Annotated in this window: 56 protein-coding genes, 2 pseudogenes and 1 riboswitch (2 of these 59 cut by a window edge); of the genes and pseudogenes, 24 read left to right on the top strand and 34 right to left on the bottom strand. The window is 44.9% G+C overall.

Annotated features, from left to right (window positions below; all coding sequences use genetic code 11):
• Nucleotides 1-1000, bottom strand: partial view of an IgA Peptidase M64 gene (locus BF9343_RS17015; protein ID WP_010993454.1) — the 5' portion only. It extends 281 nt beyond the left edge of the window; only the first 1000 of its 1281 coding nucleotides appear in the window; the start codon lies at nt 998-1000; its stop codon lies beyond the left edge, outside the window.
• Nucleotides 1001-1150: 150 nt separating this feature from the next.
• On the opposite strand from BF9343_RS17015, the gene BF9343_RS17010 reads away from it, so the two are divergent.
• Nucleotides 1151-1627 (top strand): Lrp/AsnC family transcriptional regulator, encoded by a 477-nt coding sequence (locus tag BF9343_RS17010; RefSeq protein WP_005790644.1) that lies wholly within the window; start codon nt 1151-1153, stop codon nt 1625-1627.
• On the opposite strand, the gene BF9343_RS17005 is transcribed toward BF9343_RS17010, so the two are convergent.
• The 6 genes from BF9343_RS17005 to BF9343_RS16980 form a co-directional block, all read right to left on the bottom strand.
• The gene (locus tag BF9343_RS17005) at nt 1624-2124 is read right to left on the bottom strand and encodes a dihydrofolate reductase (RefSeq protein WP_009292628.1); all 501 of its coding nucleotides are present in this window, start codon (nt 2122-2124) and stop codon (nt 1624-1626) included. The two genes, BF9343_RS17010 and BF9343_RS17005, sit on opposite strands and share 4 nt — an antisense overlap.
• 13 nt (nt 2125-2137) lie before the next feature.
• Nucleotides 2138-2932, bottom strand: a complete 795-nt coding sequence (locus BF9343_RS17000) for a thymidylate synthase (RefSeq protein ID WP_005797942.1) — start codon at nt 2930-2932, stop codon at nt 2138-2140.
• 65 nt (nt 2933-2997) lie between these two features.
• Nucleotides 2998-4272 carry a cardiolipin synthase gene (gene cls / locus BF9343_RS16995; protein WP_005790638.1) on the bottom strand — a complete coding sequence of 425 codons (1275 nt, stop codon included), beginning with the start codon at nt 4270-4272 and terminating at the stop codon, nt 2998-3000.
• A gap of 475 nt (nt 4273-4747) precedes the next feature.
• Nucleotides 4748-5077, bottom strand: a complete 330-nt coding sequence (locus BF9343_RS16990) for a DUF5056 domain-containing protein (protein ID WP_005790636.1) — start codon at nt 5075-5077, stop codon at nt 4748-4750.
• Nucleotides 5061-5609, bottom strand: coding sequence for an RNA polymerase sigma factor (locus tag BF9343_RS16985; protein WP_005790634.1), 549 nt, complete (start codon nt 5607-5609; stop codon nt 5061-5063). Before BF9343_RS16985 ends, BF9343_RS16990 begins: the two co-directional genes overlap by 17 nt.
• Nucleotides 5609-6235, bottom strand: a complete 627-nt coding sequence (locus BF9343_RS16980) for a DUF6249 domain-containing protein (protein WP_010993453.1) — start codon at nt 6233-6235, stop codon at nt 5609-5611. Before BF9343_RS16980 ends, BF9343_RS16985 begins: the two co-directional genes overlap by 1 nt.
• Before the next feature lie 118 nt (nt 6236-6353).
• Between BF9343_RS16980 and BF9343_RS23105 the strand changes: the two are divergent.
• The 4 genes and pseudogenes from BF9343_RS23105 to BF9343_RS16955 all read left to right on the top strand — a co-directional run bounded on the left by BF9343_RS23105 (nt 6354) and on the right by BF9343_RS16955 (nt 10229).
• Nucleotides 6354-6924, top strand: a pseudogene (locus BF9343_RS23105) (ORF6N domain-containing protein).
• Complete coding sequence (locus BF9343_RS16965) at nt 6921-8339, top strand: methyltransferase RsmF C-terminal domain-like protein (RefSeq protein WP_010993451.1); 1419 nt, start codon at nt 6921-6923, stop codon at nt 8337-8339. Before BF9343_RS23105 ends, BF9343_RS16965 begins: the two are co-directional and overlap by 4 nt.
• A 35-nt stretch (nt 8340-8374) precedes the next feature.
• Nucleotides 8375-9123: pseudogene (locus tag BF9343_RS16960) on the top strand (hypothetical protein).
• A 65-nt stretch (nt 9124-9188) separates the two neighbouring features.
• Entirely contained in the window at nt 9189-10229 is a 1041-nt protein-coding gene (locus tag BF9343_RS16955; protein ID WP_005797938.1) for a family 43 glycosylhydrolase, read from the top strand.
• Between the two features lie 163 nt (nt 10230-10392).
• Here BF9343_RS16955 and BF9343_RS16950 read toward each other — a convergent pair whose 3' ends face one another.
• From BF9343_RS16950 to BF9343_RS16930, 6 genes are all read right to left on the bottom strand, one after another.
• Nucleotides 10393-11571 carry a TolC family protein gene (locus BF9343_RS16950; RefSeq protein WP_005790620.1) on the bottom strand — a complete coding sequence of 393 codons (1179 nt, stop codon included), beginning with the start codon at nt 11569-11571 and terminating at the stop codon, nt 10393-10395.
• Between the two features lie 19 nt (nt 11572-11590).
• The gene (locus tag BF9343_RS16945; protein ID WP_005790618.1) at nt 11591-14677 is read right to left on the bottom strand and encodes an efflux RND transporter permease subunit; all 3087 of its coding nucleotides are present in this window, start codon (nt 14675-14677) and stop codon (nt 11591-11593) included.
• Nucleotides 14678-14735: 58 nt separating this feature from the next.
• Nucleotides 14736-15995 (bottom strand): efflux RND transporter periplasmic adaptor subunit, encoded by a 1260-nt coding sequence (locus tag BF9343_RS16940; RefSeq protein WP_010993448.1) that lies wholly within the window; start codon nt 15993-15995, stop codon nt 14736-14738.
• Nucleotides 15996-16166: 171 nt separating this feature from the next.
• Nucleotides 16167-16568, bottom strand: coding sequence for a DUF6769 family protein (locus BF9343_RS23100; RefSeq protein ID WP_005790614.1), 402 nt, complete (start codon nt 16566-16568; stop codon nt 16167-16169).
• A gap of 225 nt (nt 16569-16793) precedes the next feature.
• A complete protein-coding gene (locus BF9343_RS16935; RefSeq protein WP_005817374.1) occupies nt 16794-17069 on the bottom strand; it encodes a hypothetical protein in 276 nt (91 codons plus the stop codon).
• Nucleotides 17070-17187: 118 nt separating this feature from the next.
• Complete coding sequence (locus BF9343_RS16930; protein ID WP_005797936.1) at nt 17188-18822, bottom strand: ABC-F family ATP-binding cassette domain-containing protein; 1635 nt, start codon at nt 18820-18822, stop codon at nt 17188-17190.
• A gap of 109 nt (nt 18823-18931) precedes the next feature.
• Between BF9343_RS16930 and BF9343_RS16925 the strand changes: the two genes are divergently transcribed.
• A complete protein-coding gene (locus tag BF9343_RS16925; protein ID WP_005790608.1) occupies nt 18932-19330 on the top strand; it encodes a response regulator in 399 nt (132 codons plus the stop codon).
• Nucleotides 19331-19494: 164 nt separating this feature from the next.
• Here BF9343_RS16925 and BF9343_RS16920 read toward each other — a convergent pair whose 3' ends face one another.
• Together BF9343_RS16920 and BF9343_RS16915 are read right to left on the bottom strand one after the other, a co-directional pair.
• On the bottom strand, nt 19495-21744 hold the full coding sequence (locus BF9343_RS16920) for an inorganic phosphate transporter (protein ID WP_005790607.1): 2250 nt from the start codon (nt 21742-21744) through the stop codon (nt 19495-19497).
• Between the two features lie 65 nt (nt 21745-21809).
• Entirely contained in the window at nt 21810-23885 is a 2076-nt protein-coding gene (locus tag BF9343_RS16915) for an RNA degradosome polyphosphate kinase (protein ID WP_025813982.1), read from the bottom strand.
• Nucleotides 23886-23941: 56 nt separating this feature from the next.
• On the opposite strand from BF9343_RS16915, the gene BF9343_RS16910 reads away from it, so the two are divergent.
• The 3 genes from BF9343_RS16910 (at nt 23942) to rfbB (ending at nt 26632) form a co-directional block, all read left to right on the top strand.
• Nucleotides 23942-24433, top strand: coding sequence for a metallophosphoesterase family protein (locus tag BF9343_RS16910; protein WP_005790604.1), 492 nt, complete (start codon nt 23942-23944; stop codon nt 24431-24433).
• A gap of 176 nt (nt 24434-24609) precedes the next feature.
• The gene (rfbA, locus tag BF9343_RS16905) at nt 24610-25473 is read left to right on the top strand and encodes a glucose-1-phosphate thymidylyltransferase RfbA (protein ID WP_005790602.1); all 864 of its coding nucleotides are present in this window, start codon (nt 24610-24612) and stop codon (nt 25471-25473) included.
• 19 nt (nt 25474-25492) lie between these two features.
• Nucleotides 25493-26632: a dTDP-glucose 4,6-dehydratase gene (gene rfbB / locus BF9343_RS16900; RefSeq protein WP_005790599.1), complete on the top strand. Its 1140-nt coding sequence runs from the start codon at nt 25493-25495 to the stop codon at nt 26630-26632.
• Nucleotides 26633-26636: 4 nt separating this feature from the next.
• Here rfbB and BF9343_RS16895 read toward each other — a convergent pair whose 3' ends face one another.
• Entirely contained in the window at nt 26637-27533 is an 897-nt protein-coding gene (locus BF9343_RS16895; RefSeq protein ID WP_005797932.1) for a 1,4-dihydroxy-2-naphthoate polyprenyltransferase, read from the bottom strand.
• A gap of 99 nt (nt 27534-27632) precedes the next feature.
• Here BF9343_RS16895 and BF9343_RS16890 point away from each other — a divergent pair, with 99 nt between their 5' ends.
• On the top strand, nt 27633-28685 hold the full coding sequence (locus tag BF9343_RS16890; RefSeq protein WP_008769920.1) for a metallophosphoesterase: 1053 nt from the start codon (nt 27633-27635) through the stop codon (nt 28683-28685).
• A gap of 3 nt (nt 28686-28688) precedes the next feature.
• On the opposite strand, the gene nadD is transcribed toward BF9343_RS16890, so the two are convergent.
• The 3 genes from nadD to BF9343_RS16875 are packed head-to-tail and all read right to left on the bottom strand — an operon-like array spanning nt 28689 to nt 30833.
• The gene (gene nadD / locus BF9343_RS16885; protein ID WP_005797930.1) at nt 28689-29294 is read right to left on the bottom strand and encodes a nicotinate (nicotinamide) nucleotide adenylyltransferase; all 606 of its coding nucleotides are present in this window, start codon (nt 29292-29294) and stop codon (nt 28689-28691) included.
• 33 nt (nt 29295-29327) lie between these two features.
• The gene (gene gmk, locus BF9343_RS16880; RefSeq protein ID WP_005790592.1) at nt 29328-29942 is read right to left on the bottom strand and encodes a guanylate kinase; all 615 of its coding nucleotides are present in this window, start codon (nt 29940-29942) and stop codon (nt 29328-29330) included.
• Between the two features lie 12 nt (nt 29943-29954).
• On the bottom strand, nt 29955-30833 hold the full coding sequence (locus BF9343_RS16875) for a YicC/YloC family endoribonuclease (RefSeq protein WP_008769918.1): 879 nt from the start codon (nt 30831-30833) through the stop codon (nt 29955-29957).
• A 1024-nt stretch (nt 30834-31857) separates the two neighbouring features.
• Here BF9343_RS16875 and tsaB point away from each other — a divergent pair.
• The 7 genes from tsaB to rseP all read left to right on the top strand — a co-directional run bounded on the left by tsaB (nt 31858) and on the right by rseP (nt 38577).
• Nucleotides 31858-32547 (top strand): tRNA (adenosine(37)-N6)-threonylcarbamoyltransferase complex dimerization subunit type 1 TsaB, encoded by a 690-nt coding sequence (tsaB, locus tag BF9343_RS16865; protein ID WP_005790587.1) that lies wholly within the window; start codon nt 31858-31860, stop codon nt 32545-32547.
• Between the two features lie 51 nt (nt 32548-32598).
• The gene (locus BF9343_RS16860; RefSeq protein ID WP_005790584.1) at nt 32599-33216 is read left to right on the top strand and encodes a DUF4290 domain-containing protein; all 618 of its coding nucleotides are present in this window, start codon (nt 32599-32601) and stop codon (nt 33214-33216) included.
• 47 nt (nt 33217-33263) lie between these two features.
• Nucleotides 33264-34568: a UDP-N-acetylglucosamine 1-carboxyvinyltransferase gene (gene murA / locus BF9343_RS16855; RefSeq protein ID WP_005790583.1), complete on the top strand. Its 1305-nt coding sequence runs from the start codon at nt 33264-33266 to the stop codon at nt 34566-34568.
• Nucleotides 34565-35107, top strand: a complete 543-nt coding sequence (rimM, locus tag BF9343_RS16850; RefSeq protein WP_008657443.1) for a ribosome maturation factor RimM — start codon at nt 34565-34567, stop codon at nt 35105-35107. The genes murA and rimM overlap by 4 nt, the downstream gene beginning before the upstream one ends.
• A 65-nt stretch (nt 35108-35172) precedes the next feature.
• On the top strand, nt 35173-36033 hold the full coding sequence (locus tag BF9343_RS16845; RefSeq protein WP_010993445.1) for a M23 family metallopeptidase: 861 nt from the start codon (nt 35173-35175) through the stop codon (nt 36031-36033).
• Nucleotides 36034-36035: 2 nt separating this feature from the next.
• On the top strand, nt 36036-37202 hold the full coding sequence (locus BF9343_RS16840; protein WP_010993444.1) for a 1-deoxy-D-xylulose-5-phosphate reductoisomerase: 1167 nt from the start codon (nt 36036-36038) through the stop codon (nt 37200-37202).
• A 19-nt stretch (nt 37203-37221) separates the two neighbouring features.
• A complete protein-coding gene (gene rseP, locus BF9343_RS16835) occupies nt 37222-38577 on the top strand; it encodes an RIP metalloprotease RseP (protein WP_005802381.1) in 1356 nt (451 codons plus the stop codon).
• A 126-nt stretch (nt 38578-38703) separates the two neighbouring features.
• Here rseP and BF9343_RS16830 read toward each other — a convergent pair whose 3' ends face one another.
• A complete protein-coding gene (locus BF9343_RS16830) occupies nt 38704-39582 on the bottom strand; it encodes a hypothetical protein (RefSeq protein ID WP_005790572.1) in 879 nt (292 codons plus the stop codon).
• A 196-nt stretch (nt 39583-39778) separates the two neighbouring features.
• On the opposite strand from BF9343_RS16830, the gene phnX reads away from it, so the two are divergent.
• Complete coding sequence (gene phnX, locus BF9343_RS16825; RefSeq protein WP_005797923.1) at nt 39779-40570, top strand: phosphonoacetaldehyde hydrolase; 792 nt, start codon at nt 39779-39781, stop codon at nt 40568-40570.
• Between the two features lie 5 nt (nt 40571-40575).
• Nucleotides 40576-41664 (top strand): 2-aminoethylphosphonate--pyruvate transaminase, encoded by a 1089-nt coding sequence (locus tag BF9343_RS16820; RefSeq protein ID WP_010993442.1) that lies wholly within the window; start codon nt 40576-40578, stop codon nt 41662-41664.
• A gap of 164 nt (nt 41665-41828) precedes the next feature.
• Here the strand turns inward: BF9343_RS16820 and BF9343_RS16815 are convergent, their stop codons facing one another.
• The 5 genes from BF9343_RS16815 to BF9343_RS16795 form a co-directional block, all read right to left on the bottom strand.
• The gene (locus BF9343_RS16815) at nt 41829-43235 is read right to left on the bottom strand and encodes an MFS transporter (RefSeq protein ID WP_010993441.1); all 1407 of its coding nucleotides are present in this window, start codon (nt 43233-43235) and stop codon (nt 41829-41831) included.
• Nucleotides 43236-43469: 234 nt separating this feature from the next.
• Nucleotides 43470-43928, bottom strand: coding sequence for an anaerobic ribonucleoside-triphosphate reductase activating protein (gene nrdG, locus BF9343_RS16810; RefSeq protein WP_005790564.1), 459 nt, complete (start codon nt 43926-43928; stop codon nt 43470-43472).
• 6 nt (nt 43929-43934) lie between these two features.
• Entirely contained in the window at nt 43935-46328 is a 2394-nt protein-coding gene (locus BF9343_RS16805; protein WP_005790561.1) for an anaerobic ribonucleoside triphosphate reductase, read from the bottom strand.
• 34 nt (nt 46329-46362) lie between these two features.
• Nucleotides 46363-46545: riboswitch (cobalamin riboswitch) on the bottom strand.
• Between the two features lie 123 nt (nt 46546-46668).
• Nucleotides 46669-47319, bottom strand: coding sequence for a PAQR family membrane homeostasis protein TrhA (trhA, locus tag BF9343_RS16800; RefSeq protein ID WP_005817347.1), 651 nt, complete (start codon nt 47317-47319; stop codon nt 46669-46671).
• 141 nt (nt 47320-47460) lie between these two features.
• Nucleotides 47461-48360 (bottom strand): diaminopimelate dehydrogenase, encoded by a 900-nt coding sequence (locus BF9343_RS16795; RefSeq protein ID WP_005790557.1) that lies wholly within the window; start codon nt 48358-48360, stop codon nt 47461-47463.
• Between the two features lie 158 nt (nt 48361-48518).
• On the opposite strand from BF9343_RS16795, the gene ruvA reads away from it, so the two are divergent.
• Nucleotides 48519-49124, top strand: coding sequence for a Holliday junction branch migration protein RuvA (gene ruvA, locus BF9343_RS16790; RefSeq protein ID WP_005790555.1), 606 nt, complete (start codon nt 48519-48521; stop codon nt 49122-49124).
• 136 nt (nt 49125-49260) lie between these two features.
• On the opposite strand, the gene BF9343_RS16785 is transcribed toward ruvA, so the two are convergent.
• The 4 genes from BF9343_RS16785 to BF9343_RS16770 all read right to left on the bottom strand — a co-directional run bounded on the left by BF9343_RS16785 (nt 49261) and on the right by BF9343_RS16770 (nt 51516).
• Entirely contained in the window at nt 49261-49785 is a 525-nt protein-coding gene (locus tag BF9343_RS16785) for a hypothetical protein (protein WP_005790552.1), read from the bottom strand.
• A complete protein-coding gene (locus BF9343_RS16780) occupies nt 49748-50485 on the bottom strand; it encodes an ImmA/IrrE family metallo-endopeptidase (protein WP_005797919.1) in 738 nt (245 codons plus the stop codon). Before BF9343_RS16780 ends, BF9343_RS16785 begins: the two co-directional genes overlap by 38 nt.
• Nucleotides 50472-50825: a helix-turn-helix domain-containing protein gene (locus BF9343_RS16775; RefSeq protein WP_032497322.1), complete on the bottom strand. Its 354-nt coding sequence runs from the start codon at nt 50823-50825 to the stop codon at nt 50472-50474. Before BF9343_RS16775 ends, BF9343_RS16780 begins: the two co-directional genes overlap by 14 nt.
• A gap of 157 nt (nt 50826-50982) precedes the next feature.
• The gene (locus BF9343_RS16770) at nt 50983-51516 is read right to left on the bottom strand and encodes a GNAT family N-acetyltransferase (RefSeq protein ID WP_005802386.1); all 534 of its coding nucleotides are present in this window, start codon (nt 51514-51516) and stop codon (nt 50983-50985) included.
• 72 nt (nt 51517-51588) lie between these two features.
• Between BF9343_RS16770 and BF9343_RS16765 the strand changes: the two genes are divergently transcribed.
• From BF9343_RS16765 to rpiA, 3 genes are read left to right on the top strand one after another with little or no spacing between them, the layout of a single operon-like run.
• Nucleotides 51589-52593 (top strand): DUF3843 family protein, encoded by a 1005-nt coding sequence (locus BF9343_RS16765; RefSeq protein WP_010993438.1) that lies wholly within the window; start codon nt 51589-51591, stop codon nt 52591-52593.
• Entirely contained in the window at nt 52574-52714 is a 141-nt protein-coding gene (locus tag BF9343_RS23095) for a hypothetical protein (RefSeq protein ID WP_005790543.1), read from the top strand. The genes BF9343_RS16765 and BF9343_RS23095 overlap by 20 nt, the downstream gene beginning before the upstream one ends.
• A gap of 29 nt (nt 52715-52743) precedes the next feature.
• Nucleotides 52744-53445, top strand: a complete 702-nt coding sequence (gene rpiA / locus BF9343_RS16760; protein WP_005790542.1) for a ribose 5-phosphate isomerase A — start codon at nt 52744-52746, stop codon at nt 53443-53445.
• 84 nt (nt 53446-53529) lie between these two features.
• Here the strand turns inward: rpiA and BF9343_RS23775 are convergent, their stop codons facing one another.
• Both BF9343_RS23775 and BF9343_RS16755 read right to left on the bottom strand, forming a co-directional pair.
• Nucleotides 53530-53625: a smalltalk protein gene (locus BF9343_RS23775; RefSeq protein ID WP_149245169.1), complete on the bottom strand. Its 96-nt coding sequence runs from the start codon at nt 53623-53625 to the stop codon at nt 53530-53532.
• Between the two features lie 33 nt (nt 53626-53658).
• Nucleotides 53659-54129, bottom strand: coding sequence for an HU family DNA-binding protein (locus BF9343_RS16755; RefSeq protein ID WP_005817337.1), 471 nt, complete (start codon nt 54127-54129; stop codon nt 53659-53661).
• Nucleotides 54130-54396: 267 nt separating this feature from the next.
• Between BF9343_RS16755 and BF9343_RS16750 the strand changes: the two genes are divergently transcribed.
• Nucleotides 54397-54642: a DUF4248 domain-containing protein gene (locus BF9343_RS16750; protein ID WP_005790540.1), complete on the top strand. Its 246-nt coding sequence runs from the start codon at nt 54397-54399 to the stop codon at nt 54640-54642.
• A 200-nt stretch (nt 54643-54842) separates the two neighbouring features.
• On the opposite strand, the gene BF9343_RS16745 is transcribed toward BF9343_RS16750, so the two are convergent.
• From BF9343_RS16745 to BF9343_RS16730, 3 genes are all read right to left on the bottom strand, one after another.
• Nucleotides 54843-55286, bottom strand: coding sequence for a BACON domain-containing protein (locus tag BF9343_RS16745; protein WP_010993437.1), 444 nt, complete (start codon nt 55284-55286; stop codon nt 54843-54845).
• A 4-nt stretch (nt 55287-55290) separates the two neighbouring features.
• Nucleotides 55291-56814 (bottom strand): Spi family protease inhibitor, encoded by a 1524-nt coding sequence (locus BF9343_RS16740; protein WP_010993436.1) that lies wholly within the window; start codon nt 56812-56814, stop codon nt 55291-55293.
• Nucleotides 56815-57319: 505 nt separating this feature from the next.
• Nucleotides 57320-57432 carry the 3' portion of a VapE domain-containing protein gene (locus BF9343_RS16730; protein ID WP_010993435.1) on the bottom strand. 2047 nt of this gene lie beyond the right edge of the window, so the window shows 113 of its 2160 coding nt (coding positions 2048-2160); its start codon lies off the right edge, out of view; the stop codon is at nt 57320-57322.

Raw genomic sequence — 57432 nt, 5'->3', positions numbered from 1 at the left:
GTCCGTTCATGACGTCTTCATCATAAAAATATTCGTCGGCCAAGCCACCAAAACTATGACCGAACTCATGTACCACTACCGGACGGAAATTGGGATGGTGTGCGGTGGTCAGTGTGAAAGCATTGTAGATGCCGCCCCCACCGTATTGTTCCGTATTGGCTAAGATAATGATATGTTCATAAGGGATGCCTGCCAATGCGTCGTTTATTGCTTTTACCCGGCTGGTAGTCAGATAGCGGTCGGAATAGAAAGTATCGAAGTGGGAACCGAAGGCCGTGTGCTTCCATGCTCCCTGTTTGGGAGCGCTGACCCCACTGTCTGCCGAAGGACTGGCCACAGCCACGATGTTGAAGCGATTCTTCATCGACTGAAACGGTTCGTGTGAGAACAGGGCTTCGCATGCGATGGCGGCATCTTTATAGAAAGTTTCCATTTCACTTGTGGTATACCCTTCTGCCAGGATGGCTACATCGATACATTGTTCTTCATTTCCACTTTTCAGCAGATACTTGTGCGGAGTGATGTGTGTGAGCCCTTTTTTGTGTATCAGAATGTCGTCGGGCTTAACGACGTGCTTCAGGTTGGCACTGACTTCGCGTTTGTTATTGCGTAATGTGATTTCTACCTCGGCCGGCTTTATGGGATAGGGGAGGAGATAAGTATTCTCAAATCCTTTAGTGACCTCTTTGGCTTCATCTGTCTCGAGCCATTCCTGGAAGAGCGAAGAAAACGAAGTCGTATAAATTACTTTTCCACTTGCCACATCGCGCATCACAATCTGTCCGTTTCCTTCCAAAGGCAATTCCGACAGATGATGGCGCCTGCCTGCCCATACGGGCAGTTCCGAAAGTTCATCAAGACAGATCGACTGCTTGTCCGCATTCCCCGTAAATAGATAATCGATGCGTAGGGTTTTGTTCGTGAAGTAGTCCGAGAAATTTTGTGCGTATGCACATCCTGTCACGAAAAGACAGGTGAATAGGGTTAATATCAGCTTCATATCGTGTGAATTTATTGTTTTTACAAAGGTACTAACTATTGCCGATTTATTCTATTTTTACAAATAAAAGTAATAAACTATAGTATTTATTGCCGGGGAAATAGCTAACTTTGCATAAGACATTGATATATTAAAACAAATTGATTTAAAATGGGACATCATCAATTAGATACTTTAGACGAGCAGATTCTGAAGTTGATTGCCGACAACGCCCGCATTCCGTTCCTGGAAGTGGCAAGAGCGTGCAATGTTTCGGGTGCGGCTATTCATCAACGCATACAGAAGTTGACTAATCTGGGTATATTGAAAGGTTCGGAGTATGTCATCGACCCGGAGAAGATCGGGTACGAGACATGTGCTTATATTGGGATTTATCTGAAAGATCCTGAGTCGTTCGATTCTGTAACCAAGGCTTTGGAAGCAATACCGGAAGTGGTGGAATGTCATTTCACTACCGGGAAATATGATATGTTTATCAAGATATACGCAAGGAACAATCACCATCTTTTGAGTGTGATTCATGATAAACTCCAGCCGTTGGGATTGGCTCGCACCGAGACGCTGATTTCATTCCATGAAGCCATCAAGCGGCAGATGCCGATTATGGTAGATACGGACGAGGATTAATCGATCTCCCGTACGTAATCTACAAAAGCATACGAGCAGAGATGTTTTTCATCGGCAGGATGAACTTCTCTGCTTTTTTCGTGCCATATAGTTGTGTCTACAGCCGGGAAGAAGGCATCGGCTTCCGGCGCTGTATCATTTACTTCGGTCAGGCACAGCTCGTCGGCCAGGGATATGGCCTGGCGATAGACGCTTGCCCCTCCGATGATGTATACTTTTTCTTCGGCTTGGCAGCTTTCCAAAGCGGCTTCCAGCGAAGTGAATACTTCTGCTCCCGGACATTCGGCTGCCGGATTGGAAGAAAGGACTACATTCCGGCGATTGGGTAATGCCCCTTTCGGGAGTGATTCGAACGTTTTGCGTCCCATGATGATTGTGTTTCCTGTGGTCAACGCCTTGAAACGTTTCAGGTCATTGGGCAGCCAGAATAAAAGTTTATTTTGAAAGCCGATAGCCATCCGGCTGTCTACGGCGGCGATAATGCTGATTCTACTCATAGTCCGATGGGGATTATACCGCAACTTTTCCAGCGATGTGCGGGTGCGGATCATAATTTACTAATTCAAAGTCCTCGAATTGGAAGTCGAAGATGTTTTTCACGTCCGGATTGATCTTCATTTGTGGTAGTGGGCGCGGTTCCCGGCTGAGCTGGAGTTTCACCTGTTCCAGGTGGTTCAGGTAGATATGTGCGTCGCCCAGTGTGTGGATAAAGTCTCCTGCCTGCAGACCGGTGACTTGCGCCATCATCTGCAGCAGCAATGCATAAGATGCTATATTGAAAGGTACCCCCAGGAAGATATCGGCGCTGCGTTGATAGAGTTGCAGGCTCAGCCGTCCGTTTGCTACGTAAAACTGGAAGAATGCGTGGCAAGGAGGGAGGTTCATGTGATCCAGGTCTCCTACATTCCATGCACTGACAATGATGCGGCGTGAATCGGGATTGTGCTTGATGGCATCTACAGCTTCGCTGATCTGGTCGATAAATCCTCCGTCGTAGGTTGGCCACGAACGCCACTGGTATCCATATATATGTCCCAGATCGCCTGTTTCGTCCGCCCATTCGTTCCAGATGCGTACGCCGTGGTCCTGCAAATATTTCACATTCGTGTCTCCTTTGAGGAACCACAGTAGTTCGTAAATGATTGATTTCAGATGAAGTTTCTTGGTAGTCAGGCAAGGGAATCCCTCGTCCAGGTTGAAACGCATCTGGTGTCCGAAGACACTGATGGTTCCCGTTCCGGTACGGTCACCTTTTTCTATTCCCTCCGTCAACACTCGGTCGAGCAGGTCTAAATATTGTTTCATGCGAATGGTATACTTCTTGGGTTACTAAAAATTCCTGCCAAAGTTACAAAAACAGCCTGAATAACTTACAGGAATGGTGTGAATAAGTTCGCAAACCAGCACTTAAACTTCTTCCAGGCTGATTTTTGTTTCCACATTTCCGGGGTCAGGCGGGTGCAGTGCAGCATGTCGGCTTCGAAAACGTCATTCAGTTGTTGCGTAATGTCCTTGTCGAAGATGAACGCATTCGTTTCGTAATCATATCGCAGGCTGCGGCTGTTCAGGTTGGCTGTACCCACGGTACAGAACAGGTCGTCCACCATCATGATTTTCGAGTGATGAAATCCGCCGTTGTACAAATAGATCATTGCCCCTTTTTTCATCAGTTTCTGTACGGCATAGAGCGAAGCATCCGGTGTGAAAGGGATGTCGGATTTGGAAGAAATCATAATTTCCACTTTCGTCCCCCGGTTCAAAGCCCTTTTGAGTGCCTTGCGGATGGATGAAGTCGGTACGAAATACGGGTTCACGATGCGTACATCATGTTGCGCTGCATAGATGGACATGGCATACGTATGGCTCAACATGCGGGAATTCCGTTTCGGAGTGCGGTCTACAATCGAAATGACCGTATTGCAGCTGTCGGCCCGCTCCGGGTGGTTCGGAAAATATTCTTCGCCCACGATGTTTTGCTTGGTGGTTTTATTCCAGATGTCGAGGAAGATTTCTTGAAGGATGTTTACCGCATCGCCTTCAATGCGGATATGCATATCGCGCCAGGTGCCTATCTTGGGGAGTCCGTTGATATAATAGTCGGCAATATTCATTCCGCCGGTATATCCTATTTTGCCGTCGATGACTGCAATCTTCCGATGGTCGCGGTGAGCCGCATGATTGATATACGGGAACTTGAACGGATCGAATTTTACGATTTCGATTCCTTTCTCCCGGATTGCTTTCAGATGCCTTTTCTTGAGTGGTTTGTTGTTCGACCAGTTACCGAATGCATCGAACATCGCCCTTACTTTGACACCTTCCTTCACTTTTTCGCCTAGCAGGTCGAACAGTGCATTGGCTATGGAGTCATTGCGAAAATTAAAATATTCCAGATGAATGTGGTGTTTTGCCCCACGGATGGCTTCGAACAAGTCCTCAAATTTTTCCCGTCCGCTTTTGATAAGTTTCACCTTATTATTATCGGTTATGGGGATATTCGAGTATTCCAGAAATTGTAACACGAGGGAGTCGCTTCGGATGAATTGTGTGGTGTCCTCCCGCTGCATCAACAGGCTGTCAATATTCTGTGTTCGGGCAGTGCCTATAGAGAGAATGATCGCTATTATTAAAACGTATAATTTCAAAACCTCAGTCTTTATTTAGTTTACAAGAAAACAAAGATACAACATCTCTGTTCTTGCCTTCTTTTTGTCAAGAGCAGATTTAGTATAGATTAACAATTTGGCACTTCTTTGGAAAAGAATAGGAGTAACTTCCGATATCATCAGGAGATAATCATTTATCTCCTGATGATATCGGGTCGAAGAACCGGGCTTCGGAGGTGAATGATTACTGCTTTTAACGAAAACTCACCGTCTTCCGCCCCCCAAGATACCGTCTATTCTCTCCGGACACACCGTCTGCCGGAAGACTTGCCGATGATACCATAAAAAAAGGGAGAAGCTGAAACTTCTCCCTTTTACCTCATATTAAATTGAATATATTGTATGTATCTTGTTTACAAAGATAGTACATCCCGAGTCCGAAAGCAAGTTTTTCGTCTGTTTTTCGGGCAGTTATATTGAATATCCTGCATTGCTTTCGTATGATCTCTGCGTGTTATGCCATCGACCATGCCTTGCGCGCCCCGAAGAAGGCAAGTACCAGGGCGGCGATATACAGGGACTTCGGGTCGAATCCTGTTGTGGCACTTTGCTGGACCATCGAGACAAATACTTCGCGCAGTGTACTGATGGTGGCTTGCAGACCTCCCAAAGTGAAGAACAAAATGACGCATACTACTGCGCAGGCTGCTCCCCATGCCTGAACCAGCCGGTGGTTCCGTCCCGGGAGGTTACGCATGACGCGGCGGCTGAATCCGTTGTCTTCTATTTCCTGTTTTTGCTCGCCGAAGAATTGCTTCAGGAGTTTATCATCTGTTTCCGTCATAACCGTTTTGTTTTAAGTAAATAGCTAATTTATCTTTAGCCCTTGAAAGGTGCGATTTGACCGTTCCTACCGGGCACCCCGTTATTCCCGCAATCTTGTCTATACTTACGTCTTCCATATAGAACAGAGTGATGCAGGTGCGTTCTATTTCTTTCAGCGTTCTGAGTGATTGGTAAACATCCATCTGTTCACCCACGTTTACTTGTTCGGTACTATTGGCAGCGTCTACCTCGCGGGCATCCAGGTCTGTTGTTTCCTTTCGGCTGCGAATATAATCATAAAATACGTTATAAGCAATTCTGTAAAGCCATGTTGAGAAACTTGAGAGATTTTTAAAGTTTGCAATGTTTGTGTAGGCTTTTATAAACGTATCTTGTGCCAAGTCGTCGCTCAGTTCGCTGTCGCCGCAGGTCAGGTTCAGAAAGAAGCGCCGTACAGGCGACTGATATTTCTGTACCAATTGGTCGAAGGCCCTGGTGTTTCTGAACACCACGACCTGTGCGACTAACGATATATCATTGAGCTGGCTCATTATTTTTGTTCATTCAAAGTTTCGTCTTTGTGTGTAGGGCGTGTGAAAGGGTCTTCCGGCCGTTCATGCTGTTGATTGCGTGAGATGATCCACTGTCCGATTCCGGTGAACATCACCAGCAATCCGATGCATCCTATGCTGAATTCGTCTGTGATGGCCCAGAGGAAGATGAACAGTCCGATTCCGGTACAGATGTTCTTGATGCCTTTCGTCCGGTAGTCCTGCGGCAGAGTATCTTTGAAGATACCTTCCGGCAGAGGCTGTCCGGTTGCCAGTGCCTGTTCCATCAGTCTGTACTTTGCTTTCCGGTTTTTATACCGGAAGTAGAAGGCGATGAATACGATAAAGAAGGGGAATCCGAATATCAGTATGATAACTACCAATCCTGTCAGTATGCCTCCGTTAATGGCCCCTTTGTCTATGTTGAACGGAAATTCATTGCCGAAGTCGAAACTGCTGCTTTGGTAGTCGGTGTCAACCGTACTGCTGTCCACTATGTCAGTGTATTCGGTCACGATGGTGGAGTCGGAAGAGTTCTTGTTGTCTTGGGTGATGGTTGGGTTCTGTGCCATTGCCAGCGAACAGAAAGTTATGGCTACCATCAAAGCGATAATGATACGTTTCATATTACTGTTGTTTTTTAATTGTTTTTGTTTATTTGTCTGTTAGACGTAGTTCATGCCACAGAAAGTTGCAAAGAGACGAAATATTTTTGATATTTGCAGGTATTAATACACAAAAGTGATGGAACTACAGATCATACAGAGCAAGATTTACGGGATACGGGGACAGAAAGTGATGTTGGACTTTGATTTGGCCGGATTATATCAGGTGGAAACCCGTGTCCTGAATCAGGCTGTAAAGAGGAACAGCAAACAATTTCCTACGGATCTTATGTTCCAGTTGAATACGGAAGAATGGGAAATCTTGAAGTCACAAATTGTGATATCAAGTTGGGGAGGTACCCGTAAACTTCCCTTTGCCTTTACCGAGCAAGGACTGGCCATGCTCTCCGGAGTGTTAAACAGTGATCGCCATCGAAGTGAATATTTCCATTATGCGAGCTTTTGTAGCTGTCCGCCAATTGGTCTCGGCTCTTCCGGTGAATGACATCACCAGGCTGCAAGATGAAATAAAAGAGTTAAAAGAATATGTAGAAGCGGCATTTGCCGATTACAATGATATTAATGAAGATACGAGGATGCAACTTGAATTAATTAATCAGGCAATTGCTGAATTGCAGGCCAAAGACAAACAGGCAGGCGGAAAAACTCGTAATCCGATCGGTTTTATATCTTATAATAAGGAAAAATGAAATTACCTATATCATTTATCGAATCGACCCGTGCGTTGATGGGAGATGAAGAGTATCAAGAATTGTCTGTTGCCTTGGAGCAAGAACCTCCTGCCAGTGTCCGGCTGAATAGTAAGTTTCCCGGTTTAGCTGCCTGTTCATCCATCTCAGGACGTATCCCCTGGGCGGCAGAAGGCTATTATCTGAACCAACGCCTGACGTTTACGTTCGATCCCCTTTTTCATGCCGGATGTTATTACGTGCAGGAAGCCTCGTCGATGTTTGTGGAACAGGTGCTCCGCCGTTACGTTACAACCCCTGTCAAGATGCTCGATCTCTGTGCCGCTCCCGGTGGAAAGTCGACCCATGCCCGCAGTGTATTGCCCGAAGGCAGTCTGCTGGTAGCCAATGAGGTGATTCGCAACCGTTCGCAGATACTGGCGGAAAATCTGACGAAATGGGGATATGCCGATGTTGTGGTTACCAATAACGATCCTTCTGATTTTTCCCGGATCGGTTCTTTTTTCGATGTCATACTGACGGATGTGCCTTGTTCGGGCGAGGGAATGTTCCGTAAAGATCCCGGTGCCATAGAAGAGTGGAGTCCCGAGAATGTAGAGATTTGCTGGCAGCGCCAACGCAGGATTATCACTGACATCTGGCCTTGCCTGAAGCCGGGAGGAATCCTGATATACAGTACTTGTACCTATAATACGCGCGAAGACGAAGAGAATATTACCTGGATCAGGCAGGAGTTCGGTGCTGAGCCGTTACCGCTTGCCGTTCCCACGGAGTGGAACATTACCGGTAGCTTGCTTGTCGGGGTCGATGCACCTGTCTATCGTTTCTTGCCTCATAAGACTCAGGGAGAAGGTTTCTTTCTCGCCGCTCTTCGTAAGCCGGAAGAAGACAGGGAGGCGGATACAGATCTTTTTTCTCCGAAGAAAAAGAAATCGAAGGGGGACACTGCTGCTTCACCTGTATCTAAAGAAAATCTGGCTATTGCCAAAAGTTGGTTGGCGTCTTCCGACGAATATAATCTATTGGTGAACGGCACTGCGATTACTGCTTTTCCGGTGTACTACCAAAATGATCTGGCACTGCTTCGTCAGTCTCTCCGCATCGTCCAGGCCGGTACGGAAGTGGCTGAAGTAAAAGGCAAAGATCTGATTCCCGCACATGGACTTGCTATGAGTCGTCTGTTGAAAACGTCGGTTTTTTCAACCGAAGCATTGACTTACGAACAAGCCATCGCCTATCTGCGGAAAGAGGCTATCGTCCTTCCGCCTTCTGTTCCCAAAGGTTATGTACTGGTCACTTATAAAGAGATTCCTTTGGGATTTGTGAAGAACATCGGCAATCGCGCCAACAATCTTTATCCGCAGGAGTGGCGTATCCGAAGCGGATATCTGCCTGATGACATACGAACTCTGTGACAGTTAATTTATTATTCACACAAACAAACTTACTTATGAAAACAAACTTCTGTCGTTTTTTAATTGGGTTGGTTGCCTTTGTTGTCGGCATCCCGGTTATGGCCCAGACGGGACCGGATAAGGTGAAGCCTTTCAGCCATTTATCCGTTTCGCTGAATGCCGGAACACTGGGGGAGGACTCCAGGTTGCTGCTCTGTTGAATGACTATCTGGGACTTCGTGCCGGATTCTCTTTACTGAAGTTCAAGTGTAATTACGATTATGACGGAATTCGTGATGATCAGTTGATTCAGGATGCCGGTACTCGTACCGGTTACAATCCGGATAAATACTATACCGTTCCTCTGAAAGCAAAAGCAAATATGACAAACGGCATGCTTTTGCTCGACTATTTTCCATTCAAGAGATTCGTCTTTCATGTGACCGCCGGACTGCTGTTCGGTACTTCATCCATCCTGAAAGTATCGGGACAGACAGACGAACGGATAGAGGTGGGAGATATCATTATCGAGCCGGGAGCGGACGGACGTGTGGAAGCAGCTTTGAAGACCAATGCCGTGAAACCTTATGTAGGTATTGGATTCGGACGTTCAGTAGCTCATTCACGCGTAGGGTTCAAGTTCGAATTGGGAGCTATGTTCCATGGTAATCCGAAGATTGAAGCCACTACCGGAAAGATTGTGGAAGAGGCGATCGATCAGGACCTGAGCCGTTTCAATAAGTTCCTGAAAAACTTTAAAGCTTATCCTGTGCTTAACTTCCAGTTATCATACCGGATATTTTAAATTCGTGCCCGTTCCGTGACGGAGCGGCTGACAGACACAAACTTAATTCTCAAAATAAAACACAAATGATTAGAACAATGATTGCGTCATGCCTGTTGGCATGCAGCGGGTTCGTATCCGCACAAATGACGGGTGGAAATCCCGAAGAGGTGAAACAAACTGCTCCGGCTCCTCTTTACAGAGATCCTGTTTATGACGGAGTGGCCGATCCGGTCGTAGTCTGGAATAAAGAAGACCGCAGTTGGTGGATGCTGTATACACAGCGCCGGGCCAATGTGAATGCCGGGAACGTAGCTTATTGCTATGGAAATGATATCGGTATCGCTTCCAGCCGTGACCATGGCAGGACGTGGGTTTATCGTGGAGTACTCGACCTCAATATGGAGAGAGGAAAGAACACTTTCTGGGCTCCGGAGGTGGTAAACTTCAATGGGGTATATCATTTGTTCGTATCTTATATCGAGGGGGTACGAACCGATTGGGGCGGACATGCGCGCATGGCTCACTATACAAGTAAGAACATGTGGGACTGGAAATTTGAAGGCTTTGTGAAGCTGTCATCCGATAAAACGATCGATGCGACTTTCTTCCGGATGCCCGATGGAAAATGGCGTGCCTGGTATAAAGATGAAACCCGTAATGCGGCTATCATGACGGCAGAAAGTGATGATCTGTTCCACTGGACGCTGAATGATACACCGGTGATTGACCAAAGTCGCCAGGAAGGGCCTAAGGTATTCCGTTTCGGAGGTTATTACTGGATGCTTACCGACGAATGGCACGGCATGCGTGTGTATCGTTCAAAAGATGCCACCACATGGGAGAAGCAGGGAGTGATTCTAGATAAACCCGGTACCCGTCCCGAAGATACGCCGAGCGGTGCGCATGGTGATGTGGTTGTGGTAGGAGATAAGGCTTATGTTATCTATTTTACCCATCCCGGGCGTAAGGCACATTCCGAAGAGACCAAAGATGAAGACGGTAACATCCCTTATCATTTGCGCCGTTCATCGGCACAGGTGGCAGAATTGTTGATAAAGGACGGGCAGTTGGTGGCAGACCGTTCGCCTGAGTTTAATTTCTATTTGCCCGATATGGAGGAATAACTAACAATGAACGGGCAGGAGCTATAACCGGGTGTGCCATAATTCACCACAGATTACCCAGATTAACACAGAATGAAATTAATCAACAGATAATCAGAGATATTTATCTGTGTTAATCCGTGTAATCTGTGGTGAATACAATTTTTGGCACATTCCTCCTTCTCTACAGTTTATTCTTATATATCTTTGCCATTGCCTTCTGGTACTGATTCTCCAGTTGCAGATAGTTCTGTTTGCTCTGATAGACTACCGATACTTCTACAAAGTATTCTATCATACTGATTTGTCCGCCCGTCAATGCTTGTTTCAGCAGGGATAAGTCCTGTTGCGCCTGAAAAGTCTTCTCGTATTCTTCCATTGAAGTGCGCAAGGTATGGGCTTCACGATAGAGCTGGGTCAGTTCCGATTCTACCTGTACCGAAGTATTAGCCCTTTGCAGGTCGACATTGAGCGACTGGGCTTTAGCTATCTTTACTTTATTGCGATTCTCGAATAGTGGGAACGAGAACCCTACTACAACTCCGTTGAACGGCTCGCCCGATTCAGTGTTACGACGGTAACCTAGTTCCAGCTTGGGTAGCCATTGCGACTTGTTGACCGCAATCTGTTTGCGGGCAGCGGCACTTTCGCTGTTGAGTGCCTGGAGGGTATAGTCCGATGCCAGGACTTCAGTTTTCAGTTCTTCGTAGTTGGAAGGGAAGATGACAGCCGGATAGTCAGCATCTTCAAACACGACCGGTATGTTTCCGTTCAGTGCAGTCAGTTCCTGAATCTTATTGCGTAAAGCAGTTTCGTTTAGTGACGCTTCTGTCTTCACGTTCAGCAATTCCAGATTGATCTTATTGGTTTCGATTACATTGGCGTCTCCTGTTTGCAAACGCTTGGCGTACATGGCTGAGAGCTCTTCGGCGTTTCGCAGCCGTTCGGTCAGTATCTGCTGTTGCTTTCGCAGCATGATGATATCCAGGCACACATCTTTTGCCTGTAGCAGGATGCCCTGACGGAATACACTCTTCTGCCCGTCAAAAGCACCGGCTTTCAGCCGGTTCAGTTGATTGCGGGTAGCATACAGGCTCGGAAAATCAAAGCTCTGGGAGACTACAAGTTCTCCGATCGTATTATTCTTGTCTTTATTATTCCACAAATGGGCATACGAAAGAGTCGGATCAGGCAGATTGTTGTCTGTCCGGGTTTCCAGTTTTTGAGAGGCAATCAATTGCGCATTGGCTTGCAACTCTTTATTATTGGTTTCAATGTTGCGCAGCACCCCGTCTATACCGGTTTGCGCTTGCAGTCCGGATAGCGCGAAGAGGGTAGCGGCAAGTATGGTTATTCGTTTCATATAATTATTGAAGTTCTTATTATTTTCTTTTTCCGTTCATCATCAGGTAAACAATCGGGATAATGAATCCGTTCAGGAAAGTCGATGTGAGCAGACCGCCCAGAATCACTTTTGCCATCGGACTCTGAATCTCGTTACCGGGCAGGCTTCCGCTCAATGCCAGCGGTATCAGTGCCAAGGCAGACGAAAGGGCTGTCATAACAATCGGGTTCAGACGGTCGAGTGATCCGCGGATTACGCTTTCGTATACTCCCAAACCTTCTACCTGTTGCAGGTGGTTGTAATGGCTGATAAGCAACATACCGTTACGGGTAGCGATACCAAACAACGAAATGAAACCGATGATGGCCGGAATACTGATTTCACCGGTTGTGATCAGCAGGGCAAACACACCGCCGATCAGTGCCAGCGGCAGGTTTATCAGGATAACTGCCGATTCCTTCACGCTGCGGAATTCATGATACAGCAGCAGGAAGATCACTACGATGGACATGAAGGAGGTCAGTGCCAATGTACGGCTGGCTGCCTGTTCGCTTTCAAACTGACCACCATATTCGATATGATAACCTTCGGGGAGCTTGATTTGTTCGTCCACTTGCTTTTGGATGTCATTGACCACACTCCGCAAGTCGCGGTCGGCTACGTTGGCGGAAATCACGATCTTACGTTTTACGTTTTCGCGATTGATGGTATTCGGCCCCATGGACGAGGCTACGTCGGCAATATAACTCAGGGGCACTTTTTTACCGTCTTGGGTGTCGACCATCAGGTTGCGTATCTTTTCGGCTTCGTCACGGAAGTTATTCTTTACTTTCACAATCAGGTCGAAACTCTTACCCTGTTCGTAAACCTGCGAAATCACCTCTCCGGCCAGTGCCACATTGATGTATTCCGAAAATTCCGGCAGGGTAATGCCGTATTTAGCCAACATTTCACGTTTGGGAGTGATTTTGAGCTGCGGGCGTTCAATCTGTTGTTCCACATTCAGGTCGGCAATGCCGGGGATATTGCCGATGGCTTCTTTTATCTGATTGCCCAGTGAGAACATTTTATTCAGGTCGTCACCAAACAGTTTGATGGCGATATTGGCTTTGGTACCGCTGAGCATAGCATCGATACGGTGGCTGATCGGTTGTCCGATCTCGATGTTTGCTCCGGTGATAGTACCCAGTTTTTCGCGTACGTCTGCCATCAGTTCGTTGCGCGAACGATCTTTCAGTTCAAACGGTGCCTCTATTTCCGAGACGTTGACTCCCAAAGCATGCTCGTCCAGTTCGGCACGTCCGGTTTTGCGGGCCACTGTCTGTATCTCGGGGATAGAGAGCAGAAGTTCCTCGGCACGGTGTCCCATCTTATCGCTCTCTTCGAGTGAGATGCCCGGCAGCGAACTGATGTTGATGGTGAATGAACCTTCATTGAATGGAGGGAGGAACGAGCGTCCCAACGTGAAGAAGAATCCCAGGGTAATGATGAACAGTCCGATGGTGCTTCCCAAGGTCAGGCGTTTATGAATTAACACCCAAGTCAGTGCTTTTTCGTATACCCCTTTCATCCAGCGGGCTACGAATGCTTCTTTCGGAAGCTTATCACCTTTTTCTTTGCCCAGCAGGTAGGAGCAAAGTACCGGGGTCAGGGTCAATGCCACTATCGTCGAGGCAAATAATGCTACGATGAAGGCAATGCCCAGCGGAACCAGCATGCGTCCTTCCATACCGGAAAGGAAAAAGAGAGGTACGAAACTGACCACAATGATCAGTGTAGAGTTCAAGATAGGCATACGGACCTCTTTGGAGGCGTTGAATACCACCTGGATGACCGAAAGACGTTCATTCTCCGGGAGGAGACGGTTTTCACGCAGGCGCTTGTATACGTTTTCTACATCGACAATGGCATCGTCTACCAGCGAACCAATGGCGATGGCCATACCTCCCAGACTCATGGTATTGATAGTCAGTCCCATGAAATGTAGAGTCAGGATGGATACCAGCAGTGAGAGCGGCAGGGTCACCAGCGAAATAATCGTGGTTCGCACGTTGGCAAGGAACAGGAATAAGACGATGACTACAAAGATACCGCCTTCAAAAAGGGACTTCTTTACATTGCTGATGGAACTGTCGATGAAACGGCTTTGACGGAAGATATCGGTAGATACCTTTACATCCGGTGGAAGATTCTTCCGGAGGTCTTGCAACGAAGCTTCCAGTTTGTCGGTCAACTCCAGAGTACTGGTGGCGGGCTGTTTGGTGACGGTCATCAGTACGGCAGGTTTTCCTCTTTCCGAAGCCGTTCCCAGTTTGGGGGCTTTCGGTCCGATCCGGACATCAGCGATATCCTCCAGCAGTACAGGTACGCTGTCGATACTCTTTACTACCGCTTTACCCAGTTGTTCTATGTTTGCGGTGGAGAGTACACCACGCACAATGTATTCGTTACCATATTCATAAAGTACACCTCCGTTGGCATTCAGGTTCATGCCGCGGGTGACGGTCATCACCTCATTCATAGATACGCCATAATGACGCATACGTTCCGGATCGAGTTGAATCTGATATTCTTTTAACTCTCCTCCCAATACAGCTACCTGTGCTACACCTCCGGTAGAGAGCAGGCGCGGACGTATGGTCCAGTCGGCAATGGTACGCAGGTCGAGCATGGAGGTCGAGTCGGCGGTTAATCCGATAATCAGGACTTCGCCCAGAATGGAGGATTGGGGACCCAGTGTCGGTTTGCCTACATTTGAAGGCAGTTCTTCACCTACGATGGCCAGCTTTTCGCTTACAATCTGGCGGGCGAGGTATATATCGGTTCCCCAGTCGAATTCTACCCATACGACAGAGAATCCGTTCGTGGAAGATGAACGTACCCGGCGCACACCGGTGGCACCGTTTACGGCTGTTTCAACGGGGAAAGTCACGAGTTGTTCCACCTCTTCGGCTGCCATTCCGTTGGCTTCGGTCATGATGACCACCGTCGGTGCATTCAGGTCGGGGAACACGTCTACTTCGGTATGCATGGCGGTATAAGTTCCGCCAATCAGTAACAGTACCGAGGCTACAAGTACCAAGATACGGTTCTGAAGTGAGAAATGTATGATTTTATTTAGCATATTCTTTTTTCGTTAGTTGTTATGCACCACATGGAAACCGGGCTGTGGCGCCTTGTCGTTAGTGTTCGTGGCTGTGTGCAGGTATTGCGTTACTTGCCGAAGCCAGTTTCACCTGGTAGGCACCTTGGGTCACTACCCGGTCACCGGCCTTGATACCCGAAAGTACCTGTACGCTCTTGCCGTTGTCGGCTCCGAGGGTGACTTCCTGCTTTTTATACCCTTCTTCATCCAGTTGCAGGTATGCGAAGAAAAGCCCCTGTTCTTCGGTCAGCGCCGTGCGGGGAAGCGACAGTACGTTCTCCATGGGAGACGACAACAAATATACTTCAACGAACGAGCCCGGGATGATGTCTCCTTTATTATCAAATTCGAAAGTGACCGGTACATAGAACGAATTTTCTCCTGCCGATTTACCGAATGACAAAAGACGGCCGTTCAGTTCTTTCAGTTCGTATACCTTATTGTCATAAGGAGTTTTGAAATTGGCCGAACCGATGGTGCGCAGAGACGGATAGTATTTTTCCGAAACTTCGGCACGCAAGAAGAGGCGACGGTTTTGAGTGATGCTGACCAATGGCTGGCCGATGGTTACGTAATCACCTTCTTTCACCAGGATGTTTTTTACAAATCCTGAGATGGGAGAGGTTACGGCCTGTCCTCCTGCCGAATGATTTTTGGCAAGGGCCTCATAGCTGATCCGGGCATTTTCGTAATTCTGTTCGGCTTGTGCGAATTCCTTATCGGATACGATTTTATTCTTTACCAGCGCTTGCATACGTTCATATTCCTTTCTGGATATATCGTAAGCGATACGGGCGCGTTGTACGGGATCACCATCGGCAATGTTACTGGATGAAATGGTCACCAGTGCAGTACCTTTGCCTACACTCATGCCTTCGGTCACTTTACCGCGAAAGCTGACTACTCCTGCTACGGTGGCTACTGCTACGGATTCGTCACCTTGTGCGGCCAGTACTTGTCCGCTTGTTTTTATCACTTGTTCAAATACTTCCGGTTCTATAATACTTGTTTTCACTCCGGCTGCTTCTGCTTTGGCTTTCGGCAGAATGATTTCGTCACTGTGACCGGTAGCCGGTTCACTGCTCCGGCTGTGTTCGTCACCTTCGTGATCATGTCCTTCATGGTCTTCGCCTTCGTGTTCATGGTCGTGCCCTTCGTGTTCATGGTCGTGTGCTTCGTGTTCATGGTCGTGTGCTTCTGTTCCATGGTCGTGCCCTTCGTGGTTGCCACCCGATTTACTGTTGCAGGAACCCAGGATAAACAATCCGAGGATTCCCATAAAGATAAGTTTCTTCATGATGATATAAATTCTTTACTTTTAATGATTCGGAAAAGTGAGTTTCTGTAGGTTTCAAACCCAAAGACCTTTGGCTTAAAACCAAGGCGTCGTTGGTTTTAAAGGAACTTCCCGTTGGTTTTAAACCAACCGTCCGGATATTCCTAACCTTACCAAATGTGGCTTAGAAGCCTATACAACAGGGTATGGAGGGGCACGAAGGCCAAATGCACGGTTGACAGCCGTACCGTGGAGAGACTCCCGGTATGCGTAATAATTCTTAATACGTCGCTCCTGGGGCCTGAATAAATTCTCTATGATAAAGTCCGTAAATAAGATGGCAGTAAATAGGTAATGAGGATTATTGTCTGCCTGTACGGAAGGGGTTGGTGAGTTGAGGCGTGTCATACATCCGTCATTGCAGCACGAATCGTTGCCCGGATGATGATGTTTAGGACACTGGGGTTCCGGTGTCAAGTCGTTCTTCATGCAAATCACGCCATCGGCATGATGATGATGGGGGATAACAGGTACGACCAGCATGATCATGCTGATGAAAAGGAGAAAAGAGACTATGTACCGTTTATTCCTCATTCTTAATTTAGATTATTGCGAGGCAAAGATAGTCTATCATTGGATAAAAAACAAACGGTGTTACTTAAAAAACAAAAAGACAGATGCGTCGTACTTTTTACCACGGAGTATCACAGAGCCTTTTTTTGTTAATGATCAACGACCGAAAATCGACTCCATGTTACTCTGTGTCCTCTGTGGTGAGTTTCGACATACCTGTCTTAAATGAAATGTCGGAAACGTTTGTTATTTTTTGCCTCCTTTGTCTTTGGTACATTTGCTGTCTTTGCATCCGGCTTTAGCCTTGCAATCAGCTTTGTGTTTACATCCGTCAGTTGTTTTCTTATCTGCTTCTTTCTTGCAACATGCTTTTTCTTCCTTTTTACAGCATGCTTTGCTGTCTTTTTTGTCACATTGCTCTTTCTTGACTTCTTTCTTTTTTACGTCCTGAGCTTGGGCAGTAGTAGTGCCTGCCATGCACATTGCTGCGATAAAAGCAGCACAGAAAACTAATTTCTTCATACGGTTTCTTTTTTAATTGATTAAATGGGTTTTGTACTTCTCTGTTTTACTTAACAGGTAAAAGTTGCCGTATGTTAGTTATCGAATATTAAATTTACGGGAATAAGATCCGGAGATATCATTTCTCCAATTCACGTAACGAATCCATTTTCTTTTTATCAAGGAATTCATAGATACCGCATAAATGTTCGGTCACCTTTTGGTTTCCGAATTCGTATACCTTGGTCACCAGTCCGTCCAGGAAGTCACGGTCGTGTGATACTACGATCAGTGTACCGTCGAAATCTTTCAATGCCTGTTTCAGGATATCTTTGGTTTTCAGGTCAAGGTGATTGGTCGGTTCGTCAAGAATCAGCAGATTCACAGGTTCCAGCAACAGTTTGATCATGGCCAGGCGGGTACGTTCACCTCCCGAGAGTACTTTTACTTTTTTCATCGACTCTTCCGGTCCGCCAAACATGAACGCTCCCAGCAGGTCGCGTATTTTATTACGTATTTCGCCTTTGGCTACATCATCGATTGTCTGGAATACAGTCAGGTTTTCATCCAGAAGCGATGCCTGATTCTGGGCAAAGTATCCTATCTGTACGTTGTGCCCTAAAGTCAGTGTTCCATCATGCTCTATTTCGTTCATGATGCATTTCACCAGTGTCGATTTACCTTCACCGTTTTTGCCGACAAATGCCACCTTATCACCGCGTTCTACTGTCAGAGTGGCGTTGCGGAAGACAACTTTATCACCATAGCTCTTGCCTACACCATCCATAATGACGGGATAGTTGCCCGAACGGGGTGAAGGCGGGAACTTCAGACGCAATGCCGATGTGTCTTCTTCGTCCACTTCCAGTATTTCCAGTTTTTCGAGCATCTTTACCCGGCTTTGCACTTGGAGTGTTTTTGAATAGGTACCTTTGAAACGTTCGATGAAATCTTTGGTTTCAGCAATGAATTTCTGCTGTTCTTCGTAGGCTTTCTGTTGCTGTTCACGACGTTCTTTGCGTAATTCCAGATATTTGGAGTAGTTCACTTTGTAATCGTAAATGCGTCCCATAGTCACCTCAATGGTACGGGTAGTGATGTTATCTACGAATTTGCGGTCGTGACTGATGACGATTACTGCCTTTCCGTTATTGATCAGGAAGTCTTCCAACCATTGAATAGACTCGATGTCCAGGTGGTTGGTCGGTTCATCCAATAAAAGCACATCCGGCTTTTGCAATAAAAGTTTAGCCAGCTCGATACGCATCCGCCATCCACCGCTGAAGTCACTGGTCTGGCGGTGGAAATCTTCGCGCATGAAGCCTAATCCGAGAAGTGCCTTTTCTACGTCCTCTTCGTAGTTGGTGGCGTCGATGGCATAAAACTTTTCGCTGAGAGTCGACACGTTCTCTATCAGTTCCATGTAGCTGTCGCTCTCATAGTCTGTGCGTGTCTCCAGCTCTTTGTTCATGCGTTCTATCTCAGCTTCCATTTCGTGCAGATGGGCAAAGGCCTGGGCAGTCTCCTCAAAAACCGTTCGCCCGTCTTCTGTCATCAAATGTTGGGGCAGATAGGCTATGACGCACTCTTTGGGAGCAGATATCCTGCCACGGGTAGGCTGACGTACGCCTGCCAGAATCTTGAGTAGGGTACTCTTACCTGCACCGTTCTTTCCCATAAGCGCGATGCGGTCTTTTTCGTTAATTACAAATGAAATATCGCTAAATAATGTGGTTCCGCCGAATTCCACGGCCAGTCCGTCTACTGAAATCATATCGCTTCTTTAAATTTTAGCCGCAAAGATAATCAAATCTATGATTTTTTTTTATACCTTGCGGGCTGAATCGAATAAGATGAAATAAAAAGCAAACCTATTATATAAAATGGATATTGAAGAAATTAAAGATTTTCGTCCCCTTATTCTTGTGGCCGAAGATGATGATAGCAATTTCAAATTGATTAAAGCTATTATCGGTAAGAAATGTGACATTCTGTGGGCGAAGAACGGTGAAGAAATGTTGAACTTATACCGTGAACACACTCAAGATGCACATGCTATCCTTATGGATATTAAAATGCCGATTATGAACGGATTGGAAGCAACCCGGATTATTCGTGAAGAAGGAGCTTCCCTCCCTATTATTATGCAGACTGCTTATGCTTTTAGCTCAGACCGGGAGAATGCCATGCAAGCCGGTGCATCCGAAGTATTGGTGAAGCCCATTACGGTAAGTGCACTTCGAGGTTGTTTAAGCAGCTATTTTCCGGAGATCAAGTGGTGAGGTGACGTTGATTAAAATAGATGTCAAAACTCATATTCACCACAGATTACAGGGATTTACACAAAAACGATTTTTAATCTGCTGGTAACCCATAATATTTATCTGTGTAAATCCCTGTAATCTGTGGTGAGTTATGAAATACCTTCCTATTTTAAAGGGGATTATTAAATATCTGTTTCTATCTGGAATTTACGGCTTACTTTCATCAGGTTGATCGTATAAGTGACTACGTTTTGTGCTTCCTGGATCATGGTCAGATAAACCATACTTACTTTAATACTTCCGGTCTGGCTCTGGATACGCTGTAGTTCCTGGCGTTTCAGGTGTGATAGCTGTGAGTTCAGATCATTGGCCCGGTGCAGGTCTTCTTCAAGATTGCTGTAATTGTTGCCTTCCAGTTTTTGGCGGCATTGCTGGATCAGATAGGTGATATCTTCGGCTACATCTCCAAATTCACCTTTTTGGATAGCATCCAGCGGATTGAAATTGTTGTCAATGTGTTCCAGACAGGGTTCGCACAGGCGGCTGATACTGTATACCAGTTCGCTTGCAAAGTCATTTCCCTGATAATAATAAAGTCCTTTTTCAAGTACGGTGTGATTATCCAATTTGCACATTGCTACGGTTCCGGTGCGCTTCATCTGCTTGATCAGTTGTTTTTCAAACTTGGTAGATCCCATTGCCCGGCGCAATCCGCGGAGGTTTTCGTGCAAGAATGAAGTCACGGTGAGCTCAAAGTTCTGTTCTGCATATTCCAGTACTTTACTCAACTCTTCGCGTGTATGCTTACGCATTAGCTCTAAAGCTTCGTGGCTGCTTGTGGCTTGCATCAATTGCTTCAAAGTTTCGTTTCCTTTCTCTTTCTCTTTTTTCTTTTTGTACATCAACTGGCTGCGGATCAGAGTGAATGCTGCCAGACCGATCAGGGCTATGATAGCTATGCTTCCTCCGAAGTGGATGACCATGGCAACAAAGAAACAGATGGTGAAGGCAGCTCCGGCAGTGATGAACCATCCGCCGATGACACTTAGTACACCGGTGATACGGTAAACGGCTGAATCACGTCCCCAGGCACGGTCGGCAAGTGAGGTACCCATGGCCACCATGAAAGTGACGTAGGTTGTAGAAAGAGGAAGTTTTAACGAAGTACCCACGGCGATCAACAGACCTGCCAATACCAGATTGACAGAAGCGCGAACCAAGTCGAATGCCGCACCGTCGGCAATGATGGCTTCGTCTTTACGGAAGCGGGTATCTATCCAGCGTTTGGCACTCGGCGGAGTAATGCGGGAAATACCGTTGGCCAGTGTGAGGCTGAAACGCACCAGTGTTCGGGCTATCGGTGTGCTTCCGAAGTTTTCTTCACCTTCATCCTGACGGGAGAGGTCTACCGAGGTCTTGATTACGGCATGTGCCTTTTTGGAAGTACACAAGGCGTATACCATGACGGCTCCGGCACCTATCAGGAAATACCACGGTGTTTTGGCTGAACCCATCAGAGAGGTCATCAGGAAACCGTCCGGTCCGACAGAAGTTCCGTTGGCGGTATAGTCTATGAACGAAGAATAACCGGCTAAAGGTACACCGATAAAGTTGACGAGGTCATTACCGGCAAATGCCAGTGCCAATGCAAATGTACCCAGCAGAACGACTACCTTGAATACATTTACTTTCAGCCAGTGTAATATCTGCATCAGGATGGTAGAGATGACAAAGAAACAACTTACCAGCATCATCGTGTTTTCTTGTACCCACTGCTTGTTCTCAGGAGTCATGAAAGAGCTGTCTTTCAATCCTTTTATCACCATGAAATAAACGATGGCAGTAGAAGCGATGCCACCGAATAGTGCAATGCTGTATTTTATATTGCTCTTGTAGTTAAATGTAAACACCATGCGTGCCAGCCATTGTACAAGCATACCGAAAAAGAAGGCAATGGCAACGGAGACAAAGATGGCCATGATGACAGACAAGGCTTTGTCGGTGTTGATAAGATCACCCAATCCCAGTGTATCACTGTTGTGCACTTTGATAAGTGCCAGGGCAAAAGTACCTCCCAAAAGTTCGAATACCATTGAAACGGTGGTCGAGGTAGGCATTCCCATAGAGTTGAATACATCGAGCAGAACGACGTCTGTCAGCATTACGGCAAGCAGGATGCACATGATTTCGGCGAAATAGAAATGTTCCGGTTGGTAGATGCCGTGTCTTGCGATGTCCATCATACCGTTTGATAAGGACGCTCCGATGAAGATACCGGCACCTGCAATGAACAATATTGTTTTAAAAGATGCCGCCTTTGCTCCGACAGCCGAATTGAGGAAATTTACCGCATCGTTACTTACACCGACCATCAAGTCGAATACGGCAAGTACGAATAGGAAGATAATAATACATAGATAAATTGTCTCCATAAATGTGTATGTTATTTCTGGCTGCAAAGGACGGATTTTCGTATTGCAGAGAAATGTCATACATGTTACAGAAATGTTTCATTCTTCTCTTTTAGGTAATTATAGAAGGTATACTGCGCTCTGACGGGCGCGGCATTTGTTTTGAATTTAAATATATTATTCAGTTTATCATCGACGAAGCAAGCCTTTTGATTGTCCGATAACTGGATATGAAGCATATCGACGATTTCTTCCCGTAATTCATGATCGAGAATGGGTACCACCGCTTCGATTCGTCGATATAAGTTACGACGCATCCAGTCCGGTGAACCCATATATACTTTGGGGTGTCCGGCATTACCGAAATACCAGATGCGGGCATGTTCCAGAAAACTGTCCACAATACGGGTGACACGTATGTTACAACTATATTCTTGTCCGGGTATCAGGCAACAAATGCCTCGTACGATCAGATCTATTTTTACACCTTTTTGTGAGGCCTCGTAGAGCCGGTCTATCATTATCGGGTCTTGCAGGGCGTTCATCTTCAAGATGATTCTTCCGCCTCTTCCTTTTTCGGCCAGTTCTATTTCTTTGTCGATCAGCCTGTTCAGTTCGGGAATCAGGTTGAAACGTGCCACAAGCAACCGGGTGAATCGGGGATTCTCTTTGCCTCTGAGGGTACGGAACAGGTTTGTGAGGTCATGTACGATGACCGGATTGCTGGTAAACAGTCCGCAGTCTGCATACAGTGTAGCCGTCTTCTCGTTGAAGTTGCCGGTACTGATATAAGCGTAACTGTGAATCTTTTCACCGGTGAAGCTGCGACGGCGTATCAGAGCTACTTTGGCATGTACCTTCAGCCCCGGTATACTATAGATAATGTTGATACCGGCCGCTTTCATCATTTCGGCAGTGGCGAGGTTGTTCTCTTCATCGAAACGGGCTTTGAGTTCCACGAATACCGTGACTTTTTTACCGTTTTGTGCAGCAGCAATCAAGGTGTTGATGACAGCCGAGTTTTCTGCTACCCGATATTGGGTTACCATGATTTCACGGGTTTCGGGATTGTGCACTGCTTCGTAAAGGAAGTGGATGAAGTGGTCGAAAGAATGGTAAGGATAGTATAACAATAAATCTTTCTTTTCAACATAACTGAAAATGGATTCCTTGTCGTTCAGTCGATTCAGTTTCATTGGGATCGGTCTCTCAATCCGGGGAATGGAATGATTGGGGTTCGGCAAGTGACGCAGATCTTCCAGGTTAAGGTGTTTGTCTCCCGGTACCAACTCTTCGTGCCGGATTCGGAAAGCGTCTACCAGGAAGTTCAGAAAATCATCGGGCATGGCGCGGTCATAGACGAAACGGCATACGGCACCTATCTTGCGCTTTTTGATTTTTTTCTTTACTTGTTCCACCAGGTCGACACTGTTGATCGTGTCGTCTATCATAATATCGGCATCTCTCGATATTTTGATACAATAACTGCAATCTACTTCGTATCCGGGGAAAATGACGTCTATGTTCGCTTTGATAATATCTTCGATAAACATCAGATAATAATCTCTGCCATGCTTGGGTAATTCGATAAAGCGGGGCACTTTACTGTAGGGTAGTTTCATCACAAAATATTGCAGATGATCAGCATCTTCTTTGTTTGTACCTTTCAGGAACAGGCGAACTGCCAGGTAGAGCCGGTTGTCGCGCAGAAAAGAGATTACTTTGTCTTTGGATACCGGTACCGGTTGCAGGTAAGGGAATATCTCTTCCCGGAAAAAGTCTTTTACGAATTGTTGGTGGAAAGGCTCTACATTGCGGCTTTGATAGAAGACAACGTGATTTTTGCGTAATGCAGGTATGATCTTTTTTTCATAGATGTGGATACGATCCTCCAATTGTCGGTTCACTTCCCGGTTGATTTCTTCCAGCAGGTCCTTGGCCGATTGCAGGGATTCTTCCGTTCCATCTGTTACGCCGGAGGCTACAGCTTTGTGGTCGGCTACTCTGATTTTGTAGAACTCTTCCAGGTTGGAGGAATAAATAGAGATAAAATTGATACGTTCGTAGAGTGGGAGCCGGTCGTCGTCAGCTTCCAGAAGTACCCGGTAGTTGAATGATAGCCAACTAATATCTCTTTTGAAGTATTGGTATTTGTTTTCCATTTGCACGTAAGGTTTGCCCAAATATAGTTACCTTTGCAGAGATAAACAAAGAAAGTATGACAAAAGTTGGCTTATTGTCCGACACACACAGTTGGTGGGACGAAAAATATTTGCAATATTTCGAAACTTGTGATGAAATCTGGCATGCCGGAGATATTGGTTCAGTGGAGGTGGCACAGAAGTTGGCAGCTTTCCGTCCTTTCCGTGCTGTGTACGGTAATATTGATGGTCAGGAAATTCGCCGGATGTTTCCTCAAGTGAATCGTTTTACGGTGGACGGTGCCGAAGTTCTGATGAAGCACATCGGGGGGTATCCGGGAAATTATGATCCGTCCATCAAGGGAAGCCTATTGGTGCATCCACCCAAGTTGTTTATCAGCGGACACTCGCATATATTAAAGGTAAAGTATGATAAGACGCTGGATATGCTTCACATCAATCCCGGTGCTGCAGGGATGTCCGGATTTCATAAAGTACGTACCATGGTTCGTTTTGCCATAGATAATGGTGTGTTTAAGGATTTGGAAGTGATTGAACTGGCCGGCTAATAAATTTGTATTTTTATTTTGTCACGTCAGAATTCTTTCCGTTCTTTGTCACAGGTTTAGGGATACAAGCTATAAGCAACCCGTTATGAATAAGCGGATTTTGCATTGAGTTTATATATAATTTACTGTAGCTTGTGATTTGTAATCTGTAGCTCGTAACTTGTAACATTCAAAATATGAAAGGAATTATTCTTGCCGGCGGTAGTGCCACCCGACTCTATCCGTTGTCAAAGGCCATATCGAAGCAAATGATGCCGGTGTATGACAAGCCGATGATATACTATCCGCTTTCTACATTGATGCTTGCCGGAATACGGGAAGTGTTGGTTATTTCTACTCCTCGTGATCTGCCGTTGTTCCGTGAACTTCTGGGGAGCGGTGAAGAGTTTGGAATGTCCTTTTCATATCTGGTGCAGGAGCAGCCTAACGGACTTGCCCAGGCTTTTGTGCTGGGAGCCGATTTTCTGAATGGTGAACCGGGCTGTTTGATATTAGGAGATAATTTGTTTTACGGACAAGGTTTCTCAGCTATGCTTCGCCGGGCGGCTACCATTGAAAAGGGAGCTTGCATCTTTGGATATTATGTGAAGGACCCTCGCGCCTATGGCGTCGTGGAATTTGATGGAAGTGGAAAGGTTGTTTCGTTGGAAGAGAAACCTGCTGTCCCCAAGAGCAATTATGCCGTCCCCGGACTTTATTTCTATGATGCTACGGTGACTGAAAAAGCGCTTGCTTTGGAGCCTTCTGCCCGGGGTGAATATGAAATAACTGATTTGAACAAGCTATATCTCGACGAAGGAACACTGAAAGTCGAACTCTTTGGCCGTGGCTTTGCCTGGTTGGATACGGGGAATTGCAACAGTTTGCTCGAAGCCTCTAATTTTGTGGCTACTATCCAGAATCGTCAGGGATTTTATGTCAGTTGTATTGAAGAGATAGCCTGGCGTAACGGATGGATTTCTTCTGCTCAGTTAAAAGCTTTGGGCGAGAAATTGGAAAAGACCGAATACGGTAAATATCTGATAGACTTAGCAAATTAATAAATCAATCATAAAGAATATGAAAACTTATCTTGTAACCGGTGCTGCCGGATTTATCGGTGCCAATTATCTGAAGTATATTCTGGCTAAACACAGTGATATCAAGGTGGTAGTGCTCGATGCACTGACTTATGCCGGAAATCTTGGAACGATTGCCAACGACATTGATAACGAACGTTGCTTTTTTGTGAAAGGTGACATTTGCGATCGTGAACTGGCCGACCGCCTTTTTGGTGAGTACAAGTTTGACTATGTAGTGAATTTTGCTGCTGAAAGCCATGTAGACCGTAGCATTGAGAATCCGCAACTTTTCTTGATGACCAATATTCTGGGAACACAAAACCTGTTGGATGCCGCACGTCGCGCATGGGTAACCGGTAAAGATGAATACGGATATCCTACCTGGCGTAAAGGGGTACGTTATCATCAGGTATCTACCGACGAGGTTTACGGTTCGCTTGGTGCCGAAGGCTATTTCCATGAAACGACTCCACTCTGTCCGCATAGCCCGTACAGTGCATCGAAAACCAGTGCCGATATGGTGGTAATGGCTTATCACGATACCTATAAGATGCCGGTGACTATCACTCGCTGTTCAAACAACTACGGTCCGTATCATTTTCCGGAGAAACTGATTCCGCTGATTATCAAGAATATTCTTGAAGGTAAGAAACTTCCTGTGTATGGAGACGGTAGCAATGTGCGCGACTGGCTGTACGTGGAAGATCATTGCAAGGCTATCGACCTGGTAGTTCGTGAAGGTGTGGAAGGAGAAGTATACAATGTGGGCGGACATAACGAGAAGACTAATCTTGAGATTGTAAAATTAACAATCGCAACGATTCATCGCCTGATGGCAGAACATCCCGAATATCGTGAGGTGTTGAAGAAAAAAGAGAAAAATGCCGATGGTGAAATTTCAATCGACTGGATAAACGAAGATTTAATTACGTTTGTCAAGGATCGTCTGGGGCATGACCAGCGCTACGCCATCGATCCGACAAAGATCACTAATGCCTTGGGTTGGTATCCCGAAACGAAATTTGAAGTCGGCATTGTGAAAACAATCGAATGGTATCTGAATAATCAGGAATGGGTGGAAGAAGTAACCAGTGGTGATTATCAGAAATATTACGAACGGATGTATAGCAAACGTTGACTTGCTAACCGTTTATAACAAGTCCTATTGACAATAGGATTCCCATTAACAGCATATTGCGTGAAGTTTCGCCCAATATGCTGTTTAATTTTTTGCCACTATGTATCTGTACCATTTTTTTCCAGGTCCGAATGTGGAAGAACAGGTAAAGTTGGGGTAAGAGAGTTGCGTATAGGTGCCCGTTGAATAGAAACCAGAAACAAAGCCAGGCAGCTGTAATGCCGAGCAGTAAATAAAAGTATCTGCCGAAGGATTCACCGAAACGGACTACAACGGTCTTTTTTCCGCTTTTTCGGTCGGCATCCCGATCCCGGTAATTGTTAACTACCAGTAATGTATCTACAATCAGTCCGCATACCAGTGATGCAACCGTGACGTTTGGTGTCCAATTGAGAGCCTGTACGTAATAAGTACCCCCTACCGGAACGAAGCCGAAGAATACAATGACCAATACGTCTCCCCATCCTTTATAGGATAATGGATAAGGTCCTGTGGTGTATAAGAAGGCGAACAATACACACAACGCACCTATAAGAATCAACTCCCATCCTGCATAAAACAGGAGAGTACACCCGATCAGGCAGGCCAGGCCTACCGTGATGAAGATACCTTGTTTCATCGCGGCTGCCGAAATCCAGCCTTGTGCACAGGCACGTTCCGGTCCGAGACGATCTTCGCGGTCGGTCCCTTTTAGAAAGTCAAATAAATCGTTGATGAAATTGGCGGCAACCTGCATCAGTCCGGCGAACAAACAGCAGATCAATGCCGGTATCCAATTGAATTTTCCGTCGGCAAAAGCCAATGCACAACCTATCATTACCGGAGTAATGGCACCTGCCAGTGTTTTGGGGCGGGCCGCAAGTATCCATGCCTGCAACGAGTTACGTTTCACTTCTTCCATTTTCTTTTTCTATCATCCGTTTTTGAGAGAACAAAGATAGGGCAAAAAACGTATATTTTTGCTTTTTTGTCTATCTTTGCGCTCCTGATATTAGAGAATATGAAGAAGATAATATACCTGTTGGCGGCACTTTTGTTGCTGCTTTCCTCTTGTAAATCGAAGAAGAATCTGGTTTCTCCGATTCCTCGTCCGGTATTGAATGTTGATTCTGTCCGTCCGGATAGCTCCGATGTAGTGGCCCGGCTGTTCTCGCCGGATACCTCCGAACTCAAAAAATTCTCAGTCAAGCGGAAGAGAGAAAAAACGCATGTTGCCTCTCCTGTTATAACGCGCTCTGCTCCTTCCATTGTAGCCCGGGGGACTCGTATTACCAGTTCTGCGGTGAGCGTATCTTCCGTTTATCCGGGTATCGACCGGGTGAAAAAGTACGAGTTCACCCATCGTGATGTGCCTGATGCTTTTGACGGTTTCCGTATTGCTTTTATTTCGGATTTACATTATAAGAGTCTTTTCAAGGAGAAAGGTCTGGAGAGTCTGGTACGTTTGTTGAATGCCCAGCATGCCGATGTACTGTTGATGGGAGGTGACTACCAGGAGGGATGTCAGTACGTGCCCGAGCTCTTTGCGGCGTTGGCTAAAGTCAAAACTCCAATGGGGACTTATGGAGTGATGGGAAATAACGATTATGAACGTTGCCATGATGAAATTATCCGTGAGATGCAACGTTACGGCATGCGACCTCTTGAACATCAGATCGATACGTTGAGACGTGATGGAGCACAAATTATCTTGGCCGGTGTACGCAATCCGTTTGACCTTGCCAATAACGGAGTTTCGCCTACTTTGTCCCTTTCTCCGTCTGATTTCGTAATACTATTGGTACACACACCCGATTATGCCGAGGATGTGTCAGTCGCTAATTCTGATTTGGTCCTGGCAGGGCATACACATGGCGGGCAAGTCCGGATTTTGGGATATGCTCCCATTATTCCTTCACACTATGGCAGCCGTTTTCTGACAGGATTGAAGTATAACTCGGCTAAGATTCCGATGATTGTGACCAATGGAATCGGTACCTCAAATAAGAATATCCGTATCGGTGCACCTGCCGAGATTGTGATAATTACACTGCATCGTCTCCGGAATGAATAATTCTCAGGTATGGCAGGAGTGGGAAGAATCAATGCTGTCGGTCTGTTGTATAATTCTTTTATATACAGCCGGATGAAGGAAATAACGTATATCTTTTCCGGTAGCCAGGGCTTCTCTGATGAAGGTAGAACTGATTTCGAATATGGGAGAATCTGCTACGTGTACGTTCGGGGGTAACTGTGACTTATCTACAGAGAATCCCGGACGGGGATAAACGAGTATCTTATTTTCTGAGACGATACGTTCCGATTCGAACCATCGGTCAAATACCATCCAATTGTCAGAGCCTATAATCAACTGGAATTCTCTTTCGGGATATTCTTGTTTCAGGCGATTGAGCGTATGGATCGTATAAGAAGGACGGGGCAGATGAAATTCGAAATCGGATACCCGGAATCGCGGATATCCCTCAATAGCAAGCTGTACCAGTTGCAGACGCAGTTCGTCCGGCCATAAATCAGCCTGATTCTTGAAAGGATTGTGCGGGGTGACCATAAACCAGACTTCATCCAGCCCTTCAAACTCGCACAGATAGTTGGCCAGTGCCAGATGTCCGATGTGGATCGGGTTGAAAGAGCCGCTGAAGATTCCGGTTTTAGTCTTTGCCATATGCTATAATCACGAATAAGAAAGAGTAGGAGATTATTCTGTATCGATGCCCAGAAACTCTTTGATCACTTTCAATGCGTGTGCCTTGGCTGTTTCCAGGTCGTCATTAATGATAACCTTATCAAATTTCGGAGCAAAACTTAATTCATATTCGGCTTTGGCTATCCGACTCTCGATCACTTCGGGAGTATCTGTTCCGCGTCCGATCAGACGGCGGCGCAGTTCGTCAATGCAGGGAGGCTGGATAAAAAGCGAAAGTGCCCGTTCACCATAATATTTCTTGATGTTACAGCCACCTACGACATCTACATCGAATACAACATTTTGTCCGGCAGCAAGCTGTTTTTCTACCTGTGCTTTCAGAGTGCCGTAGAACCGGTCGGTATATACTTCCTCGTATTCCAGGAATTCATTGTTTGCAATGCGTTGACGGAATTCATCGGGAGAGAGGAAAAAATATTCTACTCCATGCTTTTCGTTTCCCCGGGGGGGACGACTGGTGGCTGAGATCGAGAATGCAAGATTCAACTTTTGAGCCAACAAATAATTTATGATTGTTGACTTACCCGATCCGGAAGGAGCAGAAAAGATGATTACTTTGGCTTCACCCGTTTTGTGTGGGGTAGTTATTCTTTCAGTTGGGTTCATAATCTATCGTTATTACATCACATTCAGCACCTGTTCTTTGATCTGCTCCAGTTCGTCTTTCATCTGTACCACGATTTTTTGCATTTCAGCGTGGTTCGATTTACTGCCGAGTGTATTGATCTCCCGTCCCATTTCCTGAGCGATGAATCCCAGCTTTTTACCTTGTCCGCTGCCACTTTCAAGCGTACTGATGAAGTATTTCAGATGATTGCCCAAACGTTGTTTCTCCTCGTTGATATCGAGTTTCTCGATGTAGTAGATCAGTTCCTGTTCGAGACGGTTCTTATCATAGTCCACATTGAGTGTTTTCTCCAGTGCATCGGTGATACGTTCTTTAACCTTATCTACCCGTTCTTTTTCATAAGGGGTTACCGATTCGAGCAGACGATGGATATTCGCGATTTTTTCCCGGAACTTTTTTTCCAGAGCAGCACCCTCTTGTTTTCGGAAATCGACTAAATGTGAAACAGCCTCTTTGACTGCTGCGTACACTATTCCCCATTCTTCCTCACTCAACTCCTGTGTTTCGGTACGGGTCATTACATCCGGCATACGGAGTAAAGTCTGAAACCAGTCAGTAGGTACTGCAATGTGGAGGTTTTCGGAGATAGCTTTGATTTGGTTGTAATATCCTTCTACCAATACTTGGTTGATGGGAGTGGCAGCGTCTGCACACTCTTTCTTTTCCACCCAGAGGCTGAAGTCAACTTTTCCACGTTCCAGCACACGTGCAATTTCATTGCGGATTTCCATCTCTTTTTCACGGTATGCCGGTGCGATACGTGCCGACAAATCCATCGCTTTGCTATTAAGCGATTTTATCTCTACGTTAATCTTCTTATCGGGAAGTTCGGCAGTTGCTTTGCCATATCCCGTCATGGATTGTATCATATTACCAAAAGTTTTGTGCAAAAATACGGGATAATTTTAAGATAATCGCTGTAAATGGATAAAAAAGACATCTTGGTTAGAAGAAACTGTTTTGAAATTTCTGCCATAATAATCTTAGAATCCGGTATTTCGATAACGAAGGTGCGGCAACCGAACACATACGAAAAAGGTTCTTCTTCAAATTGGGTGGCAAGTTTTCTTTTACTCATGGAATCTAATTCAGTTTTCGGACGTGTAAGCCCTCGTTTATAGTTGACAAAAAAGCAAGTATCCCGGCTTTCGCCCGAAGAGTCCATCCGTGAGATAAAGAAGCGAACCTCAGACTAAACCATCTAAAAATCAACACTTTTAAAAAGTAAGATCTCTGTCCTCAAAAGCTTTGTTTTAACACAGGGTTAAAACTTGTTCTTTGGATGTGAATAAGATGTTCTTTAAATGCAAAAGACTTGTTATTTGCGCACAAGAACCTGACAACCTGCAAAGGGCGTTAACAATGTTAATTGAAAAAAGGTATAAGGATGAAGATACCGGTTCAGACGGTGTAAATTCACTTCTTAAACTTGAGTTATGAGTTGGAGTATCCAGTTCTACATTCCTAAAATCGCAGTATCAAACGCCCTTGTTGTTGCTAATGTAGTGCTCTGATATTTAATGCTTTAGTAAGCAAGGTAGTTTTTTGGAAATTTGCATATTCCATTAGTTGATAGTAACTATTTCGAATATTCTGCCTTTTGAACGGGAGAAAGCGATGTGATCCTTATCCGTTGGGTCTGTTTGTTAATGTGATCGAGAGGCCCGTCAGACTTGCGAGTAAATAGAAATAGTATATAGTAGTGTATCTGTTTCATTGCAGGTTTTAAAACTTGTTATATTTGTCTTTTGCTTGTATAAAACAGTCTGATAAAGTATGTAAAAACTTAATTTAATGCAATGATTTTGAAGGGAAATGCGCTTTATTTATATCTCGGTGCGGTAATCTGAAAATAATCATGTAAATTTGCGTCAATTTAATAATCTGATTCTTATGTCGTGTATCCTACATATTGAGACTTCTACCGCCGTTTGTTCGGTAGCAGTAAGTGAAGACGGGCAGAATATTTTTGTGAAAGAAGACCTTAAGGGGCCTTCACATGCCGTTTCGTTGGGAGTATTTGTGGATGAAGCGTTGTCTTTCATCGATAGTCATGCCATTCCTTTGGATGCGGTAGCCGTCAGTTGTGGTCCCGGATCGTATACCGGGCTTCGCATTGGCGTTTCGATGGCAAAGGGTATTTGTTACGGACGTAATGTCCCGTTGATCGGTATCCCGACATTGGAAGTGTTGAGTGTACCTGTGCTGCTTTATCATGAATTGCCGGAAGATGCATTGCTATGCCCGATGATTGATGCACGGCGGATGGAGGTATATGCGGCTATCTATGACCGTGCGTTGAATGTGAAGCGTGAGATTTCCGCCGATATCGTGGACGAGAATTCTTATCTTGAATATCTGGAACAGCATCCTGTCTATTTCTTTGGAAATGGAGCCGCAAAGTGCCGTGAAAAGATTACGCACCCCAATGCGCATTTTATAGATGATCTTCATCCGTTGGCAAAGATGATGTTCCCGCTTGCAGAAAAGGCCGTTGCAATCAACGACTATAAAGATGTGGCCTATTTTGAGCCTTTCTATCTGAAAGAGTTTGTGGCTTCGCAACCCAAGAAGTTACTTTAATGCTTTTCACTCCTTTTTTGATTTACTATTTTTAAAATATAATTTAACTACATGCAGTATAATACTCAACAGAAAAGAATGCCGCTGCCGGAATATGGTCGCAGTATCCAGAATATGGTTGACTTTGCGTTGACTATCCAGGATCGTTCCGAACGTCAGCGTTGTGCCAATACCATTATCAATATCATGGGTAATATGTTTCCCCATTTGAGAGATGTACCCGATTTCAAGCATAAATTATGGGATCATCTGGCTATTATGGCCGACTTTAAGCTTGATATCGATTATCCTTACGAGATTATCCGTAAAGACAATCTGGTAACGAAACCGGATCCGATTCCTTATCCAAGTACTAAGATCCGCTACCGCCACTATGGTCGTACATTGGAAATATTAATCAAAAAAGCGTGTGAATTTCAGGAAGGGGATGAAAAGAAGAATCTGGTAGCCCTTATCTGCAATCACATGAAGAAAGACTATATGGCATGGAATAAAGATACGGTAGACGACCGGAAAATCGCCGAAGACCTGGCCGAATTCTCGGGAGGCAAATTGCAGATGGATGACGAGATTCTGCGTCTGATGTCTGAACGTATTGCTCAGAACTACCGTCCACGTACGAATAACAACAATAACCAGAGAAATAATAATCAGAGAAGAAAATTCTGATCAAAGTGATTATTAGCATTATCATTAACCACTAATCACCTCGAAACATGGCTTCATTTGTAATCGAAGGAGGGCACAGACTTAGTGGGGAAATTCATCCCCAAGGTGCCAAAAACGAAGTGTTGCAGATTATCTGCGCTACATTGCTTACTGCCGAAGAAGTAACAGTGAATAACATTCCGGACATCCTGGACGTCAATAACCTGATTCAGTTAATGCGGGATATGGGCGTGACGGTTGCAAAAACAGGTGTCGATTCGTATAGTTTTAAGGCCGCGAATGTCGATCTGGCCTATTTGGAAAGTGACAACTTCCTGAAGAAGTGTTCCAGCCTGCGGGGATCTGTGATGCTGATCGGTCCTATGGTCGCCCGTTTCGGTAAAGCCATGATTTCAAAGCCGGGAGGAGACAAGATCGGGCGTCGGCGTCTGGATACGCATTTTATAGGAATCCAGAATCTGGGAGCCGATTTTACTTATAATGAAGAGCGGGAAATATACGAAATTTCGGCCGAAGAATTGAAAGGTACATCTATGTTGCTCGATGAAGCTTCTGTGACCGGAACTGCCAATATCGTGATGGCCGCTGTACTAGCCAAAGGTAAAACGACGATTTATAATGCGGCCTGTGAGCCCTATCTGCAGCAGCTTTGTAAGATGCTGAACCGGATGGGAGCGAAGATCAGTGGAATTGCTTCGAACTTATTGACTATCGAAGGAGTGGAGGAACTTCACGGTACCGATCACACTGTGTTGCCGGATATGATCGAGGTGGGTAGCTTCATTGGTATGGCTGCCATGACCCGTAGCGAAATCACAATCAAAAATGTGTCATACGAAAATCTGGGTATTATTCCCGAAAGTTTCCGCCGTCTGGGTATTAAACTCGAACAGAGAGGAGATGATATTTTTGTTCCGGCACAGGATTGCTATCAGATCGAGTCGTTTATCGACGGTTCCATCATGACCATTGCCGATGCTCCCTGGCCGGGACTGACTCCGGACTTGTTGAGCGTCATGCTGGTAGTGGCTACCCAGGCAAAAGGTAGTGTACTGATTCATCAGAAGATGTTCGAGAGCCGTCTTTTCTTTGTCGATAAACTGATTGACATGGGCGCACAGATTATTCTTTGCGATCCGCACCGTGCGGTTGTTATCGGACATAATCATGGATTTACTTTGCGGGGAGGCAATATGACCTCTCCGGATATCCGTGCCGGTATCGCTTTGCTTATTGCGGCTATGAGCGCCGAAGGTATCAGCCGGATTCATAACATCGAGCAGATAGACCGCGGATATCAAAATATCGAAGGTCGACTCAACGCTATCGGTGCAAGAATTACACGAATATGATAAAAAGAGAAGATGTATACAAGATAGGCTTGTTCAATAAGCCACACGGCATACACGGTGAATTGTCGTTCACCTTTACCGACGATATTTTCGATCGGGCGGATTGTGATTATCTGATTTGCCGGTTAGATGATATTTTTGTTCCTTTCTTTATAGAAGAGTATCGTTTCCGGTCCGATTCCACAGCTTTGGTGAAACTCGAAGGTGTAGACACTGCCGAACGTGCCCGTATGTTCACCAACGTGGAAGTTTATTTTCCGGTGAAACATGCCGAAGAAGCCGGTCCCGGGGAGTTGTCCTGGGATTTCTTTGTCGGATTCCGGGTGGAAGATGTCCGTCACGGTGCTTTGGGAAAGGTGACGGATGTGGATACGTCTACCGTTAATACACTGTTTGTAGTGGACCGTGATGGCGATGAATTGCTGATTCCTGCACAAGAGGAATTAATTGCCGGTATCGATCAGAAGCACAAAATCATTACAGTCGATTTGCCCGAAGGCCTGCTGTCTTTGGACGAGTGCGATGATGAAGAAAGTTAAATAGCATAAAGAAACAGACGGCAAGTAAAGCGAAATGCTTACATTTGTCGTGATATTCTATAATAATGCCGAAAAAGAAACGTAGTAAAGCCTTTTGGAACAATATCAAGTTCAAGTATAAACTCACTATCATCAACGAGAATACACTCGAAGAGGTGGTGGGACTTCATGTATCCAAGCTGAATGGTCTTTCCGTGTTACTTTCGGTTCTGACCGTGCTTTTCCTGTTTGCCGCTGCCATTATCACTTTTACTCCTTTACGCAACTATTTGCCGGGATATATGAATAGTGATATTCGTGCTCAGGTTGTGGAAAATGCCTTGCGGGTAGATTCTTTGCAACAGTTGGTAGACCGTCAGAATATGTATATCATGAATATACAGGATATCTTCAGCGGCACCGTGCGGGTGGATACTGTACAGTCAATGGACTCATTGACCGCCATGCGTGAAGATTCGCTGATTGCCCGTTCCGAACGTGAAGAAGCTTTCCGTCGTCAATATGAAGAGACCGAAAAATATAATCTGACCTCTATTACCGCACAGCCCGATGTCAACGGACTGATTTTTTATCGTCCGACCCGTGGCATGATTTCCGATCATTTTGATGCCGAAAAGAAACATTTTGGAACCGATATTGCCGCCAATCCCAACGAAAGTGTATTGGCCACTTTGGACGGTACAGTCATATTGAGTACCTATACGGCCGAAACCGGTTACCTGATCGAGGTACAGCATAACCAGGATTTTGTATCAGTCTATAAACATTGCGGTTCGTTGCTGAAGCGTGAAGGCGATACTGTGAAGGGAGGTGAAGCTATTGCCTTGGTTGGGAATAGCGGAACGCTCACTACCGGTCCGCATCTTCATTTTGAACTTTGGCACAGAGGACGGCCGGTTAATCCTGAAAAATACATTGTATTCTAATAATGAACGAGATAAAGAAGAAACAAATAGCTATCTTAGGCTCTACGGGTTCTATTGGTACCCAGGCCTTGCAGGTTATCGAAGAGCATCCCGAACTGTACGAGGTGTATGCACTGACTGCCAATAATAAGGTAGATCTCCTGATAGCCCAGGCACGTAAGTTTATGCCTGAGGCTGTAGTTATAGCCAATGAAGAGAAATATGCCCAACTGAAAGAGGCTCTCAGCGACCTGCCTGTTAAGGTGTATGCAGGTGCTGCTGCGTTATGCCAGATTGTAGAGTCCGGCCCTATCGATGTAGTTCTGACCGCTATGGTGGGGTATGCGGGATTGAAGCCGACCATGAATGCCATTCGTGCCGGAAAAGCCATTGCCCTTGCCAATAAAGAGACACTGGTAGTTGCCGGAGAGTTGATTAATCAGTTAGCCCGGCAATACCGTACACCGATTCTTCCTGTCGATTCCGAACATTCGGCAGTATTTCAGTGTTTGGCCGGAGAGGTAGGCAATCCGATAGAGAAAGTTATCCTGACTGCTTCCGGAGGTCCTTTCCGTACATGTACTATGGAACAGTTGAAGACTGTGACAAAAGTACAGGCTCTCAAACATCCGAATTGGGAAATGGGAGCTAAGATCACTATTGACTCTGCCTCGATGATGAACAAGGGGTTCGAAGTGATCGAAGCCAAATGGTTGTTTGGCGTACAGCCCAGCCAGATTGAGGTGGTGGTACATCCGCAGTCGGTTATTCATTCGATGGTGCAGTTTGAGGATGGAGCAATAAAGGCCCAGTTGGGAATGCCCGATATGCGTCTGCCCATTCAGTATGCTTTCTCTTATCCCGATCGTATCAATTCGTCTTTCGACCGGCTTGATTTTTCGAAATGTACGAACCTTACTTTTGAGCAACCCGATACCAAGCGGTTCCGTAATCTGGCATTGGCCTATGAATCGATGTATAGGGGAGGGAATATGCCTTGCATCGTAAATGCGGCCAACGAGGTGGTTGTGGCGGCTTTTCTTCGTGATGAAATCAGCTTTCTCGGCATGAGTGATGTGATAGAACATACCATGGGGCAGGTGTCTTTCGTACAGACTCCTACTTACGACGACTATGTGGCAACCGATGCGGAAGCACGCCGGATTGCCCGTGAATTAATATGTAAATAAATAAATTGTAAATAATCTGATGGAAACATTTTTAATCCGTGCCCTGCAATTGATTATGAGCTTATCTTTGCTCGTCATCATTCACGAAGGAGGGCACTTTCTCTTTGCCCGCCTGTTCAAAGTACGGGTAGAAAAGTTTTGTTTATTCTTTGATCCTTGGTTCACACTATTTAAATTTAAGCCAAAGAAAAGTGAGACAGAATATGCTGTCGGTTGGTTACCTTTAGGGGGATATGTCAAAATAGCCGGAATGATTGACGAATCGATGGATACCGAGCAAATGAAGCAACCGGAACAGCCGTGGGAATTTCGTTCTAAACCTGCGTGGCAGCGCCTGTTGATTATGGTGGGAGGTGTGTTGTTCAACTTCCTTTTGGCTCTGTTCATCTATTCAATGATTCTGTTTAAGTGGGGTGATCAATACATTCCCGTACAGAAAGCCCCATTGGGTATGGACTTTAATGAAACAGCCAAAGCGGTGGGATTTCAGGACGGAGATATTTTGTTGTCTGCCGACGGAGTCGATTTTGTACGCTACGATCCCGATATGCTCAGCCAGATAGCTGATGCCCGGGAGGTAACGGTGTTGCGTGAGGGTAAGAAGGCATCTGTATATATCCCTGAAGATATGATGCAGCGTCTGTTGGGTGACAGTGTTCGCTTTGCCGAATTCCGTTTCCCCTATGTAGTCGATAGCGTGATGGTCAATTCACCTGCAGCCATGGCCGGTATCCAGCCTGGCGACAGTATCATTGCTCTCGACGGAAAGCCGGTTTCTTATACAGACTTCCTGGCAGCTATGGCTGAAAGAAGACAAAATGCGAAAGCGTTACAAAATGACAGTATCAATCCGCACCAGATCTCATTGACTTATGTGCGTGACGGAAAGACCGATGTATTGACTTTGACTACGGATTCAGCTTTCAAAATAGGAGTAGCGGTCAATCCATATACGGATCGACTTCTTCCTGTAATCAGGAAAGAGTATGGTTTCTTTGAATCCTTCCCGGCCGGTGTAGCATTAGGAGTGAAGACTTTGAAAGGTTATGTAGGCAACATGAAATATCTTTTCTCAAAAGAGGGAGCTAAACAATTGGGCGGTTTCGGAACCATCGGAAGCATCTTCCCTGCAACCTGGAATTGGCATCAGTTCTGGTATATGACGGCATTCTTGTCTATCATCCTTGCTTTTATGAATATTCTGCCTATTCCTGCGTTGGACGGCGGACACGTCTTGTTCCTGTTCTATGAAATCATTGCCCGTCGCAAACCGAGTGATAAATTTATGGAATACGCACAAATGGCGGGTATGATTTTGTTGTTCGGCCTTTTGATTTGGGCTAACTTCAATGATATATTGAGATTCTTCTTCTGATAGGAGAGTTCTCGGAAAAGTATTTTTTACCATAGGCTACTCAGGTTTTCAGGGGGGATCTATTCGGATAACTCCTGTTCAATAACTAAATCTGAGTAGCCTGTGGTGTTTTTAGGGTATGTCGCTTTATATTTTCAGCATCTTTTTTTCTCTTTCCAGATCCGATTCATCCAGTTTGGGTGAGGGTACCGTACAAGTCTTGATATAGTCCCCTTCCTGGCATGTATAATTATAATAGATCTCTTCTTCAGGGGTCAGTTCCGATCTGGAGATTAACTTTCCTTCCATTTTCAGGAACTCGTCTATGTCTGTGCTGTCCGATTGCTTCACCAGGACAATTCTCCGGGCTATCGGGTTATGGTTATAGTCCAGACAGAGATATAATCCTTTCAGCATATGCGGAAACTCATAATGGGGTAATTGCAGATAGATGGTTACCAGGGCAAACTGCGGAAGTTCCCGTTCATTGAACATCAGGTATGAATTTTGATGATTACTGATAATGCCACTTCCCCAGTGCACTGATTTATAGGCATTGATCATGCCTACTTTCACATAATCATTGTTTTCTGATGCACAGATCAGATAGGGTTCTGCCTTGAGGCTGTCTGTCGATGAAGAAAGGCTGTAGCTCAGGTACGTGCCACTGTAATTGTAGACTTCCCCCACAGATTCCTGCATTTCCTTTTCCAGTAATTTCAGAAAAGCATTTCCTGTTATGTTGGCTTCCTGATTGGGTTCCAGATCGAAGAGCCGTTCTTTCATTTCTCCCAGATTGCCGAGCAGCCGTTTCTTCGACACATTGTTTACCAGTGCCAGTGCCTCGTCCAGAGCCTCTTCCCGGGGCTTGGTCTTTTGCAGGTTCAGATAGGTGGGCAGCACACTGGAGTAGAGTGCGGACAGCACACTGGGAGCCATGTGTATCCAGTCGGCTATTTCTTTCATTTTCACTCCGTTGTTACGGAGATATTCGATTCGTTTGTATATATCTTCCAGTTCGTTCATAAGTACATCGACGCATTGTTTACATTGCAAATATATGACTTTTGGATTATATAATCATGATATGAATGTTACATTAATATTTCGGAAGAAATGTGCGGAATATGAATGAAATGAATCATGCGGAATTCATTTTTGCTCTGTACGGGATGCCCTACTTTTGCATCAGATTCAAAAACAAGGAAATTATAGACATAAAATGAAAAAGATTGAATGTATCATTATGGACTGGGCAGGAACGGCAGTCGATTACGGATGTTTCGCTCCGGTGGCTGCTTTCATCAAGGCTTTTGCCGGGAAGGGACTCACGATCGATGTCGAGCAGACTCGTAAGCCTATGGGGTTGCCGAAAATTCAGCACATCCGTGAATTGCTGACTATGCCCGAAGTAAACGAACAATTCATAAACCGTTATCGACGTGCCTGGACAGAGGAGGATGTCGTAGAGCTGAACCACCTGTTCGAGAAATATCTTTTTGCTTCACTGAAAGAGTATACCGATCCTATTCCGGGTGTGATCCCTACGTTGGAGAAGTTGCGTGCCGAAGGACTGAAAATAGGTTCTACTACAGGCTATACCCGCGAGATGATGGATGTGGTACTACCCGAGGCACAGGCCAAAGGATACCGGGTGGATTACTGTGCCACTCCGAATCTGCTGCCCGCCGGTCGTCCTGCTCCCTATATGATTTTTGAGAATCTCACGAAACTGGCGGTTCCCGATCCGGATACAGTGGTGAAGGTAGGCGACACCATTGCCGATATTCAGGAAGGTGTACATGCCAAAGTATGGAGTGTGGGAGTGGTTCTCGGAAGTAACGAGATGGCACTCACCGAAGAAGAGACGCACGCCTTGCCGGCTGCCGAACTCGAGAACCGTATTGCTGAAGTGAAACAACGTATGCTGGCTGCGGGAGCCTCGTATGTCATTCGAAGCATTGAAGAACTTCCCGCACTGATTCAACTAATTAACTCAAAACTAAATCATTAATCGATATGAAACCTTATTTGTTATTGACCCCCGGACCACTTACTACCTCAGAGACTGTAAAGGAAACCATGATGACCGACTGGTGTACATGGGATGAAGACTATAATTTGCACATTGTCGAATCATTGCGTAAAGAGCTGGTCGGCATTGCTACCCGCAATACGGAAGAGTATACATCTGTTCTTTTGCAAGGAAGCGGAACCTATTGTGTAGAAGCCGTGATTGGTGCTGCCATCGGTAAGAATGATAAACTTCTGATTTGCAGTAACGGTGCTTATGGTGACCGGATGGGGAATATTGCCGAATATTATCATATCGACTACGAGCTCCTTGCTTTTGATGAAACGGAACAGGTATCGGTAGACTATGTGGACGACTATCTGAGCAATAATTCAGATGTTACTCATGTGGCCTTCGTTCACTGCGAAACGACTACCGGTATCCTGAATCCGTTGAAGGAGCTGGCACATGTAGTGAAGATGCCTGGCAAGAAACTGATTGTGGATGCTATGAGCAGCTTTGGAGGTATCCCGATGGATGTTAGTGAGTTGGGAATCGATTTCCTGATCAGCAGTGCCAATAAATGTATCCAGGGAGTTCCGGGATTCGGATTTATCATAGCCCGCCGTTCGGAACTGGTGCGTTGTAAGGGAGTAGCCCGTTCTCTTTCTCTGGATATTTACGACCAGTGGGAAACGATGGAAAAAGGGCATGGTAAATGGCGTTTTACTTCACCGACCCATGTGGTGCGTGCTTTCAAGCAGGCCCTTACCGAACTGATTGAAGAAGGTGGAGTGGAGGCCCGTCACCGGAGATATTGTGAGAATCACCGGGTACTGGTAGAGGGTATGCGTTCACTCGGTTTTGTAACTTTGCTCGATGACGCAATCCAGTCACCTATTATCACTTCATTCTTGTATCCGAAAACCGGATTCGACTTTAAGGCCTTCTATACCGCCCTTAAATCCAAGGGTTTTGTAATCTATCCCGGAAAAATTTCAAAAGCGGATACTTTCCGTATCGGTAATATCGGAGATGTACATCCGGAGGACTTTGCCCGTCTGGTGGAGGTGGTTAGAGAGACTGAGTACTAAATTTTTCATTCATTGATTGACATGGAGGTGGCTTCAAAAAACTTATATTCACCACAAAATAACACGGATTTGCACAGATCAATATTATGAATAGCTTAAGTTCTTTCTGTGTCACTTTGTGTTACTCTGGCTTCCGGTGGGACGATATACGTGGATTGAGATGGTTATCGGGGCTTCGTCTTTAATGTGGAGGGTTGTGAAAGCCGCATGCTGCTTACCACTGCTGCGACAAAAGCAAATCCGCTGCCGGCTATCAGACAGACCGCCGTACTCTTCTCGTGTACTACAAAACTGAAGAGCAAAGCAACCAGTGTCGTACCGAATGTCTGTCCCAAGAGCCGTGCCATACCCAACATTCCGCTGGCTCCTCCCGAACGTCGGGTAGGGGCGGAAGAGATGATTGTACTGTTGTTCGGTGTCTGGAAAAGACCGAAACCTGCACCACAAAGCATCAATCGCAGGATGATGCCGGTGACCGATGAATCCGCCGTTAATGTAGACAGAGAGTAAAGTCCGATACAGAACAATGCCATCCCGATGCTGCCCAGTATGCCGGGATGAATGCGTTCCACCAGATATCCGGCTACCGGTGCTGTCACCAGTGTGGCTATAGGCCAGGGAGTTAACAATAGCCCGGTCATGACCTCGCTGTATCCCAAAGAGTTTTGCAGGAAGAAGGGTAAAGAGACCATTGCCAGCATTTGAGCGGTGAACGAACAGATACTGGTAAGAATGGAAAGCCTGAAAATGGGAATTCCCAACAGGTCGAGGGGAAGGAGAGGAGACGGTTGGTTCAACTGTCTGCGCACATAATAAGTCCCGACAACTGCCAATACAGCAAGTTGTATCACTATATAATCATTGTTTTCGTGGTGGGCAAATCCATCCAAAGTATAAATCAGGAGTCCGAAGGTGATTGCATTGGCTATGGCACTCAGCTTGTCGAATTGTCTGTTTGAACGTTCCTCTTTTCGGGGCAGGTACTTTAATCCCAAAGTCAGGGCAACTAATCCGAGAGGGACGTTGATAGCGAATAGCCAGTGCCAGGAAGCGACAGATAGAATTCCGCTGGCTACCGAGGGGCCGGCTGCTGCCGATATGGCCACTACCATGGCATTGATCCCCATTCCCCGGCCGATTTGTTTTCGGGGGTAAATCGTACGTAACTGAGCCGTGTTGACGCTGGTAATGGCCGAAGCACTGAATCCCTGGAAAATGCGGGCAATGGTCAATGTCCAAAATGAATGGGACAAAGCGCAGATCAGGGAAGTGACGATGAACATAGCTATTCCCGAAAGAAATATTTTGCGGTATCCATAAATTTCTCCCAGTGACGAGAATGAAAGCAAAGAGATGACAATGGCAAGCTGGTAGCCGTTGATAATCCAGGTCGTGACTGCCGGAGAAGTTCCGAAGTCGTGAGAAAGTGTCGGGAGTACCACGTTGATAATGTTGATATCGAGTACCGACATGCATAAGGCAAAAGAAATACCGACAACTGCCCATATACGGTGCGGGAGAGGAAGGCCGTCTGTTTCGTCAACTACCGGAGTTTGTGTATGTAGAATCATAAAGAACTTTTTTATGGAAGTGCTACAAAAATAAACAAAATCGGACTTTTTCGGTTGGGGGAGGTAGTGATATATAAGTTTTTTTACACATTGAAACTTGATGGGGAGGGAGTGGAAGGTCGTCTTCACCACAGATTTCACAGATCGACTTCCAATGTTATCGTTGATAGTCCGTCCGATAAACCATTGATATTTGTGCAATCTGTGGTGCTTTCGACGCTTGTTTATTTATATCTATTTCAGTTTGATAATCCGCTGATTACTGCTTCCTCTGAATTCCAGATGCGGTGAATAAAGTTCCTGTTTGAAGCGCCCGTCCACCAGTACATCTATGTAGGGCAATATGGCTGCCAGTTTCGGATCCGATTCTATTTCCTCGTAAGTATATCCTGTGTAGCACCAGATATTCTGTCCCGTTTCTGTTTTTACTCTCCGGATGACAGGCAAAAATGCTTCCGGATCATAAAAAGGATCGCCCCCGGAGAAAGTCACTCCGTCGAGCAACGGGTTCGAGTTTATTTCGCGGATGATGGAAGCCAGCCGTCCTTCGGATAGTTCCTCACCGGCTTGCGGGTTCCAGCTTTCCGGGTTATGACAACCCGGACAGCCGTGCCTGCATCCTGCCAGATAGATCGAATAGCGGATACCTTCTCCGTCAACGATTGTTTCGGGATACGTGTACAAGATGTTCATGATTCCTTATCCGTGCTTTACACGGTCTTTTTCTTCTGCACGTTTGGCCGAATTCCATGAACTCAAGTCTCCGGTCAGGTAGCCTGTGATGCGGCGCATGCGCAAAATATTCTCACTTTGGCATACCGGACATTTATCGTAGATCACGCCCTTGTATCCGCAATTGTGGCAGGTATCCACCGGATGATTGATTGAGCCGTAGCCGATTCCTTCGTCAAACATAACTTTTACGATCTTGGCAATGGCGCGTACGTTTTTCTGGGCTTCTCCGTCCAGTTCCACATAGGTGATGTGTCCTCCGCGGGTGATGGCGTGGAACGGAGCCTCTCTTTTTATTTTCTCTACAATGCTGATCGGTTCTTTTACATCCACATGGAAAGAATTGACATAGTAATCGTTGTCTGTCACTCCTTTGATTTTTCCGTATTTACGGCGGTCCATACGGGTGAAACGTCCCGAAAGTCCTTCGGCCGGTGTAGCCAGTACCGAATAGTTCAGGTTGTATTTGGCTTTGTATTCATCAGCCACCTTGTTGATTTCCAGCACGGCTTCATAAAGGGTGTCCCATGCCTTCTGGCTGTGTCCGTGTCCCTCTCCATAGAGAGCCACCATGGCATTGTGTCCGCCCAGGAAGCCGATACCCAGCGTACCACTGCGCAGCACGTCGCCTACTTGTTCGTTCGGGTTCAGGGCAGCTCCTCCTTTCCATACATCATTTCCCATCATGAAGGGGAATTGGCGTGCCAGGGCTGTACGCTGATATTGATATCGCTCGTAGAGTTGTTCGGCTATCAAGGTAGCCGTTTCATGTATCGATTCGATGAAAATTTCTTTAGCCTTTCTCTCGACGGCATCTTTATTGTGTCCGTCCTCCGTCATGTTTTCTGCTTTGATACGGGCTTCGATGGCCAGGCGAGGCATGTTCAGCGTGGTGAACGAAAGGTTTCCGCGTCCCAAAGACGATTTCTCGCCGGCTACATTCTCAAACACACGCGTACGGCATCCCATGGTGGCCAGTTCGTAACGGTAACGTTGCGGGTCGTTGGCGTCCCATTTTTCGTTTTGGTTGAACGGGGCATCCAGGAACATAAAGTTAGGGAAGAGTGCTTTTGCCGTAGTGTGGCAAGCTTTCAGGAACAAGTCGAAGTTGGGTGCTTCAAATTTTAATTTACCTTCCATGGCAGCATCGAAATTAGCCATAGCCTTTTCATAATCGGCTTCTGTGTACGATACTCCGTTTTTTATCTTGAATATCTGAATGGGGAACACCGGCACTTCTCCCCTTGTGCCCAGTCCCTCTACGGTTGCTTTCAGTAATTCTTCGATCACCATGCGTCCTTCGGCCGAAGTGTCTGTTCCATAATTGATCGAACTGAACACTACCTGGTTTCCGCCGCGTGAGTGCATTGTGTTCAGGTTATGGATAAAGCCTTCCATGGCCTGGTGCGTATCTTTCTGAGTCTGCACAAATGCTTTCTCTATAATTTGGTTCAGATGTTCTTTGTCGATATTGATCTGTAGGGCAGTCAGAGCCATGCGCAGCGTTTCGCGTTCCAGTTCCGATGCTTTGATGGACGACAGATGTTCGGCAATCACTGTACGGATAGCCTTTTCTTCTATCTCTTCACCCTTGTTCATTTGTACATAGAAGCTGATGAATGATGCCAGGTGTTTACGGAATGATTTGCTCACACCTTTTGCCATAAAGAAGTCGAATGCCGGTATGGCCTGACCTCCGTGCTGTTCATTCTGGTTAGTCTGGAAAATAATGGTAGCCAGGGTAGCATAGCTTTGAATGCTTTGCGGGGTACGTATACTGCCGTTTTTGGTGCGGAATCCACGTTCGAAGAGGTCATCCATGTCATATTGGATGCAAGTCGTCGTTTTGGTAGGATAGTAATCCAGGTCGTGGATGTGGATGTCTCCCAGTTGGTGGGCTTCGGCAAAACGTTTCGGCAACAGATATTTATATGTATAGTCTTTGGTTACTTCCGAGGCGAATGTCATCATCTGTCCGGCGGGAGTATGACTGCTCATATTGGCGTTGCTCAGGTTGACATCGTTTTTGTCAATGGCTACGATACCGTCCATCACATGCTTCATCTGGGTCTTTTTGTCTCGTTCGGTATTTCTCCATTCCCGATAGATGATGTACTTTTTGGCTACTTCCGGACGAACCTTCATCAGCTCTTTTTCTACCAGGTCCTGAATTTCTTCTACCGTAATGGTAGGAGATGCAAATTGTCCGATTACATTCATCGTGATGTCAGCAATCAATTGCTGTTCATCATTGATTCCTGTGGCACTAAACGCTTTTGATACAGCGTTCTTGATTTTACTGATGGAGAAGTCCTCCCTTTTACCATCTCGTTTGATGATACAAATTTCCGCGTAGTTCATAACTTTAACTCCCGAAAGCTTTAGATTTTTTTTAAATATGTTTACTTTTTCAGCAGGTCTTCTGACTTATCTCTCCCTCGCAACGCCTTCCCACGCTGGGCGCAGTGGCATAGTGTGCGGATTCTCAGAGAATTACAGCAGCGGGTACTGTCGCCGATTTGCACAGCGTTCCCTTATGACTAAACCTCTTTTTAGTACTGAAATCTGCTACAAAGGTAACAGTTAAAGCAATAAGTTGTTCTTGTTTTAACAAGAATTTTTGGAGAACTTTTCTTTCTTCCTGATACAGAAAGTTTTCCAAAACGGGAAACTTTTGGAGAGAAAAAGCGAATCGGGTTTGCTAAAGAATCAACCAGATGGCTATGATATGGCCTATGCTTCCGCCTAGACAAAACAGGTGGAAAACGGCGTGCATATAAGGTTTTCGCAACGAGTAAAACACGGCTCCCATGATATACGAAGCTCCTCCTCCGAGAAGCCACCAGAAGGCGGGAGAGGCTCCGATGGCGGATAGGCAGTCCATTAGTGGTTTGAGGGCCACCAGGATGGCAGAGCCCATCCCTACAAAACAGATCGTCTCGAGATTGCTGTGTTCTTTCAGTTTTTTGAAGGCTAATATGAATCCTACAATAGCCGACAGCCATACAAAAGTGAAGATTCCCCAGCCCCATCCGCCGGCATGGCGTAGCACTAACAGGGTGAACGGAGTGTAAGTCCCTGCTATGTGCAGGTAAATGGCGCCGTGGTCAAATTTGCGCAGAAGTTCTTTCCGCTTGCCGGGCCTGGAGCCGTGATACCAGGTTGAACTGATGTACGATGCCAGCATCCCCACCAGATAAGCCAGTACACAGCCTGTTGCCCAATAGGGGTGAGGGTTGGCGAGCGCCTTTTCCAAAAGAAAATATCCTGCGGTGATGCCCAGCAGGGTGCCTGCGCCATGGCTTAAAGTATTGGACAGCTCTTCGCCGCGTGAGTACCGTTTGTTCTTCATTGTGTGTAAGCCGGAGTGTTTATCTAATAAAAGATGACCGCAGATTTTTATCTTTTCGATTATCGGTGATAATTAAAAAGAGAATCTGCGGTCGTCCTTTCCTTGTCTTTGGAAATAGTTTGTATCAGACACTTGGCTTTTTTATACCAGGTGGCCGATCCATTCTTCACGGTCGCCCGGAAGCAGATCGATAACCGGAACTTCCACCATGGTGTAACATCCCGGCTGCTGCTTCATCGAAGCACGTGCTACGCATACCAATACCTGTGCGGTCAGTGCGGGGTTGTTGATGCGCATATTGAATTCGAACAGTTGGTTCTGGGTTTTTCCGGATACACCTTTGCGGGTCAGGTTTACACCGTGTCCCATGTCCAGCAGTGCGTCTACGCTCGGCACTTGTTTTACGTGTGTCTCGTCGTTAACGAAATAAGCGTCCGATTTAATGGCTGCTGCCACTTCCTCGAATTTATATCCGTCTTTCAGTTCGATGTATACCATACGGCGATGAATGCCTGTTCCGGTAGGGATAGTCATCGATAAAGCCGCTTTCACTCCATCGATAGCTTTGACGGCTACCGTATGGCCCATACTCATACCCGGACCGAAGTTGGTGTAAGTGATTCCTTTGGGGGCAATTGCTTCGAGCATGGTGCGTACGATCGAGTCGCTTCCCGGATCCCATCCGGCCGAGATGATCGATACAGCTCCGTGTTCTTTGGCGCAAGCACCCAGTTCACGACGCAAGTCAACGATGCCTGTATGAATATCAAAACTGTCTACTGTGTTGATGCCCATTGCGAGAATCTCTTTTGCGTATTTCTCAACGCTGCGGGTCGGAGTACAAAGAATAGCCACGTCTACTCCTTGAAGTTCCTTTATATCTTTAACTACTGCGTAATCATTCAGTTCAGCCGGTTTGTTCTCGGCACCTGCACGACGAACCACACCTGCTATCTCAAAATCGGGAGCCGCTTGGAGGGCTTCCAGCACATAACGACCAATATTGCCATAACCTACGATGGCTGCTCTTACTTTTTTCATCTTTTTATTGGTTTTGTTTAACACATTTCTTTATTTCGGTTGCAAAATTAGTCATTTTCTTTGTTTTCAGGTCTCTTAAGGGTGTTAAAGTTAGTTTTTGTTATTCAAGGTTCGTGAAGCACAATATTTATTATCTTTGCGTTCTGATTATAACCATTATGATAGAATACATCAAAGGCGAAATTGCCGAACTGAGTCCGGCAACCGCAGTTATCGATTGTAACGGATTAGGATATGCCGTTAATATATCACTCAACACTTATTCTGCCATTCAGGGTAAGAGCAGTTGTAAACTCTATATCTACGAAGCCATCCGCGAAGATGCTTACGTTTTATATGGCTTTGCCGACAAGCAGGAACGGGAACTTTTCCTGCTGCTGATTTCCGTTTCGGGTATTGGAGGAAACACGGCCCGTATGATTCTTTCTGCTCTTTCACCGGCCGAACTGGTGAATGTGATCAGTACCGAAAATGCCAATATGCTGAAGACGGTGAAAGGTATCGGACTGAAGACCGCACAGCGTGTCATTGTCGATTTGAAAGATAAAATTAAAACCGGTGCCATGGCTGCAACTGCCGTGGGAGGTGCTGCCGGTGCTTTGTTGCCGGCAATGAATGCGGAAGTACAGGAAGAGGCCATCGCTGCATTGACCATGCTCGGATTTGCCGCTGCACCTTCACAGAAGGCGGTGCTTGCCATATTGAAAGAAGAACCCGATGCTCCGGTGGAGAAAGTCATTAAGCTGGCTTTAAAAAGACTTTGAGAACGGACGGAGGGGGCATTGCTGTCGCAGATTGCATAATAGAGTTACAGCGCAGAGGAAGGGAATGTGATTGTTTATGTAATCTGCGATAGGGCTTTGTCGTTGTGTTGGCCTTGTTTTCTTGAAATGTGTGAGTTTAAATTTGTACGGTACATGTATATTGGGTTATATCGATGATCGGAAGTTTGCTTCCCGCATTATTTACTTCCTGCATGAATTCCTTACACTCTTGCTCTGTCATTTTCTTTCTGCAGTAAGCATAATATAAAAAATCAAGTGTAGTCAGATAGGTAATATTATTCTTGGAGCAATATTCTTTTATGTCTTTCAGGTTACTGCTTCCCAATACGTCTCGGTTGTCCCTGCAATAGATCATGCATGCACTTTCTCCTTTTCCCAGAGTGCGTTGCAATAAAAAGAACTCTTTCATTGATTCCCTCTTTGGGGAAAAAACTTCTTTTTTCAATTTATGGAAGAAATGGAGATATTTATCTATAAAATCTTTTGTACCGGAATTTTGGGAAATTTCATTATATACCACATCCAATATCAAGTATTCGTACTCAGGAAATATATCGGGTAATATTGAGAAATAATTAGCCTCCATGAAATGGATAATTACATCAGCATCGAGTACTATCTTCGTTTTCTTGTGTTCCATTGATGTTTATTTTATGGAGTAACTCTATATAGTGACCTTCTGAAATTTTTTCCTGTTCGAATAGCTTGCGGGCTTTTTCACCAAAATCACCGATAACCAGTCCTTCGTTGGCCGGTTCGTATAAAGCTGTGTCATATCCGAAACATTTGGCAGAGTATTTTACTTTTATTTCTGCCAATTGGGAACGTGTACTTTCTGTTATAAGTCCGATATTTTGTAATCTATACAATAAAGCGGAACGGGAAACGGAAAAATAGTGTTCAAGTTTTAGGACTGTTGCCATCGAAATGTTTTTGGTTTTTAATTCCATTTCGGGTATTAACTGGCATATACCGCCCTCCGGCATTAATAGAGAGGAAGCAAACATGTCGGCACATTGTTCTATCGGATCTTTGCTGGCACATCCCGGATTACATTTGTGAGGAGTCGGTTTTTTCTCTATATAAAGGTGGTATAATTCGTGAGCTATCGTAAAGTGTTGCCTTCCTCGTGGTTGATTAGAATTGATAAGCATGAAACGGTGCTCTGAATTATCTTTTAAACACATTCCTGAGAAGTTGTCGGATAAAGGTCTGAAAACAGTGAGTATGTTTAGTTTCAAAAGTAAGCTTTTCAAAGTGATAGGCTCCGTAGCGCTAAGTCCATTGTCCATACGAAACTCTGAGACTTGCTTCTCTATGATAAACTTATTCGGCTTCATTTTGGGCAATGCGTTCCATTTTGAGATAAGACTTTACGATATCTTTGAAAGCTGCTATTTCTTTCAAATCATTTTCTCCTAAATTTGAAATTCTGAAAGCTGTAGCCATAATTTCATTATTCGTCTGAATATTGTCCTCAAACAATATAAAAGGTTCACAACCGAATAAATTTGAGATATCTTCCAAAATGGTATAAGGAATCTCTCTGGTTCCTCCTTCATAATTACTGTAAGTAGAGCGTTCTATCTTAATAGATTGGGCTACTTGTTCTTGTGTAAAACCGGATAACTCTCTAATTTTTTTTAGATTCTCTCCAATAATTTGATTAACCGTTTTCATTACTGCTCTTCTTCTGATTTTTGTGGCAAAAGTACCGATAATTTCTTGTATATACAAATATTGCCACACAATGTTTGCTCACTTATAGTTCTTTATCTAATCGTGCTTTCAGATTTGAAGAGAACTTCTTGTGTGGATGTGTTTCTATCATCGGCTTTCAGGGAGTGAGATGTGAATTGTCTGAAATAATTTTCTGATACATCCTCAAATCCAGTTTTTTGCCGAACTTCTCCGCTACCTGCCGGATGTTTGCGCAACATTCGAAACCGCATTTTTCGAACAGGCGGATGCTGGCTTCGTTCTCTCCCGAAATCAGTGCCATTATGTTGCTGAAGCCTTCTTGGCGGATGATCTCTTCCAGTCGGAGTATGGCTTGTTTTCCATATCCTCTTCCTGTAAACTCCGGTTTCAGGTAGAGGGTCAGCTCTACCGAGATGCGGAAGGCTTCTCGGGGCTTGAAGCGTGCGAAATAGCAGAATCCGCAGGGTGCTCCTTCGGGAGTTTCAATGATGAACGACCGGTAGACGGGATCGCCTACGGGTATGTAGTTTTTTAGTTCGTCGATGCTGGCGCAGTGTACAAAGTACACCACTGTCGTGTGGAGGGTATAATAGTCGTAGATGTCTTTTACAAAAGGCAAGTCGTTTTCCGTGAGCGTTCTGAGCGTAATATCCATTGCCGTAAAGTTCATAAATTGGTGCAAATGTAGCCAATCTTATCAGAAAAGAAGTACATTTGTTTCCGTAAATCAACACTCCAATTCATGAAACTGCAAAAAATATATCGTCAACTGTGGATGGAAGTCCATCCGCGTCCGCAATCGGCAGATACCGATCAATGGTATGTCGATTTTGCCAACAGGCTGCTGCCCCTATTTGAGAAGTCGGAGCTTACCGGACAGATGATTCATAAAAACCGGGCCGTTCTTTATTTCACCTGGTATCTGGAAGATTGTGTGAATAATTCCGGTGGATGGAATAAGTTCATCCGGTTGCACAAGCGGTTGTACGGGCGTTTTCTGCCCTTTTATACCCTGACAGGGGCGTATGCCGATGATGAAATAAATTTTGAGGATGTGTCGTTCCTGTTATGGTCGCTTCTTTCTCCTGTCACAGACGATTCTCCGGTTCCTTGGAATCCGACGGATAAATCTCTGCTTCGACTTGCGACTGATATTTATGCGCTACTTGAAGCCCATTTTGAACAAGCCCCTCTTACCGATGACGAGTCGATGGACTGGCTTCCGGAGATTCGTGCCCTGTTGCCTCCTCCGGGACCTGTTTTGGATATTTTCCCGGAAATGGAGCTTCCCCATGATGTGACCAAGTTCCTGAATGCCACCCAAGGGAAGCAGCTTGTCTATTTTGAGGATTATGCGGGCTTGCGCCGTTTCTGTGTCGATGCGTTGGAGTGGACCGACGAAGACGATTCGTTAATGCCCGAATTGGCCGATGAAGAAAATTTTGTATTTTTTGCCAATCCGAAAGGCATCTTGCTTGCTCCCAATATCGGTGCTTGCTTCCGGGATGAACGAAACTCGACATATAATCCCGGGATTGCCGAACAAGAAGGGGCCGAGTTGCTTTATGTTCCCGGACTTTGTCCCATCGACTTGTTGCACTATGCCATGCAGCATGATTTATTGTCCGAGGTCACTTTTCCTTTTGAGGATGGCAGGAGGGTGTTGCACGAGAACTGGGATTTTATAGCCCGCAGATATTTAGGCAAATATTATAATGAAGATTTTTATGAAGAAGAGCGGAAATAGCAGTGCCCGTCCGGGTAGCGGACGGCCCAAAGCCTCGGGAGGTAAGAAACCTTCCGGTAAACGGATCGGAAAATCAAAGCCCTCAAAAGCCAATAACCAACTGAACCGTAGGGTGAAATAAGTTGTTACCTGTTATAAACAAGTGTTAGTATGAAATGGGAAAGTAGCTTGGTGGAGCATCTCCAATGGTCGGACACGATCACCAACCGGGAGAGTAAGGAGCAGTTAGCCCGTATGATTGCCATGCGTGTGCAAGAAGGGGAGATTATTGGGGCAGGTTCCGGATCGACCGTATATCTGGCATTGCTCGCTATTGCCGAAAGGATACGTACGGAGAATCTGCATGTCACCGTGATCCCTGCCTCGATGGAGATATCGATGGAGTGTGTCCGTTTGGGCATTCCGCAGACTACTTTATGGATGTGTCGCCCCGATTGGACGTTCGACGGCGCCGATGAAGTAGATCCCGATCATAACCTGATCAAAGGTAGAGGCGGAGCGTTATTCAAGGAGAAACTTTTGATATGCAGCAGTAATCGTACTTTCATTTTGGTGGACGAAAGCAAGCAGGTTTCTTTTCTGGGAAGCCGTTTTCCTGTTCCTATCGAAGTGTTTCCGATGGCTCTGCCTTATGTGGAGCGGGAAGTGCTTACTATGGGAGCTTTGCGTACGGAGTTGAGGCTTGCTAAAGGTAAAGACGGTCCTGTAATTACCGAAAATGGAAATCTGATTCTCGATGCCTGGTTCGGCAATATTCATTCGTCTCTCGAGAAAGAGATAAAATCAATCACAGGAGTTGTCGAGAATGGATTGTTTATGGGATATGATGTCGAGGTGATGGTAGCAAAATAAGATCAGGAGCGGTTGATAGTATGAAAACTAAATGGGAAAGGTGATACCACGCGGATATCACCTCTCCCATTTAGTTTTCGTTGCCTACAAGTTCATTGCATTACCTCCAAGGACTCCCAGTATGGCAGATGCCACTGCGATCATTACCTTTAGAACCGTACTCCAGCCTGACTTTTTCATTTCTTCAACACCTCCTTTCTATGTAATCCTGATTTATGCCGTCGGGTCATCCACAATGTCTCCGTCTCCACCTTTTTCAGATTCTTTACCTTCCAGTGCGGCTTTGATATCGATGAATTCGATTTTATCACCGGCCCGGGTCGATGTCAGGTTCGGACGTACACTCGATGACGGACGAAAGTTTATTTTCACTGCCATTATGTTTTTGGCCGTACATTCTTTTTCCGTATCCACCCCTTTGGTGCGTGCCGAAAGGCTGAATACTCCAAAATCCCGGATATTGACTGATTGTCCGTTATAGAGGGAGGTGCGCATCGCTTCTACAAAATTGGTGAGTACGCTTTTAATATCTCCCAATGATAACGAACTTTTCTCCTTCATTTCGTACGCAATGCTTTCCAGGCTTGCACTTTGGCCTAAAGTGACCAGTTGCGGATAAAATTTCTCTATAGCATCCGTTTTTCGCGGATCTTTTCTCGCGATTTTTTTGTATGGAACTGCCATTGTCTGATAGTTTTTTATGGTTAATAATTAAGAATGCATCCGGAAGGTCGGACGAGCTCTTTCCCTTTCTTCCGGTATGTCAAAGATACCGCTTTGTAACCTCTGTTTTGTGTTTGTTGACGTGGGTTGAGGCGGTATGGATAAAAGATTGAAAATCAATGAATGTTTTGTGAAATAGTATGACTTCTGCTATGATATGTCGTTTGTTTTTGTTATCTTTATGCTATTGTAAAGTTCCGATTATTTATTAATTTAAAATTGAAAAACATGAAAGATTTAGAAGATGACGAGAGAGAGTTTCCTATCCGTGTATATACAAAAGTCGAGTTGGCTCTGCTTTATGCACCCCATTTGTCTGAAAATGCCGCCCTCAATAATCTCAGCCGTTGGATGCGGCACAACAAACTCCTGATGGCTGCGCTCGAGGAGGTGGGATACTATAAATACCGCCATTCATTTACGCCCAAGGAAGTTCGTCTGATCTTTCGATATATGGGAGAACCGGGAGCATAAAATTAGAGAGAAACCAATACCGGTATTGGTTCGGAGGATTTGATAAGAAGTTGAACTTGTGCAATTTATGCACAAGTTCAAAAATAAGATGATACAAATACCTTTATCATCTGTATGTATTCAGCAATCAAACAGATAAAAGTAGCCGGAATAAATTTTGTTCGTACTTTTCTCTTTTGTGGTAATGAAGCTTTTTTATTTTAATCTTGATAAACAGCCAGTTGTGTAGGTAAAGCGACACTCCAGACATTGAATATCAAACTTCTTCTCATATCAGAATTATTCGGCTTTACTTTCACATCAATGTATTTACAATTTGCTCCAGAATTAAACATAAACTCAATCCAATCATTGCTTATATGAACAATATTATCAATGGTATCCATTTTCATTGTTTCCTCCTTACCTGAATGGGTGGTACAGTTGGTGTAATCCCATTGCGGACCGCGACTCCCTTTGACCTTGATGGTATATTCTCCCCCTTCTTTTGAAAATCGGATAGGATTCGGCTTGAAATTAACCACAGCGGCTACTCCACCGTCTCTACAAGAATAGGCAATAATAATTATACTGAATAATAGTACAAAGATTTTATATCCTTTTTTTAATATTTCCATTTGGTTCTGTCTTTTTAATTCTTTCATTACTTTATTTCGGAGTTATAATAGTATAAGCAAGATTGTGGTTGAAATTATTATTAAACCCTTCATTACCTTCATATTTTAATCCACCATCGGTTCTCTCATTAAAATAATAATAACCATTATGTTTATTGCCCCAGCCATAGTTTACATGACAAATTGTCACTGAATAAGGTTCATGATAGATAATGCGATTAGGATTAGTCTCTATTACTAACAATCCTTGTTCTTTCATTATATTGGTTTGTGTTGGTGTAAAGCTCTCAACAATTTCCTTCGGCGTAACAATTACCCCTCTATGTTTCATTAGAATTTCACACATTCTGTCGACAACGTAACTGTGGTAGTCGGAAGGCATTGTCTTTTGGGATCCGGTGAATATTGCAAAACATTCTTTATTTGTTGTATAAAACTTTTCTGCGATTTTTTTTCCTTCATTATTTCCTGTAAAGCCATTTAAATCACCAGCCCATATAACGCAATTATCATATTGAATATCTAAATAATCTCCTAGAATTTTTTTAATAAAATTTTTTGCATCTACATTGTGGACCATTACTCCGGGTTTAGTTAATGAAGTTCCTAAAAAAGTAATATCAACAACTTTTGGAGAACAGTTCATTGTGATCCAGCCTAGAAAACGTTCAACCTCTGGATTCATACCTTTTTCCATTCTGTCCCATAAGACTGGTTGTCCATTAGAATAGCATAAATCTTTGACACCTTTATGACTTCTTAGTCCATACAAAACTTGACCAAAAGCAACTGGAGTACAACCAAATAATCTTGTACTTTGAATACTACCATCACCTGTATTTATTGTAGCGCTTCTCGTGGTATTACCATATACATCATAATAGGTTGCTCCACTTTTTTGCAAATAAATATTGGGTCTCGTAACATTTTGAGTCCATCTCGTTTTTAGAAGATAATTAGAAGATCTTCCAAACCCACGGAATAGTCCTTTCTTTAATTCTTTGATTTGAAAAAAGGTTTTATCATCTAAGCTACTACGCGTTAAGGGAAATAATGATTTGTTTAAATATAGAGAATCTGATCTTTCAATATCTATCTTATTTCTTCTTATAAATCCTTGATAGATAGATGTTGAAACAGAATCAATGCTATTAAAGTTAAACCGTCCATGATCTAAAATAGCATAAAATGGGAATGCACGTTCGTCTTTAGAAATTATAGCATATCCCTTGTCATTTTTCATATTTACAATATAAAATCTCTTATTGAACTCTTGTAACCATTCCGGAAGGAGATTTGCCCTTGTTTTAGGAAAGGTAACAATGCCTTCAACTTCTCTGGTATCTAAAGAAGCTACTCGAGTGGCTGGGCTGTTTTCCATACTATTTATAAAATACGAAACAAGATCTAGAGCATCTGCTTCGTTCATAATAAAGGTGTAATTGGAATCAAGATCTTTTTGGATTATATCATGATCAAAATTAAGAGATTCATCGTAACACGAACAAAAAATAAATAAAAAAATAAGTGAATAAAACAGCAGATAATACTTCATAGTTTTTTTATTAATGATGAATAAATAGTTTGCTAAGGTTTAATGAAACCAATAATAATATGAATGTATAAATATTAATGAATCCTAAATAGTTTCTGAATACAAAAATACGAACTTTCATCTGGGTCGCAAATACCTAAATTTAGGTATTTGCGACCCAGATGAAAGTTGTTTTTGAAAAATACAATTATTGGATTATTCTACATTGTTCTTAAATATGTTGTTTTTAATAGAATAATACTATCTGAATATATTTAACTGAATCATTAGAATCCATTACAAGGTTTGAATTGGGAGTTGTTGTGTTGTTCATATGTCAAGCCTATAAGGATAAAATTGTTGATATGTATGTCGTTTGTAGTAGGTGTGGAGTCTAATTAAAATAGCTAATATCTTTTTGTCAATAAAACGCCAATATATGTCCTGCCCCGTAAGAATATATGTTATTTCGATTACATATATTCTTACGGGGCATTTCTCTTCTATTTCCTTCCCTCCGGTACTTTTAAAACGGGAGTTCATCCATTTCCTTTCCCTTATCCCTTTTCCTGAAGTTTTCGCTCACCTCCTGTTGTGTGAGTTCCACTACGGCATACTCCATGATGCCATGGATGTTTA

It is taken from the genome of Bacteroides fragilis NCTC 9343, assembly GCF_000025985.1.
Taxonomy (GTDB): domain Bacteria; phylum Bacteroidota; class Bacteroidia; order Bacteroidales; family Bacteroidaceae; genus Bacteroides; species Bacteroides fragilis.
This window is presented reverse-complemented; position numbering and strand designations above follow the sequence as displayed.

Coding starts and splice junctions, on each gene's coding strand:
- BF9343_RS16860 (WP_005790584.1), top strand. CDS start 32,599: ATGCAGTATAATACTCAACAGAAAAGAATGCCGCTGCCGGAATATGGT.
- nrdG (WP_005790564.1), bottom strand. CDS start 43,928: ATGAACATCTTGTACACGTATCCCGAAACAATCGTTGACGGAGAAGGT.
- BF9343_RS16780 (WP_005797919.1), bottom strand. CDS start 50,485: ATGAAGCCGAATAAGTTTATCATAGAGAAGCAAGTCTCAGAGTTTCGT.
- BF9343_RS16745 (WP_010993437.1), bottom strand. CDS start 55,286: ATGAAAGAATTAAAAAGACAGAACCAAATGGAAATATTAAAAAAAGGA.
- BF9343_RS16935 (WP_005817374.1), bottom strand. CDS start 17,069: ATGAAGAAATTAGTTTTCTGTGCTGCTTTTATCGCAGCAATGTGCATG.
- BF9343_RS16815 (WP_010993441.1), bottom strand. CDS start 43,235: ATGATTCTACATACACAAACTCCGGTAGTTGACGAAACAGACGGCCTT.
- BF9343_RS16795 (WP_005790557.1), bottom strand. CDS start 48,360: ATGAAAAAAGTAAGAGCAGCCATCGTAGGTTATGGCAATATTGGTCGT.
- BF9343_RS16755 (WP_005817337.1), bottom strand. CDS start 54,129: ATGGCAGTTCCATACAAAAAAATCGCGAGAAAAGATCCGCGAAAAACG.
- trhA (WP_005817347.1), bottom strand. CDS start 47,319: ATGAAGAACAAACGGTACTCACGCGGCGAAGAGCTGTCCAATACTTTA.
- BF9343_RS16830 (WP_005790572.1), bottom strand. CDS start 39,582: ATGAACGAACTGGAAGATATATACAAACGAATCGAATATCTCCGTAAC.
- tsaB (WP_005790587.1), top strand. CDS start 31,858: ATGTCGTGTATCCTACATATTGAGACTTCTACCGCCGTTTGTTCGGTA.
- BF9343_RS16740 (WP_010993436.1), bottom strand. CDS start 56,814: ATGAAGTATTATCTGCTGTTTTATTCACTTATTTTTTTATTTATTTTT.
- BF9343_RS16840 (WP_010993444.1), top strand. CDS start 36,036: ATGAACGAGATAAAGAAGAAACAAATAGCTATCTTAGGCTCTACGGGT.
- BF9343_RS16955 (WP_005797938.1), top strand. CDS start 9,189: ATGATTAGAACAATGATTGCGTCATGCCTGTTGGCATGCAGCGGGTTC.
- rfbA (WP_005790602.1), top strand. CDS start 24,610: ATGAAAGGAATTATTCTTGCCGGCGGTAGTGCCACCCGACTCTATCCG.
- BF9343_RS16930 (WP_005797936.1), bottom strand. CDS start 18,822: ATGATTTCAGTAGACGGACTGGCCGTGGAATTCGGCGGAACCACATTA.
- ruvA (WP_005790555.1), top strand. CDS start 48,519: ATGATAGAATACATCAAAGGCGAAATTGCCGAACTGAGTCCGGCAACC.
- BF9343_RS16920 (WP_005790607.1), bottom strand. CDS start 21,744: ATGGAGACAATTTATCTATGTATTATTATCTTCCTATTCGTACTTGCC.
- BF9343_RS23775 (WP_149245169.1), bottom strand. CDS start 53,625: ATGAAAAAGTCAGGCTGGAGTACGGTTCTAAAGGTAATGATCGCAGTG.
- BF9343_RS16990 (WP_005790636.1), bottom strand. CDS start 5,077: ATGACGGAAACAGATGATAAACTCCTGAAGCAATTCTTCGGCGAGCAA.
- BF9343_RS16945 (WP_005790618.1), bottom strand. CDS start 14,677: ATGCTAAATAAAATCATACATTTCTCACTTCAGAACCGTATCTTGGTA.
- murA (WP_005790583.1), top strand. CDS start 33,264: ATGGCTTCATTTGTAATCGAAGGAGGGCACAGACTTAGTGGGGAAATT.
- BF9343_RS16940 (WP_010993448.1), bottom strand. CDS start 15,995: ATGAAGAAACTTATCTTTATGGGAATCCTCGGATTGTTTATCCTGGGT.
- BF9343_RS16925 (WP_005790608.1), top strand. CDS start 18,932: ATGGATATTGAAGAAATTAAAGATTTTCGTCCCCTTATTCTTGTGGCC.
- BF9343_RS16965 (WP_010993451.1), top strand. CDS start 6,921: ATGAAATTACCTATATCATTTATCGAATCGACCCGTGCGTTGATGGGA.
- BF9343_RS16980 (WP_010993453.1), bottom strand. CDS start 6,235: ATGAAACGTATCATTATCGCTTTGATGGTAGCCATAACTTTCTGTTCG.
- BF9343_RS16875 (WP_008769918.1), bottom strand. CDS start 30,833: ATGATACAATCCATGACGGGATATGGCAAAGCAACTGCCGAACTTCCC.
- BF9343_RS16890 (WP_008769920.1), top strand. CDS start 27,633: ATGAAGAAGATAATATACCTGTTGGCGGCACTTTTGTTGCTGCTTTCC.
- BF9343_RS17005 (WP_009292628.1), bottom strand. CDS start 2,124: ATGAGTAGAATCAGCATTATCGCCGCCGTAGACAGCCGGATGGCTATC.
- rimM (WP_008657443.1), top strand. CDS start 34,565: ATGATAAAAAGAGAAGATGTATACAAGATAGGCTTGTTCAATAAGCCA.
- BF9343_RS23100 (WP_005790614.1), bottom strand. CDS start 16,568: ATGAGGAATAAACGGTACATAGTCTCTTTTCTCCTTTTCATCAGCATG.
- BF9343_RS16845 (WP_010993445.1), top strand. CDS start 35,173: ATGCCGAAAAAGAAACGTAGTAAAGCCTTTTGGAACAATATCAAGTTC.
- BF9343_RS16785 (WP_005790552.1), bottom strand. CDS start 49,785: ATGGAACACAAGAAAACGAAGATAGTACTCGATGCTGATGTAATTATC.
- BF9343_RS17000 (WP_005797942.1), bottom strand. CDS start 2,932: ATGAAACAATATTTAGACCTGCTCGACCGAGTGTTGACGGAGGGAATA.
- BF9343_RS16915 (WP_025813982.1), bottom strand. CDS start 23,885: ATGGAAAACAAATACCAATACTTCAAAAGAGATATTAGTTGGCTATCA.
- BF9343_RS16910 (WP_005790604.1), top strand. CDS start 23,942: ATGACAAAAGTTGGCTTATTGTCCGACACACACAGTTGGTGGGACGAA.
- BF9343_RS16770 (WP_005802386.1), bottom strand. CDS start 51,516: ATGAACTTTACGGCAATGGATATTACGCTCAGAACGCTCACGGAAAAC.
- rpiA (WP_005790542.1), top strand. CDS start 52,744: ATGAAATGGGAAAGTAGCTTGGTGGAGCATCTCCAATGGTCGGACACG.
- BF9343_RS16750 (WP_005790540.1), top strand. CDS start 54,397: ATGAAAGATTTAGAAGATGACGAGAGAGAGTTTCCTATCCGTGTATAT.
- BF9343_RS17010 (WP_005790644.1), top strand. CDS start 1,151: ATGGGACATCATCAATTAGATACTTTAGACGAGCAGATTCTGAAGTTG.
- rseP (WP_005802381.1), top strand. CDS start 37,222: ATGGAAACATTTTTAATCCGTGCCCTGCAATTGATTATGAGCTTATCT.
- nadD (WP_005797930.1), bottom strand. CDS start 29,294: ATGGCAAAGACTAAAACCGGAATCTTCAGCGGCTCTTTCAACCCGATC.
- phnX (WP_005797923.1), top strand. CDS start 39,779: ATGAAAAAGATTGAATGTATCATTATGGACTGGGCAGGAACGGCAGTC.
- BF9343_RS23095 (WP_005790543.1), top strand. CDS start 52,574: ATGAAGAAGAGCGGAAATAGCAGTGCCCGTCCGGGTAGCGGACGGCCC.
- BF9343_RS16775 (WP_032497322.1), bottom strand. CDS start 50,825: ATGAAAACGGTTAATCAAATTATTGGAGAGAATCTAAAAAAAATTAGA.
- BF9343_RS16820 (WP_010993442.1), top strand. CDS start 40,576: ATGAAACCTTATTTGTTATTGACCCCCGGACCACTTACTACCTCAGAG.
- gmk (WP_005790592.1), bottom strand. CDS start 29,942: ATGAACCCAACTGAAAGAATAACTACCCCACACAAAACGGGTGAAGCC.
- BF9343_RS16765 (WP_010993438.1), top strand. CDS start 51,589: ATGAAACTGCAAAAAATATATCGTCAACTGTGGATGGAAGTCCATCCG.
- rfbB (WP_005790599.1), top strand. CDS start 25,493: ATGAAAACTTATCTTGTAACCGGTGCTGCCGGATTTATCGGTGCCAAT.
- BF9343_RS16985 (WP_005790634.1), bottom strand. CDS start 5,609: ATGAGCCAGCTCAATGATATATCGTTAGTCGCACAGGTCGTGGTGTTC.
- BF9343_RS16895 (WP_005797932.1), bottom strand. CDS start 27,533: ATGGAAGAAGTGAAACGTAACTCGTTGCAGGCATGGATACTTGCGGCC.
- BF9343_RS16805 (WP_005790561.1), bottom strand. CDS start 46,328: ATGAACTACGCGGAAATTTGTATCATCAAACGAGATGGTAAAAGGGAG.
- BF9343_RS16950 (WP_005790620.1), bottom strand. CDS start 11,571: ATGAAACGAATAACCATACTTGCCGCTACCCTCTTCGCGCTATCCGGA.